Raw genomic sequence first — 54,698 nt, 5'->3', positions numbered from 1 at the left:
GACAGGACCGACCATCGAAGTAGTCGACACCGCACCGGACCTCGGGCCGCCTGGCGAGGCCATCGAAGTCGTCCAGTCGGCGGCCACCGCCGCACCCGGCGACCGCGCGGCCGCTGGCATCGGCTGGGCGCGCACCGCCGACGGCCCCGGCATCTTCTACGAGGTAGACGGCACCGACCCTGAGGCTGTTCGCGCGGAAATCCGCGAGGGGCTCGCCGCAGGCCGCGACCTCCGCGAGTGGGACTTCGTCGAGGAGACGGTCCACGTCGAGTCGGTCGCACCCGACCACGACTACGCTAGCGCGGTGGTGCTCGCCACCTACGGCGAGAGCCATCCCGTGGTGTAGCGCCCGAGAGCCGCCCTTCGTGTCGGCTGCGAACGACGCACAAGCCACGGGGTTTTTAGCACCCTGCCCCCTACGTGGAGGAGAACGTCCATGTACGGAAACACGTCCTTCGGCGGTGACACGGAGAAAGTGACGCTCACTCCAGAGCAACGACAGACACTCCGCGAAGACTTAGCGAGCGTCGCCGCCCGGACGCGAGACCTACTCCCAGGTGAGTTCGTGGTTGGGTCGGAGATAAGCGACAGTGAGAGCGGCCCGCGAGCGACCATCGCGGTCCAGCCGCCGGTCGGCTCCGTCGTCAGCGCGGGCTACGCGCCGGAAGACCCGGAGAGCGCGACGATAACGTCCGACGAACGCGACGACCTCGCACAGGGCATCGCCGCTTCCGCGGCCCTGCAGGTCAAACAGGTAATGGGCGACGACCCGACGCCGACCGCGCAGTAAGTTACGTTCCGTTTTCCGCGGGCGGGTTGTAGAACAACGCGTAGCCGATGGACCCGCTGGCCGAGAGGCTCCCTGCGGCCATCGCGGTGACGACGCTGAACGACGTGAGCACGGCACCGAACGCGGCCAGCACCATCGACAGGGCGATACTCGCGAGGACGAGGTCCGCCGTCGCGGGCAGAGAGGCAGGTCCGACCATCTCGTCTCGACAGAGGTGCGCCAGCTAATTAAATATTATTACTGCCCGTCCGGCGTGGTTTGTACCGTCCATCCCTCGTCGGCGACGAGGGCCTCGCGGGCGGCGCTGTAGTCGCGCGTGGCCATCCCGTAGTACGACTGACGGCCGACCGGCGTCTGGCACCGGAGGACGAGGGTGTGGTCAGTCACGTCGAAGACGGTCAGCGATTGGCGACCGACCTCGTCGGTCCACGTCTCGCGGTACGACCCCTCTCGGCTCACACAGCGCTGGCCGTACTCCCAACTGTGTGACTCTGCACGCGAAAGCGGTATCGGGAACGTCGAGGCCAGCGGGTCCGCCGTCGGTGTGTCTGACGTTGCCATGTGGTGGTTCTACACGAAGCGACGAAAAAACCGTGTTGCTTTCGGCGGTCGGGACGGTCCGGGTCGACGCTCTCAGCGTCGTCCGTTCACTTCCCCCAGAAGGGGTCACGCTTGCGGTGCTTCTCTAGGTACATCGACAGCGCCTCGCGTTCGTCGACAGAGATGTCCTCTGTGAGTTCCTGTTCGAGAATCTTGGCGTGTTTTTCGGGAATCTCGACCCAGAGGTCGTCGCCTTCCTCGATTTGGCGGCCGACCGTCGGGCCGTCGATGGAGGCGGCGAGTCGCTCGCCTGCGCGGGCGTCGTCGACCTCCTCGCCCTCGTCCTGGAGGGATTTGAGGCGGCCGACTCGCGTCGGCTCGTTGCCTTCCCACTTGACGACGTTGACGTTGCGGCGGAGTTCGCCCGACAGTACCTCGACGCCGACGACGGCGGGATCGGACTGCCTGAACGTGTGGTCATCGAGGACGCGGAACTTCGCTGGGCGCGTGATGTTGTCGAGGATCTGTTCTTGTTGGGCCTCCTCGATAGCGGTGACGTGGTCGTCGTAGCGCTCGATGAGCTGGTAGATGACGTCGTCCTCGAACAGGTTCACGTCCTGTTGTTCGGCGAGGTCGCGAGCGTCGTCTAACACCTCGACGGAGAACGCGAGGATGGCCTGATGGGTCGGTTCGTTGGCCGTCTCGGCGACGCGAACGTCCCGCGGGGCAACGGCACCGACCTCGGCGCGCATGATGGGGATCTCCTCCTCTTCGAGGGTGCTCGAAATCGCTTCAAGCGAGCCGAGCGTGTCGGCCTTGACGACGACGCCTTCGTCTTCGGTCGTGACGGCGATCTCGGCGAGTTCCTCCTGCACTTCGGCGACGACCTCCTCCTGGTCGCGGTCCCGGACCACGCGGATGGGTGCGCCGGCCATCGCGTTGTCCAGATCCGGCGCGGCGATCTTCACACCGTCGGCGGCGGCAACCTCCTCGACCTGTTCGAACTCCTGTTCGGTCCGTATCTCTTCGAGAGGACGGGGGCGCAACAGCGCGCGAACGTCAGTGACGATGGGACCTTGGAGGCCACCGACGACGATGGTGTCGTCGGCCCGGATGGTGCCGTCGTAGACGATGGCGTCGAGCGTCGTCCCGAACCCGCGGGTGTCTTTCACTTCGAGGACGGTGCCGACGCCGGGACCGCTGGCGTCGATCTCCATCTCTTCTTTCATGTAGCGCTGGGAGAGGCCCATCATCACCGTCAGCAGGTCGGGGACGCCCTCGCCAGTCTCTGCGGAGACGGGGACGACGCCGATGTTGGCCTGGAAGTCCTGCACCCGCCAGTACATGTCCGCCGAGAAGCCGTTGTCGGAGAGTTCGCCGATTATCTCGTAGAGCTTTTCGTTCAGATCCGAAGTGACCCGGTCGGACTGGGCGTCCATCGTCGCCTGCACTGGCTGGTTCTCGTTGGGGTTCCAGCCGGGGACAGTGTCGATCTTGTTCGCGGCGACGATGAAGGGCGTCTGGGTCCGTTTGAGGATGTCGATGGCCTCCAGCGTCTGCGGTTGGAAGCCGTCGTTGACGTCGACGACGAGGATGGCGATGTCCGCGAGCGCGCCACCACGGGAGCGAAGCGTCGAGAACGAGTGGTGACCGGGTGTGTCGATGAACAGCAGGCCCGGCAGGTCGAAGTCCGTCGGGTCGACGAGTTCGCCCGCGATCTCCGAGATGACCGAGAGCGGCACCGCCGTGGCCCCGATGTGTTGTGTGATCGCTCCGGATTCGCCCGCCGTCACGGCCGATCCGCGAATGCGGTCGAGCAGGCTCGTCTTCCCGTGGTCGACGTGGCCGAGCACTGCGACGATGGGCGTCCGGAGAGTGTGGTCCGTCTCTGTGGTGGCGTCGGTATCAGACATAGATGGCCCCAGAAGTTATCGAGAAACTATCGTCCGTAGTAGTTAAGTTCGTCGTCATAGCGCTCGCGCCGGTCTCTGCGAACGACTCACACCGGCGACGCCGATTCGGTTTCGTACGCGTCCTGCGGCTGGGACGAAAACGACGCTGCGACGGGCGTCAGACGCCCGTGGCGTTTATGTGACCGCGCTCAGAAAGGGGGGTATGGCCGAGATACTCGCCGAGAACCTCTCGGGGAAAGACGTCATGGGTACCGATGGGGCGGAGATCGGCAGCCTCTACAACATCACCATGGACATCTCCTCGGGGACGCTGTACAACCTCGTCATCGACCCCGCCGAGTCGCTTCGAAACACGGACTTCGAGTACACCGACCAGGGCCGCCTTCTGGTTCCCGTCGAACGCGTGAAGGCGGTGAAAGACCACATGATCGTCAACCGGTAGATGTACGTCCTCGATTCTTCGGCATTTATCAACGAGTACCACACCGACGAGCGCATCGCTTCGATCCCGCTCGTCCAGGAAGAACTCGAAGGCGAGGCGGCGTTTCGCTTCGACGCCCTCGAAGGCTCGGGAATGCACCTCCACATCCCGGAGGAGAACACAGTCGAGCGCATCGAACGCGCCGCCAGAGAGACGGGCGACCTCGCGGAACTCTCCGAAACTGACGTTCGTCTCGTCGCCGCCGCCTTCGAACTCGACGCTCGCCTCGTCACCGACGACTACGCCATGCAGAACGTCGCGGAGAAACTGGACGTGAGCGTCGAGGTCATCGCCCGCGAGGGCATCTCCGAACAGCGCGACTGGCTGTTCCAGTGTGCCGGCTGTGGTCGGGAGTTCGACGAGAACCACGACCGCTGTCCGATCTGCGGGAGTTCGCTCTCCCGGAAGAATCCCGCGTAGCCGGAGCGACTGCACAGAGAGCGGCAGTCGCGGCGGCTGTACTACCAACGGTCGCTGGGGCAGTACGCGGAACTAGACGATCCGTTCTTCGACGTCTTCGAGACCGAGGTCGATGAGCTGTTTGAGGACCTCTTCCTCGGTGATGCCGTAGCGGCGGGCCAGTACCGCTACTGCCCGGGCTTGGTCGTCGTCACACGAGACCGTGTACCGGGTTGCCATGTGCACCGCTGTTTCCTGTCTGTGTGCATAAATGTCCGTCAGACAGCCGTCGCACGGCGGCTCACACCGGGAGCGAGGCCCCGGTCGTCGCCAGATAGTAGTTGAGCGCGAACAGCCCGGCGTTCCAGAGACCGTGGGCCAGCGCCGGGACGGTGATGCTCTCGGTGTACTCGTAGATGGCCCCCAGCACCAACCCGAGTGCGCCGGCGATGAGGATGTACGTCCACGCGCTCCCGGAACTGATCGCGAAGAAGTGGCCAATCCCGAACAGCAGACTCGCGAGCAACAGGCCGGGGACGAGACCGAACGACCGCCGGAACAGCCCCTGGACGATGCCCCGGAAGACGAGTTCCTCCGCCGGACCGACGAAAAACAGCGCGACGGGAATCATATAGAGGAACAGCCGCGGGTTGTTCCGCCCCTCCGTGATGACGCTGTTCTGGCCGGTTTCGACGGGCGTGCCGAACACCGCTTCCACTGCCGCCGAGAGGAGGTCGACGACGACGCCCATCACCAGCGCGCTGAGGAAGATACCGAGGACGCCCAGCAGCGCCCAGCCGAGGTCCGACAGTGTCGGCTTGCGGACGTGGACCAGCGAGTCTTCCTCTCTGAGTCTGACGAAGCCGTAACCGGCCGCGATGAAGCCGACGAACGACAGCGCGTTCACCACCGCGTAGGCAATCGGGGACCGGGTCAACGCACCCTGGGACTCGATGCCGAACAGGGACAAGCCGAGCTGTGCGAACACGCCCGCAAAGAGGAAAGCGGCCGCGACGACGGCCAGCGCACGGACGGCGCTCGTCGCGATGGTCCGACCGTCAGCCACGGAGACGTACGGGGGAGTGAATGCCATAGCGGGAGTTACCGGCCAGTAGTCGGTGAATCCACAAGACCCCACCGATTGGGCGACACGTGGGTCGAGCGCGACGACGCGACCGACGCGACTACGGCGACCGGTCGTCGATGTGGTGGACCACGCTCGGCGAGAGCAGTCGGTTAGTCGGGAGCTTCACCCAGCCGTTCGCCATGACGCGTACCGCGCCTTCATGGAGGACCGCGTCTTGGTCGGCGTCCGCGTACACGACGGCGTCGGCGTACTCTTGGACGACATCTTCGAGCGCATCGCCCCAGACCGGCTCATCTGAGAGGACCATGACGTGGCTCTCTCACCGACGCGGCAAAAATCCCGTGCCAGACGCGCTATGGGCGTCGCTCGAACTCCCGGTCGCTCGACTCCCGTCTCAGTCCTCGTCAGAGATCAGGTAACTCGGCCGCTCCGCGACGGTTCGGGTCTCTTCGGTGTCCTCGCCGGAGAGCAGGCCGCGGGCGGCCCGCTTGCCCCACTCGACGGCCGGTTGGGTGAACGTCTCGACATCGGCGAGTTCGCCGACGAGGACGCAGGCGGCCTCCGTCGCGTAGAGCAGTTCGCCCAGCGAGCGAGCATCGAGCCGGTCGATTTCGATTTCGACGGCCGGCCGTTCGGCCGCCGAGAGGCTGGCGACCGTCGCGTCGTACTCGGCGTCCAGCAGTTCGCCGAGGTTTGTACCAGCGAGATAATCGAGCGACTCGTGGCCAGCCTCGGGGACCGGCACATCGGCCCGTTCGCGGGGGCGAACGACCGTGACGACCTTATCTCGTGGGCCGGCGCGATACAGTTGGAGCTGGGAGTGCTGGTCGGTCGCACCGAGCGCGCGGGCCGGGGTCTGGCCACGGCCCTCCTTCCCGAGGCTCTCGGCCCACAACTGGGCGAACCACTCGGCGAAGACCTCCAGTCGCTCGGCGTAGGGCATGAAGGCGTTGACCGCCGCGCCGCGCTCTTCGAGGGCGTAGGCGACCGCGCCGTAGGCATAGGCGGGCGTCTCGAACAGTGACGGTCCGAGGCCGTCAGCGGCGTCGGCCCCGCCAGCAAGTAGTTCCTCGATATCGACGCCGAGGATGGCCGGCGGGACCAGTCCTACCGACGACAGCGCGGAGAACCGACCGGGGACGCCGTCGGGGACCGGCAGCGTCGGGAGGTCTTCCTCGTCGGCCAGTTCCCGGAGCGGTCCCGACTCGCCCGTCGTCACCACGGTCCGCTCGGTCCAGTCCACGTCACGGTACTCGTAGACATCGCGGACGACGAGGAAGTTCGCCAGCGTCTCCGCCGTCGTTCCGGACTTCGAGACGACGTTGATAGCGGTCTGGGAGAGCGGGAGGTCCGAGAGCGTCCGTTCGACGTGTTCGGGGTCGACGTTGTCCAACACAACGTGTCGCTCGGGGTTCTCCGCCAGCGCCGAGGTAATCGTCTTTGCACCTAACGCCGAGCCACCGATGCCGACCGTGAGAACGTATTCGGCGTCGGCCACGGGAGAAATGGCCTCTCGAATCGCGTCGGCGTCCGTTCGCTCCGGCAGGTTCAGCGCGGCGTAGCCGAACTCGTCGTCCGCTCGCCCCGCCGCGATACGCTCGTGGGCCTCGGCCACTCGCTCGTCGAGTTCTTCGAGTTCCGCCTCGTCGATGCCCGGCTCGGCGACGGTACCAAGCGCGGCACCGATGTCCACGTACATACGTGGCCCGTCGATTCGGCGTTACAAATAGCTCGCGGCTGACGGAGAGCGGGGCGTTTAACCGCCCCGTCGCCATAGCAACGGTGATGACAGACGCGTCGACCGTCTCCGCCGAGGAGACGACGAACTCCTACAACGGTCTCCCGGGGGCGTTTCGCTACGCGCTGGGCGCGAGCGACTCGTGGCTGTTCAAGGGGTACCTCGTGGTGGCGCTGCTGTTGACCCTCGCCATCGCGCTCGCCTTCGCACTCGGATTACTCGTGCTGTTGTCCGGGTCTGAGGGGCTTCGCGGCGGGACGTTCACCTTCTCGCGTTCGTTTTTCCTGTTCGTGGGCCTGCTCGTCGTCGCGCCCCTACTGACCCCGATCCTGCTGGTCGCGCGACGGCACCGTCGCACCGAATCCTCGGTCGTGTACGACCGCGCCCTCGCACTGTCCGGGTTCGTCTTCGTCGCGTCGCTGTACGTCGGTCTCGTCGTCTCGGTTCCCCCGCAGTTACAGGAGCCGACCGGGAGCGCCGTCGTCCAGACGCTGTACGCTGCGCCGCAACTCGCGGGGCTCGCTCCCCCTGTCTTGGCTGCCGCGCTGCTGTACGCTGTCCACCGCTTCCTGCGATAGCGACGGGTCGAAACCCGGAAAAACGCCGCTGGCGTAAGCGTATCCATGACAACGAAAGAGGGGACGTTTCTGGTTACCCACGCCGACGAGGAGTCCGCGACGCTCCGGGACGTAGCCGATTCACAGGTCCTGACGCTTGCAGAAAATCCCGGACTGGAAGCCGGATCGGTCGTCGAGGCGACGGTCGAACCGGAACCGCCGATGGAGATGACCTACACCGTGATCGATCTCGCCGACGAGCGGACGATTCCCGTCGAGACGGTCGACCTCGCACCGACGACGCAGGCGAAGGACCTCGCAGCCGACCAGTCCGTCGGCGAGGTGACGACCCGCGAGCGGGCTGGCGAGGGCGAGATTCACGTCCTGACGGTGCCCGAGGAGCGAACCGAATCCGCCGCCGAGGAGATTCTCGAAGACGAGGCGACCCGTTCGCGGGCCGCCCGCCTCGGCGTCGATCGGGTCGAAGTACGAACCGCCGCAGGTGTGGTAAGCGTCCGCTATCTGCCCGACTGACCGGCGCTTCGGGCGGCACCGACCCAGTCCGGATTGGGAAGGCTTATTCGGGGGCGTGCCAACCCCTCGCCCATGGTCGCGTTCGAGGTCCCCGAAGTCGATTATACCCAGTATTCGAACCGCCAGCTGGTGGCGATACCGCTGGCGGTACTGGCGCTGGCCCTGGCGGTTATCGCCGGATGGTGGGTGCTGACCGGCGCGCCGGTCACGATGGGGATCGACTTCACGGGTGGCTCCGAAATCACGGTTCAGACGTCGCTCTCACAGGAGGAGATACGCTCTTCGTTCGACGACCCGATCGTCTCCGTCCAGGGTGTCGCCGGGGAGAACAACCAGTACATCGTCACGTTCGAGTCCTCCGAGATGGGGCAGATTCGCCAGACTGCAATAAATAACGAACAGATGGAGTTACGCGGGAGCGGGTCGGTCTCGCCGGTCTTCGGCGGGCAGAACCAGCAAATGGCCGTCATCGGAATGGCCATCGCGTTCGTCGGGATGAGCCTCCTCGCCTTTGCTTTCTTCCGGACGTTCGTCCCAAGCATCGCCATCGTCCTCTCGGCGTTTTCGGACATCGTCATCCCCGTCGCGGTGATGAACCTCGTCGACATCAAGCTCTCGCTCGGCACTGTCGCCGCCTTGCTGATGCTCATCGGATATAGCGTCGACTCGGACATTCTGTTGAACAACCACGTCCTCCGGCGATCCGGGGGGTTCTACGAATCGACGTACCGGGCGATGCGGACCGGTGTGACGATGACGCTCACCTCCATCGCGGCGATGGCGGTGATGGCCGTCGCCGCGACGCTCTTCGGCATCGACCTGATGGCCTCCATCGGTCTCGTCCTCGTCCTCGGACTCTCTGCTGATTTGATGAACACCTACATGCTCAACGTCACGCTGCTTCGCTGGTACAAGTACGAGGGAGTCAACCGATGAGCGCGATACGCGAGAACTGGCGTATCGGCGCGCTGATACTCCTCCTCCTGGTGAGTGCCGTGGCGCTGTTCGTTCCAGGCGTCCCGCCGGGCAGCAACCCGTCGGCCAACGATTCGTCGGCGGCCGGCTCCGAAGGGATGACGAACCTCCAGTACGGCATCGAACTGAACGGTGGGACACGCATCCGCGCCCCCGTCGTCGGGATTACGGCCGAGGGCATCGACGTTCCGACGAACACCACACAGCGGGCCCAACTTGAACAGACGCTGGCTAATAGCCTCGGCGTCGATAGAATCGACATTCAGGCCGTGCCGCGGGCCGAGGGTGGGACCGTCGAGGTGTTCTCGAAGAACGTCTCACAGTCCGATTTACAGACAGCGCTCGAAGACGCGGGCTACCAGCCCGAGACGGTCCGACAGGGCGTGACCGAACAGACGCGCGACGAGATGGTCGAGGCCATCGACCAGAAAATCTCCACGTCGGCGCTCTCGGGTGGGACGGTGACTCAGGCCCGCACCGGCGAGCGAAACTACATCGCGATTACGGCCCCGGATAAGGACTACGAGGAACTGCGCAGCATCCTCGAAGACCGGGGTATCGTCCGGATGTACGCCTACTATCCGGCCGAGAACGGCACCTACGTCCGCAAACCCGTGCTGGATCAAGGGGCTGAGGCGATCCGGGGAACTGGGACGATAAACCAGCAGCAGACTTCTGCCGGTGGCGAGTCGTACACGTTCTCGGTGACGATGGAGGAAGGGGCGGCCCAGTCGTTCGCACAGGAGATGGCCGCCGCCGGATTCGGTAACGGCGGGTTCTGTAGTCCTCAGCAAGCCCAGGCCAGAGGGCAACCCGTCGAGTGCCTGCAGGTCACCTACGAAGACGAAATCGTCTTCAACGGCAGCGTCAAGCCTGGGCTCGGCAGCTCCTTCGCCGACGGCTCCTTCGCCGAGAACCCGACGCTGACCATCGAAGTGCCGTCCCGAGAGAAGGCACAGCAGGTGAAGCTCAGCCTCGACGCGGGACAGCTCCCCGCGCCGCTCAACTTCGACCCGCAGGTGACGCAGACGCGCTCGCTCGAACCGGCATTAGCCGACCAGTTCAAGACGAACTCGCTGCTAACGGGCTTGCTCGCCGTCGCCGCGGTCAGTCTGGTCGTCTACGGGCGCTACGGTCGGGCAGAGGTCGCACTGCCGATGATAGTGACGGCGCTCTCCGAGGTGTTCATCCTCCTTGGCTTCGTCGCGTTCGTCCAGTACCCGCTGAACTTATCTCACTTGGCGGGATTCATCGCCGTCATCGGGACGGGGGTGGACGACCTCATCATCATCGCCGACGAGATACTACAACAGGGTGAAGTCGAGACCGGGAGAGTGTTCCAGAACCGCTTCCGCAAGGCATTCTGGGTCATCGGCGCGGCCGCGGCGACGACGATCGTCGCCATGAGTCCGCTGATGGTGCTCTCGCTCGGCGACCTCTCCGGGTTCGCTATCATCACCATCGTCGGCGTCCTCATCGGCGTGCTGGTGACGCGGCCGGCCTACGGTGACATCCTCCGAAACCTCGTGCTGGACGAGAGCTGAGCGGGGCGAAACCCCATCACCAGCGGGCGTTTCTGCGGTCGATGACTTCGTTTCGATCCAGTCACACGATACTGTTTGGTACTGGTTGACAAATTACTTTAGATTGACTTATATCCGTACGCGACGTAGGTTCTATTCCCGCTGGAACGCGGGGATACACTGAACGACGCATCTCAGAACTGCCCGTACAGGACATGAAGGGACGCGTTGGGGGCAAGAACCGAGCAGTCTGTCACAGGACTCCGAGGGTAACGCTCTGAAGGAGAACCGCCACAGCCCATCGCCGGTCCGGCCGGCCGGATCGGTAGCAAGGCCAACTACCGGATATCACGTAAGTGGCATTCGGGAACCTGGTACGTCGGCAAGGCTGGTGAGAGCCCAGCTAAAGTCCACGCGGACAAGGCCGGTGCAAGCCCGGCTAAACGCCGACAGTGTGCCAGCACAGCCGCAGGGGCTGTCGAAAACATCTCCCGTTCAGGTCTAAACCGCGTTCGCGGGGTCTTTCCAGCTGTCAGAACTCGCCCAGCGTCGCCTGTTCGGCGGCCGCGAGCACGTCCTCACACGTCGACCAGGACGCCCGCGCGCAGTCAGGCAGGTCGCCGTGGCGACGCACGTAGTCGGCCAGAAATTCTCTCGTCGTCGGGTCGCTCGGGTAGCCCGAACCGACGTCACCGTACGTCTCGCTGAGCGCCGCGACGTGGGCGTCACGAGCTACCTTCGCCACGATCGAGCCAGCGCCCACCAGCGGGTCCGTCTCGTCGGCTCCGTGTTCGGCCGCGACGGTCACGTCGGCGGCCACCCGGTCGGCGACGCGGCGACCGAACCGCTCGGCGTCGGTGTCGCCCGCGTCGACGGTACCAGCCAGTCCGTCGCTCGCCACGCCCGAGAGCGCCTCGGCGTGGGCCGCGACGGTCAGCGTGTTCATGTCCGTCTCCGGGTCGTCGATACGAACGACCGGAATCTCCGCGACGGCGACGGCGTCGGCGGCGCTCCGAATCTCCGTCGCCAACTGCTCGCGGCGCTGGGGAGCGATATCTTTCGAGTCCCCGACGTCCTCCGGGAGCGCCTTCAGGTCGGCCCGGACGGCCGCGGCGAACATCGACCCCAACACGGGTCCTTTGCCGGCCTCGTCGACGCCGAATCGCATGGCTGGTCGATTCCGCGGCGACACGAAAGTCGTTGCGGTCGTCGATTCGGCAGAGTAGTCGCGGGCAAACGAACTCGACCCCAAGGTTACCGCCGGTAGTCGAGTGTTACAGGAAAGGTTGATATAGTGGAACCGTAACCACCGAGACGATGGGCGACTTGGACTGCATCTACCGCGCGCTGGCCGCCAGAGAGCGGCGTCTCGCACTCTCCTGTCTGCAGGATCATCAGACGCTAACGCTCGCAGACCTCACTGAGCTAGTGCTGGAACGGACAGACGAGGCGGACATAACGACTGTCTCGGAGGACAGAATCCGTGACACCTACTTTGCGCTCTATCACACGCACGTCCCGATTCTAGAGGAGAGCGACCTCGTCCGATACGACCAGACCGACGACCTCGTCACCGTGACGGAACGGGTTCGACCTGCGCTGTCGAGCGTGCGCGAAAACCTCGACGCGATACTGACCGCCGAGATCGACGGCTAAATCGCTACTCTCTGAAGAATTCCGCCTTGGCGAACGGTTCGCTTTCCCCTTCGACATCGACTACGTCCAGTGCGGTCACCACGGCGTCGACACCGAGGAGCCCGGCCAGACTCGGCTCGGTTCGGCCGTCGTCGCTGGAGACCAGTTCTTTCACGTAGAGACCGCCCGCGCCGTGGATGCGGATGTCGGCGTGGCGCTCGTCTATCAGTTCGCCGCTCGCGGCGTAGACGTCCCGCGTCCGCGTGAGGTCGGCCCGCCGGTGAGCGACTCGCTGTGGCGTCTCCTGTTCGACGGTCGTCCCTTCGAGTTCGTCCAGCGCGGTCTGCAACGCGTCTTCCGTCACCGGCTCGGCAAACTCGACGTCCATCCGGTAGGTCTTCGAGGCGTCGAGTTCTTTCACCCGCTCGACCATCTCGTGGGTCGCCAACCGCAGCCCCTCGACTTCGACTTTCCCGTCGGCGAACTCGTTAATCTCGCGTTCGATCGCGTCGGTGTCGACGTTGCGGGTCCGGGGCGTGTCCACCTCGATGACGAACGGCCGCCCGGATTCGAGCATCAGCGCGTCGACGTCCTCGCGGCCCGCACCGTGGAACGTCGCCGCGGAGCCCTCCATCGCCTCCTCGACGACGGGCGCCGAGAGTTGCTCGACGCTCTCGTCGTAGCGATACCCGGTCCCGTCACAGCCGTCACAGGGCTGGCCCTGATAGAGACCGGTGCCGTTGCAGTCGTTACAGGGCCACTTCGTCTGAGGGATATCCCGCTGTAGCTTGCGATAGCGGCCGTAGACGAACGCGGAGTTGACCTGGACGTCCACCTCGTCGGTCGCCAAATCGAGCGTGAACTGCACGTCCGGCCGACCGAACTCGACTTCGGTGTCGGTCAGGCGGCCGATTCGCTTGCCCACTTCGCGGTTGAGGTCCGTCTTCAGCGCCTCGCCCAAATCCGGGTCCAACCCTACGTCTTCGCGCAGGAGCGCGTCGTTCTCCTCGAACAGCGGTGGCACTTTCGTCCCCACCTGGTAGGTCTCGAAGTCGTAGCCCCGAACGGCGGTGGCGGCCTGTTCGGCCCACCAGTCGACGCGGTCGGTCTCGCCTTCACAGACCCAGCAGTCCTCGCTCGCTTCGAAGGGTTCGTCCGCTTTGAGTGCGAGCGTCACGCGCAACGCGTGGCCCCGCTCGGCGTTGGTCAACCCGAAACTCCGCTCGGCGAACAGCCGGCCGAGACAGGCGTCACAGAGCGGGCCGGTGTCGAGTGCGGCCCGTGCGACCTCCAGTACGTTCATTGTTCTGAGCGACGCGACCGGCCCGTAACTGCGTTTCGACCTCTCTTCGGAGAGAGACACGACTGGAGCGAGCGCCTCACGGCACTCCTCAGTCGTCCCAGACCGCGTCGTTGAGCAGGTCGTACTCGGCTTCGAGCAACTCCCAGAAGTCGTCGACGTCTTCGAGAGAACTGCACTCGGCGAGTTGCGTTTTGAGCGTCTCAGCCTGTTCGGGGCTGAGAACACCCTGTACGACCGCCTTCTGGATGACATCCGCGAGCAGGGTCAGCTGGTACTCCAACCCCGTGACCATGTGTCGGGTTATCGTACACCTTCTAAAATACCTTACGGTGATCACAGAAGAGAAGGCGAGCTATCGTGCGTCTCGGCCGCCGTCGGCGGAGAACGGCTCGGCGCTTGATTGCCGAAACAGGTCGCCCGGCACGTCCGTCACCGACACCGACACGTCGCGCTGGGGAAACGGAATCTCGATGCCGTCGGTCTGGAACCGCTCGTAGACGGCGCGATTGAGGTTGTGAATCGCACGGGCGTTCTGTGCGGGATTGCCGACCCAACAGAGCAGTTCGAAGTTCAACGCGGACGCGCCGAACTCGCGGAACCGGACCCGGGGTTTGGGTCGGTCGAGGACCAGTCCCTCCTCCTCGGCGACGTGGAGTAGAATCTCCTCGACGGCGTCGGCGTCGGTGCCGTAGGCGACGCCGACGGGGACGCGGATACGCCGCTTTTGCTTAGGAGTGGATTCGTTGACGATGGCGGCGTTGCTGAGCTTCGAGTTTGGAACGGTGACGAGGATGTCGTCGCGAGTACGGATGACCGTCGAGCGCACGGAGATGTCTTCGACGCGACCGCGTTCGCCGGTTTCGAGGACGACGAAGTCGCCGACTTTGTAGGTGCCGTCGAGGTACAGCGACAGCGACCCGAAGAAGTTCGCCAGCGTATCGCGGGCCGCGAGGCCGACGATGATGCCGATCAGGCCCGCCGAGGCCAACAGCGGGCGCACGTCGACCTCCCAGAGGACGAGTAGGAGACAGACACCGAGACCGGCGACGAGCGCACTCCAGACGTTCTGGAGGATGGGGACCACCTGTCGGTCGATGTAGCGGTTGTCGGTCGCCGCCGCGGAGGCCTTCCGACCGATTCGCATCAGCGTTACCATCCAGACGAGGATGACCAGCGAGAGCGTGCCCGACTCCAGTGGGACGGCTACGCCCGGTGAGATGTCGTACACTCGCGTCCCCGCGTACGCGCCGGCGACGCCGACGGTGACGTACAGCGCCGAGTGGATACCCCGGAGGACGATGTTGTCGACTTCGCCGTCGATACGCTCTGTGAGTCGTCTGAGGAAGCGGTCGCCGACGACCTGCACGATTGCCGCCAGCACGAGTCCGCCCAGGACGAGCAGGGTAAAGCCCTGCCATATCGGGAGCGTGGCGAGCCACGCGGAGACACCACCCAGTTGCATACCACCTGTTGGCTGGCGGAGAATATATACTGCCCTCCTCGACCGTGACGCGCCGAGACGACCGAACCGCCTTTATTCTTGGCCGTTTCCTCGTGACTGTGCATCCGCTACTCGTCGCCATTTTACTCGGTCTCCTACAGGGGATTCTGGAGTGGATTCCTGTCTCAAGCGAAGGTGGGGTCGCCCTCGCTTCGACGGTGCTCGCAGGACTGGACCCCGACGACGCGACGCGACTGGCGCTGTTCTTGCACGCCGGGACTGCCGTCGCCGCGGTGGCGTACTATCGCGTCGAGGTGCGAGAGCTGTTGGCGTCCCTGCCGGCGCTCTCCCGGCGTCCGTTCGCCGACGAAACGGCGGACCTCTCCTTTCTCGTCGTAGCGACGCTGGCGACGGGGCTGACCGGCTTACCAGCGTATCTCGTCCTCGACGCCGCCGTCTCGGAACTCGGCGGCGGTCTGTTTCTCGCCTTCGTCGGCGCGCTACTGGTCGTGACGGGACTACTCCAGCGCTTCGCCGCGGCACTGTCGCTCGGCGAGCGCGAGAGCCCGAATCTCGTAGACGCCGTCGTCGTCGGCGGGTTACAGGGGCTTGCGATTCTGCCCGGCGTCTCGCGGTCGGGAACCACGGTCAGCGCGCTGTTGTTGCGCGGGCACGAGGGTGAGTCCTCCTTACGGCTCTCTTTCCTGCTCTCGATCCCGGCCGCGCTGGCCGCGAATGCCCTCGTTCTGGTCGATACCGGTCTGCCAGCGGTCGAGCCGACTGGCGCTGTCGTCGCGCTCGCGGTCAGCGCTATCGTGGGGTATCTCACGGTCGACGCACTCGTCCGACTCGTCCGCCGGGTGGCGTTCTGGTTGGTCTGTGTCCTCTTCGGCGGTCTCGGCGTCGCCGGTGGGCTACTGGTCGCGCTGTGAGGTCGGTGCTGGAAGTTATATACGACCGGGCGACAACTCTCGGGTGATTGCGGCCATGAATGGTGACGAACGGAAGGTGTTCGACGCGTCCGGGGACTTTCAGTACGTCGTCCGCGACGGCGAGCAGGTCACGGATCCGCAGTGGCGCTCCTGTCGAATCATCGTCACCAACAAGCGTCTCGTCCTGGCGACTAACGGCGGGAAACAGCCCATCCCGCACTCGAAACTCTCGCTGGCCAGCTCCGAAAGCGACGTTCCAGACGGAACGCCAGCCAACGCCACCGCATTCGAAGTCGGGAACAACGTTTTGCTGATAGACGCCTCCGGCGTCGAGGACTTCGCGTTCGAGTACTGCCGAGCCGCTTTACAGGGCGCGGTCATCCTCGCTCGGCACCCGGCCGTCGTCGGTGGCGTCATTCAAGACGACGCCGAGTGGGGGAAAGCGCGCTTCCGGCTGGCCGACGAGGAGGTTCGCCTGCAGTTCCCCGGTGGCGACTCGACTGTCTTCGAGATCGAGGACGTGGGGACCATCGAGACGAGTGAGAGCACGGTGATGGGCGAACAGCGCGCCGTCGTCGAAGTCGAACACACCGACGAACAGGGCCGGAGCGTCGAGACGCATTTTTCTGGGATGGGTCACCACACCGACGCCCTGCAGTCGCTGTTCTCGGCGGTGGTCGACCGCCGCGAAGACGATTACGAACTCACGGAGATGGAGAGTCAGGTTCTGATGGCGCTGTATTCTGGCGTTTCGCCGTTCGAGATGGCGGACTTCGTCGGCACCACGCCTAACGAGGTCGAGGAAATCTATCAGCGGCTCTTGGACGTCGGCGCGGTCGACAAGGTTCGGACCCGAACGGAGGTCAGCCTGAACGCCCAAGGGCGGAATATGGCGAGCGAAGCGATGAGTGGAGAATAGCGTGGTTCGGAACGAGCAACGCGAGTGAGAACCACGAGATGCGAACGGGGAGGAACGACCCGTGAGAAATAGCGAGACTCTGAGTGAAACGAAGAGTCTCGAAAAAGCGCAGCGGAGAGGGACCAGAGGTCCCTCAGGCAGTCGGGCGGCACCGCCGCCCGACGACGGCGGAGCCGCGAGCAGTAGCGTGGTTCGGAACGAGCGACGCGAGTGAGAACCACGAGATGCGAGCGGGGAGGAATGTGAGAAGTAGGGAGAGCCGTTCAGAGAGGCATTAGCGGTGTCTCTGGGAGTAGCGCAGTTCTACACGCATACGGCCTCACGGAAACGGTGGCCTGTGAGGAAGCGGGTCAAACTGCCCATTCAACAGGCTTGGCCACATAGGGGAACACGAGATGGGACACACTGTGCGTTCACTACCGTGTCAGGTAGTGGCATTGCGAAAGTGACGTCAGTAGCGTGGTCGGCCGAATCCACGAGGGGGCGCACCACATAGTTCTCTCGCCCGCCATGACTGACCTACCGTACAGTTTCGACAGCGACCGAGTAGTACAGGAACGGGAGGACAGCGGTTATCGTTTCGACTGCGAATTCTGTGCAACGACAGTTCAGAGTGCGACTGCCGATGGAATAAAACACCACGGCACGTCGCATCTCACCAGTCACAGAGCACAACTCGTAGACGCCTACGCTGATCGGACGAAGCGAATGCACTGTGAGAACGACTGCGGGAACGTCCTCGTGGTGGCCGATGACAGAACACCGGAGTTCGAGTGTGTCACCTGCGGATACGACAACTTCGAGGCCGTCGCCGGGCGCTATCTGTACTGGCGAATAGAGACGATGTAACGACAGCGAGGGACGCCTACTCGGACACGGTTCGAAGACGCTGTTTCGGCGATACTTCTTGATACGTCACTCGGTGACGACAGTGACGGGACCGTCGAAGTCGAGGACGACTCGCTGTGCCGCATCGCCGAAGAGCGCTTTCCCAGTTGGCGAGCGTTGTCGGCCCGGCAGGAAGACGTGGTCACAGTCGTACTCCTCGGCCGTCTGGAGGATTTCGTCGGCCTCGTCACCGACGGCACCGGTGGCTTCGTGCTCGATATCGAACTCGGCCAATACTTCGCGGCCGACGTCCTCGGCGAACTCCGTTGCTCCCTTTTCGGCCTCGCCGGGGGTGTACTTCGTCGACGCGTTCGGGATGGATTCCATCGCACCGCGGCGCGCGCTGTACGCTTCTTCGGTAGTAACGTGGAGCAGGACCGCTTCGGCGTCCACACCCTCGGCGAGCGTGCCCGCTTCGTGGACGAGGTCCTTCGCTATCTCGGTCGGTTCGACGACGGCGAGTGCTCGATCCATGGCTGGGTCGAACGAGTCCATGCTGATAAAGACAGGGAACGCAACACATACTATTCTAATTATAATGGGACATGATACGTGATTAAAACATCATATTATATTCGACATGAACGAATGTCCATCATAATACTCCCCAATTGGAAACTTTTTCATACGGTAACAATGATTGACTTCCTGCACACATGGCAGTCGAGTTCGCTCACAGCCCGTTGCTCACCTTCGCTATCGGGCTCGTCTTGGTCGTATTGCTACTGGTCGTCTGGGACCTCCCGGCGTTCGTCGGGTTGACGATCGCCGCGTTCTCTGTCGGCCTCGTCAACGCAGTGTTCGTCCAGGACTTCTCCTTCGGGGAGGCGGCAACGAGGACGGCGACGGCATTTGGGAACGGAATGGCCGGTATCGGCATTCCGATTCTGATGGCCGCGGTCATCGGTAAATCGATGCTAGAGAGCGGTTCCGCACAGCGAATCGTCCGCGGGTTCCAGTCGGCGGTCGGCAAGGAGAACTCCGACATCGCGCTGTGGGGCAGCAGTACCGTCTTGGCTATTCCGGTGTTCTTCGACAGCGTCTTCTACCTCCTCGCACCGCTCGCACGCTCGATGCGTGCACGCCGGGGCAAGAACTACGCGCTGTACCTCGTGGTCGTCGGTGCCGGTGCCGCGACGGCGCACGTGTTCGTCCCGCCAACGCCGGGTCCGTTGGCCGTCGCCAGCGAGCTCGACGTTAACCTCGGGTGGACGATTCTGGTCGGTATCGCTGTCGCGATTCCTGCGGCCGTGATGGGCGGTCTCGTCTACGGTCGCTTCATCAACCGAGTGGTCGAGATTCCGCTTCGGGACTCGATGGGGACGACGACCGAAGAACTCGAAGAGCGTGCGAATCAGAGCGCCGCGTCGCTCCCGGGCGTTCTCGAATCGTCGCTGCCGATCATCCTCGCGATCGTGCTGGTCGCCTCTTTCACCATCGTCGACACCTTCGAATCGATATATCCTACGTTGTCGGCAATCAAGCCTGCCGTCGCGTTCATCGGTGACAAGAACGTGGCGCTGACCATCGCAGCCATCGCCGCGGCGCTCACCTACCTCCGGTGGAGTGACCTCTCGCGCTCTATCTGGGAGGACGAACTCACCGAGGCGCTGAAAAGCGGCGGGAACATCGCTGCCATCACCGCGATGGGTGGCGCGTTCGGTGCGCTGCTCGCCGCGTCCGGAATCGGCTCCTACATCGCCGGCGCGTTCGAAGGAATCGGCATCCCGCTGATCATGACCGCGTGGCTCATCGCCGCCGTCATCCGCATCGCACAGGGGTCGGCGACGGCTGCGATGCTGACGACTGCGGGTATCATGGCCCCGCTGACCGGGCAACTCGACGTTCACTCGGCGTATCTGGTGATGGCCATCGGCGCGGGCGGAAACATCTTCTCGTGGTACAACGACTCCGGGTTCTGGCTGTTCAAGGAGATTGGCGGTCTCACGCAGGCGGAGACGCTGAAGACGTGGACCGTCCTCACGACCATCATCTCCGTGACCGGCCTTATCGCGGTGCTGGTCTACTCGTCGTTCTTCCCGCTGGTCTAGACCACACCGATTTTCGAACGAGTTCGGTACCTCGACATCCCGTTCAGCGCGCGTTCAGTATCCGGGAGAGTCGGAGTACCCCTCACGGGTTCGAGCGCCACGAAAGAACTTACTGTTGTTGCATACAACTGTATGCATATGTCGAAGAGCATTCGCCTCTCCGAAGACGCCTACGAGCGACTCGCGGCTCACAAACGCGAGGACGAGACGTTCTCGGAGGTCGTCCTCCGATTGGCGGGGGAACGGTCACTGCTGGAACTCGCCGGTATTCTGAGCGACGAAGAGGCCGACGAACTTCGAGATGCCGTCGCCGAGCGGCGAACGCGCCGCGGCGAAGAACTCGAAGATATCGCCGACCAGATGCGAGGCGCGTAGCGTGCTACTCGATACGTCGTTCTTCATCGACCTGATGAACGGCGACGAGGACGCGGTCGAAACGGCACGAGAGCTGGAAAACGAGCTCGTTCAACAGCGGCTCTCGGCGATGACGCTCTTCGAGCTATATCACGGTATCGCTCGTGTTACCGACTCCGAGTCGGAACGAGAGAAAGTCGAAACCGTCCTCGCATCGAAACCCGTCCATCCCGCCGACACCGCTGTGATGAGAAAAGCGGGCCGACTGTCCGGGGAATTACAGAACGCCGGAACGCCAGTTGGAGACGGCGACGTGGTCATTGGTGCGACCGCAGACGTCGTCGAAGAACCAGTCCTCACGCGAAACGTCGAGGATTTCGAACGGCTCGGTGTCGAAACCGAGACGTACTGACGCAGTTCCAAACTGTCCGCTCCGGTCGCCCGCTACGGCTCCTCAGCCCGCAGCGCCTCTAGCGACCAGAAGAAGCCGTAGTAGGCGACGATACCGCTGGCCATAGCCAGGTAGTACGCCCACTGCGGGGCCGGCGGCAACACCGCGAAGACGACCGAGACCAGCGTCACCCACGCCATCGCGAACACGAGATCGACGAACATCCCCGAGCGGTTCTCGCGGACGTGCTCGCCAACACGTTCCAACAGGCTCACGCGCGGCCTCCGTCGGTGGGAATCATGGTCCGGATTTGCCTACTCCTCCCGCCCTTCTACGCCCTGTTCGTCGACGACGAGGATGGGGAGGTGACTCGACCGCAGAACGCGTTCGGTGACGCTTCCCAGCAGGGCGCGTCGGACGCCCGAGCGGCCGTGGCTCCCCATCACGATGAGGTCGACGTCGTTGCCGTCGGCGTAGTTGCTGATTATCTCGTGAGGGGTGCCGACGCGGGTCTCCTCGACCGTCTGGATGCCGTGGACGGCCGCGGCGTCGGCGACGGCACCGGTCGCTTCGTTGGCGTCAGCTTCTACGTCCTCCATCCCGTCGAAGTGGCCCTGTTTGAGTCGGTCTATCTGTTCGCTGCCGAGGCTGTAGTTGACCCAGTCGGGGTCGACGACGTACAGCGCGTGGACAGTCGCGTCGTACTTCTCGGCGATGTCGACGGCGTGGCTAACTGCTACTTCCGCGACGGTGCTGCCGTCCGTGGGGACGAGTATCGTATCGTACATGGTTAGTCGTCCGAAGGTTGTGGTTCACCGCCGTCGGTCGCCGCGACCTCTTCGGCGGACTGCATCTTGGACATCGGCTCGGGACTGTGACACTGCCGGACCAGCCGCTTAGTCGCCATATCGGGTTCGTCGGTCGCGAGCGAGACGCCGATGGTGACCGCGAAGACGATGGGAACGGCGACCAGCGCGGAGCCGATGGCCGGGAGCCACTGGGCGAGGAACGCCGAGAGGACGCCATCGGAGCCGGCCGCACTGGCGAGGATGCCGTAACTCGGCAGCACCTCGTTTATCATCGGGATGGTCCAGATGATCAGCCCGGTCGTCATGCCGGCGAGCGCGCCGGGTCGGTTCGTGTTCTCCCACCAGAGACCGAGGAAGAACATCGGGAACAGCACGGCGCCGGCCAGCGAGAACGCGTAGGAGACCAGCGCGGCGATGGGTGCCGCGGGGTCGAGGGCCGCGAGCGTCGTGATGACGCCCAGCGCGACGATGCTCGCGCGGCCGACCAGCACCTGCTGGCGCTGGCTGGCGTCCTCGTTGATGATGTTCGCGTAGATGTCGTGGGAGATGGCCGACGATCCGGCGATGAACAGGCCGGCGGTCGTCGCGATGGCGGCGGCGATGCCGCCGGCGGCGACCAGTCCAACGAACCACTGTGGGAGGTTCGAGAGCTGGGCGGCCAGCACGACGATGACGTCACCGGCGGCGCTGGTCATGCCGGGGTCGCCGTACACGTCGCCGATGTTCTGTCCGTAGAGGTCGGTCCCGAAGGCGGCGAAAGCCGGAGCCGAGAGGTACAGCAAGCAGATGAAGAACAGCCCCCAGACGGTCGACCAGCGGGCGGTCCGCTCGCTCTCGACCGTGTAGAACCGAACGAGGACGTGTGGCAGTCCACAGGTCCCGACCACCAGCGAGAACGCCGTCGCGATCCAGAGGTAGTAGCTCGCGGAGACGAACGGCGCGCTGAACTCGCTGCTGAGCGTGCTGAAGAGGGCCCCGTACTCGATGTGGGGGAGCACCGTCGAGTAGCCGCCCGTGAAGCCGACGGCGTAGAGGCCGGCGAGGAAGGCGACGATGAGGATGACGTACTGGACGGCCATGTTCTTGGTCGCGCCCAACATCCCCGAGAGGGTGAGGTAGCCGACGGTGATAGCCATCATGAAAATGACCATCGACTGATACCCGGAAAAGCCGGGGATGCCGATGTCACCAAAGATGTACAGACCGACGAGTCCCATCCCGCGAGCCTGTCCGATGGCGTAGACGAAGCCGATGAGGAACGTCGTCACGGCCGCGATGGCGCGCGCGCTGTCAGAGTTGAACCGGTCGCCGACAAAGTCCGGCGCGGTGTACTTCCCGAAGCGGCGCATCTGGGCGGCGAGGAAGATGAGCAGGATGAAGTATCCCGTCGACCAGCCGACGACGAACGCCAGCCCGTAGAAGCCCGAGAGGGCGATGAGTGCCGCCATCCCGAGGTAGGATGCGGCCGACATCCAGTTGGCCCCGATAGCCATCCCGTTCTCGACGTTCCCAATAGAACGGCCCGCGACCCACATTCCCTCGGTGTCGGCGACGCGGAAGGCGAAACCGATACCGAGGAACAGCAGGAGCATCGAGAGAACGAGTATTGCCGGGAGCAGTTTGAACGAGACGTTCAGGCCCTCCGGGAGTAGCCCACTCTGGAGCAGATAGCCAATCATTTGCTGACACCCCCGTCAGTGGCGGTTCGTTCCTCGCCGGTCGTCCCCTCGGTGGTTTCACTGGCGTCGGTGTGGGTGATACCGTACTTCTCGTCTAACTTGTCGCGCCTGCGGGCGTACCAGAACGAGAGGATGAGCGCGCCGGCGGGTGCGCCGATGGCGACGAGGAAGTAGTGTAGCGGGAAGCCGATGACCGGTATCGGCGATGTCATGACGCTGGGGACGACGGCCGTCAGCGTCACCGGGACGAAGACGATAATCGCCCACGCGATGAACCCGGTCCAGATGAGTCGTAGGTGGTCGCGCATGAACGGCGTACTCGGGTTCAGCAGGTTCACCTCCTCGTCGAGGTAGTTCGTGTTTTGATGGGCCTGTGCTGCCTGTGCGGCGGTCCCGCCGTCGGTCGAGACCGACGGGCGGTCGCCAGAGTCGTGCGTGTTCTTATCTGTCATAGGTCCGTTCGTGGTGCGTCAGTGGCTGTGGTGTTCGAAAAACGGTACGTGGCTCAGTCGCCGCCGATCTTCGACTGGATGTCGGAGACCACGTCGGGGTTGCGCAGCGTACTGGTGTCACCCAGCTCCTCGCCGTTGGCGATGTCTTCGAGCAAGCGACGCATGATCTTGCCCGAGCGGGTCTTGGGCAGTTCCGGCGTGAAGATGACCGCCTCCGGGCGGGCGATTGGCCCGATAGCGTCCTCGACACCGGCGATGATGCGCTCTCGCAGGTCCTCGTTCTCCTCGTAGCCGTCCTCGGTGATGACGTAGGCGTAGACGGCTTCCCCCTTTATGTCGTGTTCGCCGCCGACGACGGCGGCTTCCGCGACCCCCTCGACGCCGACGATGGCGCTCTCGATCTCCATCGTCCCGAGACGGTGGCCCGAGACGTTGAGCACGTCGTCGACCCGACCGAGGACGGTGATGTAGCCGTCCTGGTCGATCTTCGCGCCATCTTCGGGGAAGTACACCCAGTCGGCCGGGTCGTCGCTATCGGTGTTGGAGTACTCCCGCCAGTACTCGTTGATGAAGCGCTCGTCATTGTTGTACAGCGTCCGCAGCATCCCGGGCCAGGGCTTGTTGACGACGAGATAGCCGGCTTCGCCGGCCTCGACGGGACTGCCGCTGACGTCGACGATATCGGCGCTGACGCCTGGAAGCGGCGGGCCAGCAGAGCCGGGCTTCATGTCGCCCACGCCCGGCAACGTCGTTAGCATCATCCCGCCGGTTTCGGTCTGCCACCAGGTGTCGACGACGGGACAGTCCTCGCCGCCGATGTGGGTGTAGTACCATTTCCAGGCCCGCGGGTTGATGGGTTCGCCGACGGTCCCCAGCAGGCGGAGGCTGGAGAGGTCGTGGTCGTCGGGGTACTGCTGACCCCACTTCATGAACGCTCGAATCGCGGTCGGCGCGGTGTACAGTTGGGTGGTCTCGTACTCCTCGATGATCTCCCAGAGGCGGTCTCTGTCCGGGTGGTCGGGGGTCCCCTCGTACATCATCGTCGTGGTGCCGAGCGCCAGCGGGCCGTAGATGATGTAGGAGTGGCCGGTGATCCAGCCGATGTCGGCCGAACAGAAGTAGGTGTCCTCGGGTTTGATGTCGAGGACGGCCTGTGAGGTCCACGCGGCGTAGGAGAGGTAGCCCCCAGTCGTGTGTTTCACCCCCTTCGGCTCGCCGGTCGTCCCCGAAGTGTACATCAGGAACAGCATGTCCTCGGCGTCCCGGGAGACCGGCTCTACCTCCGCGCCCTCCTGTTCGCTCTGGAGGTCCTCGAAGGCGACCTGATTGTCGGCGTAGTCGTGGTCGAAGCCGTCGCCGTCGCGCAGGCGCTCGGCCACCGCGACCGTCTCCACGTCGTGTTCGACGCCTTCCAGTCCCTCGTTGGCCTTCTCAAGGTGGTCGAGCGGGTCGCCGCGTCGGTAGTAGCCGTCACAGGTGACGAGGTACTCAGAGTCGGCGGCGTTCATCCGCGTCGCCAACGCGTCCGCCGAGAAGCCGGCGAACACCACTGAGTGGGGCGCGCCGATGCGGGCACAAGCCAGCATGGCGATGGGGAGCTGGGGGATCATCGGCATGTACATCGTGACCACGTCGTCCTCGCTGACGCCCTGTTCGTGGAGCGCGGCCGCGAACTCGTTGACCTCGCGGTGGAGGTCCTCGTACGTGTAGGTGATGTCGTCCTCGTCTACGGGTTCCCCGACCCACTCGATGGCCGCCTCGTCGCCCCGCTCGTCGAGGTGGCGATCGATACAGTTCGTCGAAGCGTTCAGCGACCCCCCGGTGAACCACTCGTAAAACGGTGGGTTCGAGTCGTCTAGCACCTGGTCGTAGGACTCCTCCCAGTCCAGCAGGTCCGCCGCCTGCTCCCAACACTCCGGCCAGTTCTCCTCGAACTCCTCGTAGATCCCCGAATCAGAGACGTTCGCCTGCTCGACGAACGACTCTGGGGGCTCGAAGACCTCCTGCTCTTCCAAGCGCGCCTCGAGTTGAACGTCATCATCTGACATGGTCTATCACTCACAATTAACGGGTCACTGATAAACGAGGGGTCTAACTATGGCAACTGTTGCCTGCCATCACCCGTTCAGCGGCGCAGGTGGTTCTTCGGTGGGCGCATCGGCGAAGAAGGCCGTCAGGAGCTTCTGCTGGGCCTTCCTGAGGTGGTTGTGGAACGTCGGCGAGGAAACGTCGAGCGAGTCGGCAAGCTCCTCGGCGGTGGTCCCCCGGGGCCACTCGAAGTAACCGCTGTGGTAGGCGGCCTGTAACACCGTCGCCTGCCGCTCGGAGAGGCGGTCGGAGAGCCGCTCGCGGAAGCCGGTCTCCGTCTCGACGGACCGCTCCGTCTCGTGTTTGGCCGTTAGCGACGTCCCCGGATAGGACTCGACGACGGCGTCGACCACCTCGCGGAGGTCGGTGTCGCCGGGCAGTTCGGCCTCGATGGTCGCCGTCCCGTGGTCGGCCGTGAGGTCGCGGAGACGGCCGCCGTTTTCCACCAGCGAGAGTGCGGGCGCTGCCGTCACGACCACTTCTACGAGCGCACCGTCGCCGTAGTCCTCGATGAGGCGGGCGTCGGCGATGTCGTCGTCGTCGGCGGCGCGAGAGAGGACCGGCCCGGCGGGCGCGCCCTCGACGACCAGATAGTACAGCAGAGAGCGCCCGCCGACCGGAACGACGCCCGAGAGTTCGAGCGTGCAGTCGAGCTCGGCCGAGAGGCTGACAGTAAACGCTGCGTGATCGGTGCACTCGAAGGTGAGTTCTGTGACCGTATCGGCGAGCAGGAGGCGCTTGCGCTCAATGGCCGCCAGCGCCGCGCCGACCTGTGCGCCGAGCGCCGCCAGCAGGTCCCGTTCAGCGTCGACGACATGGGCCGTCGTCCCGATTGCGAGGACGCCGGCCGCGGCGTCGTCCCGGACGATGGGGACGAGCGCCATCGGCCCGCGGGCGTCCTCGACCAGCCGCACTTCGTGGCTGTCCATCGCTGTCGCGGCCGCTTCCTCGTGGTCGCGTGCGCGGTCGGCGACGCTGTCCTCGGCGATACCGGAAGACGCTCTCGGCGTCAGGCCGTCGCCGGTGCGTTCTGCGACCCACGCGAAGCGAAATCCTTCGGTGCCGGCCAGTCGCTCGCAGACGGTCTGTTCGATCTCCTCGCCGGTCGCCGCGCCGGCCAGCGTCTCGCCTACGTCGGCGGCGACGCCAATGGTCCGGCGGAGGCGAGCTGGCGTCGGGACGTCTTCGGTGTCTTCGATGGCGCGGACGACCCGCTCGCGGTTCGGGTCCGGAAGCAGTGGTTCGAGTCGAGCGAGGCGGTCCCAGCCGCCGAGTTCGCAGACGACGTGCGGTGGAACGCCCTGTGAGAGCAGCGTCGCCGCGAAGCGCCAGCGCAGGTCACGTGAGGAGATGTTGGCCAGTCTGGGCGTGGTCTCGGCGGCCCGGTCTGCGACTTCGCCGACGACCATCTGGAGGCGTCGGGCCGACACCGACAGCAGCGCCTCGTCCCCGTCACGGCCGTTCGCACTGGCGAACTTCCGCAGGTCGTGTTCGACACCCCCCGGAAGGTACGCCTCCCGGGTGGGTTCGCCCGCCTCGTCGCGCACGGTTAGAAAGTAGTGTTCGTCGGCGCTCGCCACGTCCGCGAGACGGACTCGCGTCATCTCCGCTGGTCGCAGGCCCACCTCCGCACCGAGGCGCAAGACGAGGTCCTCGCGGTACGTCTCGGCGGCGCGACGCAGTTGTTCGTAGCCGCGCGCGCCGAGGACATCCGTCGAATCCGTCATTCTGTTTCGTATATTCGCTTTTACCCGAAATAAGTTTGTGGACTGTGATGAGATATTCCAGCTTTAAATGCCTTCGAGAGATATAGAAATGCCACCAGTGGTTCTACGTACTGTTTCGGAAATATCTAAACTGGCGAAACACCTCTATCGATCGGGTGTCGCGGACTGCAACTCACCGAGAATCTCGGGATTGCGAAGCGCACTCGTATCGCCCAGTTCCTCACCGTTGGCGACCGCGGTGAGGAGCCGTCGCATCACCTTTCCAGAGCGCGTCTTCGGGAGGTCAGGCGTGAAGATGACCGCTTCGGGCGTGGCGACGCTCCCGATCGCTGTTTCGACGGCCGCCTCGATGCGCGCTTCGAGGTCGGCCTCCGCGCAGTTACCCTCCGGCGAGACGTAGGCGTAGACGGCCGTCCCCGTGGTCGCGTGATTCGCCCCGACGACGGCGGTCTCGGCGACGCCTTCGACGCCCGCGATGGCGCTCTCCAGTTCCATCGTGCTGAAGCGCCGCCCGGCAACGTTGATCGCGTCGTCGACACGGCCTAGAAACGTGATGTAGCCGTCGCTGTCGACGGTCGCGCCGTCCTCGGGGTAGTAGCGCCACTCGTCGCCGTGAATCGACGCCGCGCCCCAGTCCTCGCCAGTTCGCAGCGCGCGGGGCATTCCCGGCCACGGCCGGGTGACGACGAGTTCGCCGGCCTCGCCGCGGTCGACTGTCTCGCCCGCGGGGTCGACCACCTCGGTCTGAATGCCCGGCAGCGGCTTGCCCGCCGCGCCGGGTTTCATCGCGTCGATGCCCGGGAGCGTGGCGACCAAAATCGCGCCCGTCTCGGTCTGCCACCACGTATCCACGACCGGCGCATCGCCGCCGCCGATGTGCTCGCGGTACCACTGCCACGCCCGTTCGTCGATGGGTTCGCCGACGGTCCCCAGCAGGCGGAGGCTGGAGAGGTCGTGCTGTGCGGGGTACTCCTTCCCCCACTTCATGAACGCGCGGATGGCCGTCGGCGCGGTGTAGAAGACATCGACGGCGTAGCGCTCGACGATGTCCCAGAGACGGTCTTTCTCGGGATGGTCCGGCGTGCCGTTGTAGAGGACGGTCGTCGTCCCGAGCGCGAGCGGGCCGTAGACGATGTACGAGTGGCCGGTGATCCAGCCGATATCGGCCGAACACCAGTAGGTGTCCGTCGGTTTCACGTCGAGAACCGATTCACTGGTCCACGCGACGTGTGCGAGGTAGCCGCCGGTCGTGTGGTCGACGGCCTTGGGTTCGCCCGTCGTTCCCGAGGTGTAGATGCGAAAGAGCGTATCACTGGCGTCCCGCGGGACCGGGTCGACCGTCTCGCCGTCGTGTGCGTCCCGAAGCGTCGCGTAGTCGTAGTAGTCCTTCCCGAGGTGGACGTCCCGACCCAGTCGGTCCAGCACGACGACGGAGACGTCCTGTTCGACGGCGATACGGGCGTTGTCGGCCTTGTTCTTCTGGGCGACGGCACTGCCCCGTCGGTAGTAGCCGTCGCAAGTGACGAGCAGTTCCGAGCCGGTGCGCTCCATCCGCTCGGCGAGCGCGCCCGATGAGAACCCCGCGAAGACGACGTTATGGACGACGCCCAGTCGCACGCAAGCGAGCATCACGACGGGGAGTTCCGGGACCATGGGGAGGTAGATGGTCACCACGTCGTCTTCCTCGACGCCCCGCTCGCGCAGGGCCGCCGCGACGGCGTTGACTTCGCGAGAGAGCTCTCGGTACGTGTAGGTCCGTGACTCGCCGTGGCCCTCCCAGATGAGCGCCAACTGGTTCTTGCGCTCGGGGAGGTGTCGGTCGATGCAGTTGTACGAGGCGTTCAACGTCCCGCCGGTAAACCACTCGAAGGGCGGGCCCTCCCCGCCGTCGAGCACGCTGTCGTACGTCTCCTCCCAGTCCAAGAGGTCGGCCGCTTGCGCCCAGCACGCCGGCCACTCCCGCTCGAAGGTGTCGTACACCGACGGGTCGGCTCGGTTGGCCTGCTCGGTGAACCACGCGGGTGGGTCGATAGCCGGACGGTCTTCGAGGGCAGTCTTGCGGCCCGACCCGTGGGACCCTGTCATTGAGTGGCACTTCGAGGGCGTCGTCAAAAGGATTGGCCCTAAGTGAGAGAAAAACCGGAACGGGACGCGGACAGGTAGCCCCACTAGAGATACGCCGTCAGAACCTCGACTACACGATCGACAAACCCGTCGGACACCCGTCCCTGCCACGCTACGAAGTCTTCGGTACGAGGCGAATGTACTGCCCACGGTGAGACAAACGATTTACGTGGGACACCACCCGTTTCCCAGACTTCGTCAGAGAGTTCGAGAGAGTCTTCGTAGCGTTTCGTCGAAATGGCGACGGCAACGCACTGTTCTCCAGTGAACGGGTGTGAGTCGTCACTGATGACGAGCCACGGACGCTGTTTCTCCTCGCCCAGTTTGAATGGGTCTGCACTCCGGACGACGTCCCCGCGCTCCGGTTGCATCTATTGGTCCGTCTCGGAGTCGCTTGGGTGTGTCTGATCTGGCGCGACGGCGTCCCACTCCTCGGGGTCGACACCGCCGTCCTCGGCGTCGAGTCGGCGCGTTATCGTATGGAGGTCGTACGCCTCGTTGACTCGCTCTAAGTCGTCTGTGATGGCCCAGTACTCTCCCTTGTGCCGGACAAGCCCGCGTTCTTTCAGCCGTGAAAGCGCTGTCCCGACCGTGTTCGGACTTTCGTCCAATGCCGCGGCAATCTCCGAGCGCGTGAACGCCTGTGCCTGATGCGTGTACAGGTAGGTAACGACCTGCTCCGGGACGCTAGGGCCGTCCGGTAGTTCCCCGGACTCGAAATTGTCGATACTCACCGGCATGTGTCGTACTACACGTATCACCGTAATGAATGTACTGCCGTAAGTAACGTATTTCAATATCTCTCTTTTCATGAGAGAACGGCTTCCGTCGCGTTCTCAACATCGACACTGGCGGCGGAAGCTATATTCGCGGCCCTCGGAAACGGACGGTAAGACCGGACACGGCATGAGCGACACAGAGAAGAAGATAGCCGACACGCAGGGCCAGTACCTCCAGGCCGTCTCGCAGGGCCAGCGGCTCACCGACGCCGAGTGGCGAAACTGTCGTATCGTCCTCACGACCGAACGCATCGTGCTTATCGGCGACAGCAAGCGCCAGATTGCCCTCGCAGAGATCGACCGCCTCGCCGACCGCTTCGACGTGAACCAGCAGAGCGCCGGGGTCTCCGAATACGCTGGCTTTCACGTCGACGACGACGTTATCCTCGTCTCGGCGTCGAACCACGCGGCCTTCGAGACGGACCTCTACCGGGCGGCCTTAGACGGCGCGGTCGTCCTCGCCCAGCACCCCGCGCTGAAAGGCGGCGTCGTCCAGGACGCCGAATGGACGAAGGGCCGACTGAAGGTGAGCGACGAGACGGTGCGTCTCGCGCTGGCCGATGGACAGGCCGTCGACGTCGATCGCGCTGACATCGGCGGCCTCTCCGTCGAGGAGAAACAGGTCTCGGGCGAGGAACGGACGGTCATTCAAGTCGAACACTCGGAGAACGATATCAGCGTCGAGACCCACCTCGCCGGCGAGGAGTTTCAGGCCACCGTCCTCCGGACGATGCTCGAAGACAGCGCCGAGCAGAACCGCGCCGACTTAGACCTCTCGGCGACGGAGAAACGGGTCATCATGGCGCTGCACTCGGGCGTCTCGCCCTTTGACATCCCCAACTTCGTCGGCATCGACGTCGAGAAGACCGAGGCCATCTTCGACCGGCTCGTCGAACTCGACGCCATCAGTGTCCTCCGCGAGCGGACCGAGGTGGCGCTGACGACGAAGGGCCGGCGTGTTGCTGGGGATAGAATGGGAGAGCAATAGCGTGGTTCGGAACGAGCGAAGCGAGTGAGAACCACGGAGTACGAACGAGGAGTGAAACGAACCGCAGAGCAGTAGAGAGACTCCGAGCAACGCGAGGAGTCTCCGATGGCGAACGAGATTCGAACTGGATACAGGTTCCACGGGCGCGCAGCTAGTCGCTGGCGTTGCCGTTTCCGAATCGCCGAATATCCGAATACCACTCCGACAATGGGGACTATTGACTTTTCTCGGTTGGTTTTCTGTAAGTAGGAACACCCTTACACTGTGTATTCGCTCGAATCGGTCGATGGGGCCCGAGCCGGGTGATTCGACCGGCGCGATTCTCGCCCTCGTCCGAGAGCGGTCCGTTCGTCTCGGTTCCCGTGGACTCTGTTAGCCCCGCCATATTCAAATCCCCGCTCACACTGATACGCGTATGGACATCGACACGGCCGTGGTCCTCGCCGCTGGTGAGGGGACCCGGCTCCGCCCGCTGACGCGAAACCGGCCGAAGCCGATGTTGCCGGCAGCGAACCGGCCTATTCTGGAACACGTCTTCGACGCCTTGGTCGACGCCGGCGTCGAGGAACTAATCGCCGTCGTCGGCTACAAGCGCGACCGGGTACAAGACCACTTCGGCCCGACGTATCGCGGCGTCCCGGTCACCTACGCCATCCAGCACAAGCAGCTCGGGAGCGGCCACGCACTGTTGCAGGCCCGCGACAGCGTCGACGGGCCGGCGCTGGTCTTGAACGGCGACCGACTCATCGACGCCGGGACGGTCGAAGCCGTCGCGGAGACGTTCTCACAATCGGGCAACGCCACGATGTCGGTAGTCGAACGACAGGACACCAGTCGCTACGGGGCTGTACAGGTCCGAGACGGCTACATCACCGACCTCGTCGAGAAACCCCGCGAGGGGGACTATCGGCTCATCAACGGCGGCGTCTACGCCTTCTCGCCGGACATCTTCGCGGCCATTCAGGACACGCCCCGGCAGGCGGGCGAGCTCGCGCTGACGGACACGCTGGCAACGCTCGTCGACGAAGAACGCGTCCGCGGCGTCGAGGTGGATGGAATGTGGGTCGACGCCACCTACCCGTGGGACCTGCTGATCGTCGCCCGCGAGGTACTGGCGCGAGGGCGGGTCGTCGAGAGTGCGCGACGCGAACAGGTCTGGATCGCCGATTCCGCACGGGTCCACAACGAGGCCGTTTTGCAGGGCCCGGTCGTCGTCGGCCCGGACTGTGAGGTCGGGCCGGACGCGGTGATCGGTCCCGACACCGCGCTCGGTCGCACCGTCACCGTCGGCGCGAACAGCGTCGTCCAGAACAGCATTCTCGATGCCGACACGCGGGTCGACCCCGGGTCGACGCTACTGGACACCGTCACCGGACAGGACGTCCATCTCGGGGCGACCACAGTCGTTCCGGGCGGCCCGGCCGACGTTCAGGTCGGGACACGGATCTTCGAGGACCAGCGACTCGGTGCGGTCATCGCCGACCGGACCCGCGCCCGCGGCGACGTGAGTTTCACGCCGGGGTCGCTGGTCGGGCCGAACGTCACGCTCGACGCTGGCGTGACAGTGCGGGGTAACGTCCGCGAAGACTCGGAGGTGACCCGCTGATGTGCGGGATCATCGGCTGTGTCGGTCGCGGCGACGAGACACTCGATACGCTCGTCCATGGCCTCTCGAAACTGGAGTACCGCGGCTACGACTCGGCTGGTGTGGCGATGGCCGACGACAACATCGACATCTGCAAGGCGTCCGGTGAGATTTCGGACCTGAAAGCCGCGCTCGAATCCGCGCGGCTCTCTGGAACTGTCGGCATCGGTCACACCCGCTGGAGCACGCACGGCCCGCCGACCGACGCGAACGCCCACCCGCATCAGGACTGCCACGGCGACGTCGCCGTCGTCCACAACGGTATCATCGAGAACTACCAGACCCTGCGAGACGAACTCGTCGCGGCCGGCCACACGTTCACCTCCGATACGGATACGGAGGTCATCCCGCATCTGATCGAGGACGAACTCGACGTCGGTACCGACCCCGAGGATGCAGTTCGCGCGGCACTCGCCCGATTAGAGGGCAGTTACGCCGTCGCCGCCCTCGTCGCCGGCACCGAGTCGGTGTTCGCCGCGCGCAACGACTCGCCGCTCGTGTTGGGCCTGACCGAAGACGCGACCTTCCTCGCCAGCGACGTTCCCGCGTTCCGCGATTTCACCGATCAGGTGGTTTATCTCGCCGACGGCGAGTTCGCCCGACTCGACACCGCAGGCTGGACCGTCACCGACCTCGAGGGCACTCTCGTCGAGAAAGACGTGGATACGGTGCAGTGGGACCCCGAGGAGACCGGCAAGAGCGGCTACGACCACTTCATGCTCAAGGAGATCCACGAGCAACCACGGGCACTCCGACAGTGTCTCCGCGGCCGCGTCGACGAGATGGCCGGCACCGTCGACATCGAAGACCTCGCGGACCTCTCGCCCAGCGGCGTTCAGTTCGTCGCCTGTGGGACCTCCTATCACGCCGCGCTCTACGGCGCGCAACTGTTCCGCGACGCCGGCATCCCGGCCCAGGCGTTCCTCGCCAGCGAGTACGCTACCGCCGTCCCACCCATCGGCGAGGCCCTCGTCGTCGGCGTCACCCAGAGCGGCGAGACGGCCGATACGCTGTCAGCGCTGCGGGCCGCTCGCAAGCGCGGCGCGCGAACGATGGCCGTCACGAACGTCGTCGGGTCGACGGCCGCCCGCGAGTGTGACCACGCCTTCTACATCCGCGCTGGCCCGGAGATCGGTGTGGCCGCCACCAAAACGTTCTCCTCGCAGTTGACGGCGCTGAACCTGCTGGCGCTGGGGATGACCAACACCGGCGCGGCCCGCGAGGTCATCACTGCGCTCCGTGAGCTGCCCGGTAACGTCCAGCGCATCTTGGACGAGTCCAACGCTCAGGCGGTCGCCGAGACGTACGAGAACTCGGACGCCTACTTCTTCATCGGCCGCGGCTATCAGTTCCCCGTCGCCTTAGAGGGCGCGCTGAAGATGAAAGAGATCACGTACAAACACGCCGAGGGCTTCGCCTCCGGCGAGTTGAAACACGGCCCGCTGGCGCTCGTGACCCAGAATACGCCCGTGTTTGCGGTGGTTACGGGCGGTGGGGAGCAAGCTCGGAAGACCGTCGGCAACGTCAAGGAAGTTGAGGCACGGGACGCCCCGGTCGTAGCGATTACCGACGGGCAATCGGACGTGGCTCGGTACGCGGACCACGTGCTGGAACTGCCGGAGACGCATCCACGGGCCGCCGCCGTGTTGGCGAATACGCATCTGCAGCTGGTGTCCTATCATGTGGCCTCGCTGCTGGGACGGAACATCGACAAACCGCGGAACTTGGCGAAGAGCGTGACGGTGGAATGACGTGAAGGCCGGCTATCTATCGGCTTCCAAGCCGTCAGCCGAGGCGCAGGTCCGTGCATCGACGACCACCTGAAACAACTGCCGAACGACGATTTTCAGGTCGAACGTGATCGACTGGTTACGGATGTACTCGATGTCGTATTTCAGCTTTCGGTGCGGGTTGTAGCCCGTGACACCGTTTATCTGGGCGAGGCCAGTCAAACCGGGCTTGACGAACCAACGACTGCGCCACTCGCTCAGGTCGGCTTCGATGTCGGCGTCGAGTTCCGGGCGTTCCGGACGCGGGCCGACGACGCTCATGTCCCCACGAAGCACGGCCCACAGTTGCGGAATTTCGTCTAGGTGCGTCGGTCGAAGGACCCGACCGAGGCTCGTCACGCGAGGGTCGACGCCGCCGTCGTCAGCCACGGAGATGGTCGCTCCCGACTCGCTCTCGGCGTCGGGCACCATCGTCCGGAACTTCGAGACGGTGAACGTCTCGCCGAGCGTCGCGGTCCGTTTCTGCCGATAGAATACGGGGCCACCGTCTTCCAGTTTGATGGCAGCCGCGATGGCCGCCATGACGGGTAAGAGTGCGAGCAATCCAAGAACAGCGAACGCGGCATCGAACGCTCGCTTGAAGACGCGGTCTTGGATGTCCCACGGGTCTAAGTCGATATCTACCAGCCAGTCGTTACCGCTGCCGATGTCTCGGCTGAGGACGCTATCGGCGTGGTCGCGATGGATCTTCGCGGCCACGCCGTGTTCGTAACAGACGTTCATCGCGCCGAAGCAGGCCGAGCGGTCGGAGTGGTCGAACGCGAGCACCGCCGTATCGACGTCGTTCTCGACGAGGACCGTCTCCAGCTTGGGCAGTCCGCCGAGACAGGGGACCTGTTCGAGGCCGCGAATCTGTCCGCCGTCGGTGTAGCCGACGAGCAACTGGTCGTCGCTTCGGGCCCGCGAATCGACCATCTGGGCGGGCGAGGAGACGGCCGGAGCCACGTACCCGAGGACGTCGCCCTCGACGTCGTCTAACACGTCAGCGACCTGTTCGGGCGAGTCGCCGACGACGACGGCCCGACCGCCGCTCGTGGGCCGCCGTCGAATCGCGACGAAGTACGCCGGGAGGCCGACGCCCAGCGTAGCGGTCACGACGATGAGCGTCGCACGAGGGAGGCGATACGTATAATCGAAGTAACCGATGGCCGCGAGTGCGAGGACGGCCACGCCGGTCCGCTGGAGCGCGAGCATCCACGTATCGAGGAATCGTCGCGGTTGCGGGCGATACAGCGGTGCGAATGCGAGGAGAACGACCGCGGCCGTCGTCGCTATCTCCAGGCCGAGTTCCGCGCCCGATGCCGATTCGATTGGGAGGTCACCGACGACAGGAAGCAGGCCGACGATTGTCTGGACCAGCGGGTGGTACGAGATTGCGACGGCGATAACTGTCCAGAGGACAGCACCCCCAACGCTGGCGAACCTGTAGCGCCACCCGCTCTTCATGTTCTTCTGGACTTTCTTCCTCCAAATAAACACTCCTCCCCAGCTATCATTGCTGAAAACAAGAGAGTTGAGGCCTCAGCCGTCTTCGGGGCCAGCGAGACGCGACAGCCATCGCTCGCCGGTCGAACGAAGGACTGAGAGGCCGGGTCGGCCGTCTACCCACCAGCCGATAACTGACAGCGCGACCAGCCCCAGTTCGAGCGCCATGTACGAGTCCAGCGACGCCTGTGCGAAGTGCGCCCAGAAGGTCTGTGCGATCTCGGGTTCGGGCATCGGCAACATCGGCCACAGCAGGTAGGTGAGATTACCGTACGCGCCCTCGATGGCCGAGTAGAGGCCGTCGGAGAGGACGTGTGTGAGGTAGCCAACGAGGAACGCGACACCGACATCGCTCCGGCGGTATCGGCGAGCGGCATAGCCCACGACAGCCGCGACGACGGCGAGCGTTAGCAGCGAGTGCGCCAGCGAGCGCCCGCCCGGGAGCACGCCCAGCGTCCAGCCCAGGGGCTTATCGACGAGGTCTGGAAACTGCGTTCCGATGGCGAGGGCGATAACCGGCAGTCCGTTTGGGGCCTCTCCCTGTGCGCGGATACCGAAGGTATAACAGAGATAGCCCAGCGCGGCGTGTCCCCAGGGCCACATTGGTGTTCGGTAGCACCGACACCGTGTTGACATTACCGCTTCGCGGTCGGCCGGGGTTCGGCACGTGTCCTCGGGTGCTTCTGCTCGACAGCGACTCACTCCAGCAAGCATCGTCGCTGTGAGCGGGCTGCCGGTTCGGTATCTCGATGCCCGCACTGCTTCATGCCCCTCGCGGCGCTGTCTAGACACTTGTCTCCGTCGTATTCTCGCTAATTAGCACGCCTCTCTAATCGAGACTCGATACCAAACGCGCTGACGAGCCGCACAGTTTCACATATCTCCACGCCACTCGGTGAGTGAGAGGGCAGTCATCACGCAGCCTCTCATCTGTCCACTGGTCCGCTTAGTCTGCCACTAACAGAGGACTGCAATCTATCGACCGGTGTGGTCTCCGTCGTCTTCGTCCGGTTGCCGAGTTCGTCACGTTTGAGACCACCTCCGACCCGCTTGAGGTGGCCATCGACAACGTACGACGCCGTCGAGATCCTGATACGTTCGCCGGACCGGAGTTGCGTACCCCCGAAATAGGGAATCCCCCGCCGAGAGTATGTCTGGAGAGTGGCTTCGACGAGCAGGATCTCTCCGTTTCCTTCGGCTGCCGGATAGACGGCGGCGTCTGTCACTGTCCCGACGGTGCGGCTAGCGACGGTAACTCTATCACCTGGGTTCACCTCGCTGGCGTCGAGTACCGATTGCTGTCGTTGAACGACAACGGTCGTAGTATTCGTCCGCAGGGCCGTCTCGTCGTTAATATCGCTGATTCGGCCGGTCACGTTATACGTCGACGTGTTGATATCGATTTCTCGATCGAGCCAGAGTGGTGCGTTCGCGTACCTGGTACCCTGCTCGTTGGCGACTCCCCGGAGGGTGACCCCGAGAACTACGTGTGTCTGGTTGCCTCCTGGCGCCAGATGGACATCGGTCACTGTGAGATTTGCATCTTTTGCTGGACTGAAGCTGTCTCCTTCGCTAATCGCAGCGGCGAGATACGGCGGCTGTCTGCCTAAATCGAGCGTGACGTGGCTGGTGGTGTGCTCAGTCTGCGGGGTTTGGTCGTTGTCCATCGAAATCAGTGCAACGCCCGTGATACTCACCGAGAGAACGAGGAGGACGACGAGCGCATCGACGACGTTGACGATACCGAAGAGATTCCCTTCATCGTCGATGAGCCTGTACGACGACTCCGCATCCATGGTCCACCATCCGCTAGGCTCCGTATGATTCTTTCGCTCGCTGACATCGCGTTCTATCGACGATGCTCATCCCCATACTGTGGAGAGGGGGAGCAAAATGCGACGGCGACGGGTGAGTTCCGAAGGCAGTGAGACAGTCACGGCCCAGAAATCTGTTTGGCGAGTAGTCCCGACCGGCACATACTTACTGATACCATCGGACCAGTGGATATGCGCATTCTTCGCGTCGCGCAGAAGCTCTATCCGGAGGTTCCCGGCGGCGGAACCTACCACGTGCACGCGATGTCTCGGGACCAGGCTGCGCGGGGCCACGACGTCACGGTGTTGACCGTCACTGACGACCCTGACCGCCCCAAACGGGAACGACGCGACGGGTATACTATTGTTCGCCGGCCCCGAACCGTATCGCTACTCGGTAACGACCTGTCCGCTGGAGTCGCCCGTTTCCTCCGGACCGCCGCGGAGTTCGACGTCGTCCATGCCCACTCTCATCTATACGCCTCAACGAACCTCGCCGCGCTGGGACGTCGCTTCGGCGAGACTCCGCTGGCAATTACGAACCACGGCCTGTACAGCCAGAACGCTCCCGAGTGGCTGTTCGATCTGTATCTGCGAACGGCAGGACGGTGGACGTTCGACCAGGCTGACGTGGTCTTCTGTTACACGGACGAGGACCGCTCGCGCGTCTGGTCGTTCGGCGTCGATTCGCCTATCGAAGTCGTCGCTAACGGCGTCGACACGGACCGGTTTACCCCTGACGGGCCGACGAGCGACCGTCTGGACCACGATGAGTCGGTGATTCTGTTTGTCGGCCGACTTGTCGATGGCAAACGACCACAGGACGCCGTGCAAATGATGTCACAACTCCCGCGTGGCCTGAACGCGCGGCTGTACGTGGTCGGTGACGGCCCGATGCGGGCAGAACTGATGGCGATGGCCGGCGACGAAGTGACATTCCTCGGCCAACTCTCGTACGACGAGATGCCCGCTGTCTATCGGGCTGCCGACGCGCTCGTCTTGCCGAGTCGCGCCGAGGGCCTCCCGCGGACCATTTTGGAGGCGTTCGCGTCGGGTGTCCCGGTCGTATCGAGTCGTCTGGAACACACCGCGTCAATCGTCGAACAGGCGGGCGAGACAGTCCCTCTCGGCGACGTGGTATCTTACGGTGCGGCGGTAGAGCGAGTCCTTTCGAACCGTGAAAGGCTGGCTTCGCGGGGTCGGGCGCTCGCCGTCGACTCGTTCCAGTGGCAAGATACGGTCGCGGCAACGACCGCACGGCTGCAGTCACTACTATGACCGGGAGCGACGAGCGCCACCGTAGGTCGAGAGCGCGTTCCGAACAGTGACACATAAGCCATTTTAGCTAGTGCGTGCTGAGTTCACCCGATGCGACCGGACCTGGAGACCATTCTCGCAAGATCACGGACTTATCAAGGGCTCTCCCGACTGCGACAGTGGTCAGAACACAGCACCGTCGGGTGCCTCCTTACGGACGAGCGAACGCTGGTCGGCGTAGTCGCACTGGTTCTCACTGTGAGCCTGATTCGGGTTCTGACTTCGACGATGGCTGCGCCAGTGAAGTTCCTAAGCTTTGCGCTGTTGTTCGTCGTCGTAGCCACGCTCACTTGGCGCTACACCGAGCCACTCGTGAAGTCGTAGCCACCAGCCGTGGAGGATGGGACTAGCGAAGACGACGAGCAGGAAATCGAACACCATCCTGTGACGGACGTTCGTCCCGAAGTTCGAATTGATGGTTCCGTAGCCGACGACACCCGCGAGATAGACTACTCCAAGGAAGACCGCCGCGGTCTCGTCGAATTCGCACGCGTATAGCGAGCGGGCCGCGCTCACGAAGAGGACGATGACGACCACCGTTCCGGTGAGTGCCAGGAGGTGAAACGCTGAGTCGACGTGAAGCGGGAACGGCGCAAACTGGAAGTAGACGCCCCGAGCCGGCGCGGCCAGCAGGAAGTCGAACCACGAGCGATAGGCCATGCCGTCGAGATAGACAGCTCCGCCTGTTGCTCGCCGCTGGAGCTGTGCGTTGACCCGCTGGAAGGGGAGTAACACCTCCGCGAACAGGCTGAAGCCGAGACATCCCACGACACCGAGTATCACCGAAAGCGTCGGTACCGACTGGACGCCAACACGGCGAGCGGCACTGACCAGCGTCGTGGCGACGATTCCGAGGGAAACGACGAGTGCGAGTTCCGGCCGCAGGAGATACAGAAGACCCCAGAGCGGGATAGCAGGCAACCCGCTAGCAGCCCCATTAGTTCGCGTCCGGAGACATACCGCGAGCAGTGTGATACACAGCAGAACTGCAAGGGCGTCCCGCATCGGGATGCTCGTAAACAGGAACGGGAGCGGCAAGAAGAGGACGGTGAGGGCAACGGCTGGTGTATCCTTGGTTTGGGGGTAGAGCTCCCGCGCTAGGGACGTGGCAGGAATCGCCACGAGCACGGCGAAGAGTCCGTTAAACACACCGAGCGTCGTCGGTTGCGGTGAGAACAGCGTATAGAGGAGCCCTTGGAACGCCGCGAACGAGGCGACCGTTTGTGACCCGGTAACGACGGTGCCGGTAGCGACGTCCATCGCGCTTCGGTGAAAGTACGCGATGTCCCACGCGTAGGGCAAGCGAGGTAAGACCACGAGAGTGACGAAGAGGTGCCCGACGAAGGCCACCGCCGCAGCCGCCCTGTAGCGTTCGTCGCCGTAGTGGGCCATCAACAGAAGGAGGAAAAGAGAGGCGACGGCGATAGCGAGTACAGGCATCGCTCTACGGTACCATTCCGATGGCTAAAAAGCCGGTCGCCATCCGTTATCTGCTACGTGGGCATACAGTTCCGCGTACGACGTCGCCATCTGCTCGACGCTGAAGACGGACCGGGCGCGGTTGAGCGCCGCTGTCCCGTAGGACGTGCGAAGCGCATCGTCTTGCAAGGCCTCGACGGCCCGAACCGCCGCAGCTAGCTCATCGGTCGGGTATAGGGTGCCTGTGGCCCCGTCCTCTACGACCTCGCGGATACCTGGGATATCCGTCGCGACTACCGGTAGTTCGGCTGCCATTGCCTCCAGTAGCGTTATCGGCAACCCCTCTCCCCGTGATGGGGCGACGAAGGCATCGCTCACCGCATAGTAGGGCGCTACGTTCGGGACCCGGCCAGTCACATGGACACGGTCGGCTACACCTAATTGGGACGCAAGCGACCGAAGCTCCGCCTTCAGCGGACCGTCGCCCACGACGAGTAGGGTCGCATCGAAGTCAGCCTGAGCGACCACCTGGATGGCGTCGCGCTGTCGCTTGACTGGAACGTATCGTCCGACGTTCAAAAGCGTCAGCGCCGCCGAATCGAGGTCGAACTCCGCCCGAAGCGGCGCGGTTTCCGCCGTTTCGACCGCTTGGCCGAACCTCTCGACGTCGATACCGTTGTAGATGGTACACCACGAGTCGCCGAGCTTGTTAGGCGGGTGTGCACTACCGGTGAAGGAGCGCTCCACGCCGTTCGAGACAGCTACTGTCGCGCTATCGAACGAGCGGGTGGCCCGTTCGGTCGCACGCGTGACCGGATGGTAGTTGCTGGCGACGTTGTGTTGGGTGCTGACCACGCCATCCACGCCGGTACCGATTGCTGCCAGCCGAGCGATGGTCTGGGCGTACGGGAGGTGGGCGTGGACGATATCGAACGACTCAGTCGAGAGATACCGCCGTAGCCGAGTGAGCGCCTGCGGATCGAATCGGAACGCTTCGTTGAAGGACTCGACGTTCGCGCCCGCCTCGATCAACTCCGGGACGAGGTCGTCGTCGGCCTCCATGTAGCCGACGGTAAACTCGACATCGTCGATAGTCTCGACTAAGTCTATCAGCATGTTCTCCGCGCCCCCGAACCGAAGCGCGTTGATGAGCTGAAACACCCGCAGTCGAGACGACATTGGCGTAGAAACTTAGCCGGCACTACTTAGATTAGGGGGAAAATATCCGAATCTCTAAGTTCCCCACTTCGCATCTGTCTCTGCATGGGCGTTTTCTCCCCCGAGCGGATTCGCCGCGGTCTTTCGAGTCCGAACCTCTTTCTCCGCGAAGTCAACCGGTTGTATCACCGACAGGGCTACACTCGACCGTACAATACGGACGGAGTCGATCTCTTCGGGGAAGACTGGGATAACCTGCTGATACTCGACGCCTGTCGCTACGATATGTTTGCCGACCAGTCGTCGCTCCAAGGTCGTCTGGAGTCTCGACGCTCCCGCGGGTCGAGCACGCGGGAGTTCCTGAAGGCGAACGTCGCAGGCAAAGAGTTACACGATACGGTCTACGTGACGGCGAATCCGCAGTTCTACCGCCTCCGAGACTGGCTAGACGCGTCGTTTCACGCCGTCGACCACGTCTGGAAGACGGACGGGTGGGACGAAGACCACCGCACCGTCCTCCCCGAGACGACGACTGCTCACGCGCTCTCGGCCGCCGAGTCCTACCCGAACAAGCGGCTCCTCGTCCACTACATCCAGCCACACTACCCCTTCATCGTCGAGGGCGACCAGCCCTTCGACGACGATCAAGCCTTTCTCAAGCCCGGTACGGCTGGAAGCTGGGCCCAGTTGATGACCGGTGACCTCGACGCCTCAGCCGACGACATCTGGCCCGCCTATCGCGCGAACCTCGACCGAACGCTCCCTCACGTTGAGCAGTTACTCGACGGTCTCGACGGTAAATCGGTGGTCACCGCGGACCACGGTAACATGGTCGGTGAGCGTGCGAGCCCGCTTCCCATCCGCGAGTGGGGTCATCCCCACGGCATCTACACTGACGAACTCGTGAACGTCCCGTGGCACGTCGTCGAGGGGGAGCGCCGGACTATCGAGCGCGACCCGCCGGTCGACCATCGAAACGATACCGACGACGACGTGGTTGCCGAGCGACTGGCCGATTTGGGGTACGTGTGAACCGGCCGGCGTAATCTCGACTTCATCCCGACAAGCCGAGAGCGTCGACAACTGCTTCGGCGTGCTTGTCCCACGTCTGCTTCCGTGCGGTTTCGAGTGCCCGCTTTCCCATCTTCCGACGAACCGCTGATTGCTCTCTCAGTTCTTTGAGACGGTCGGCCAGTGCTGTCGCGTCGCCTGCCGGGACGATGAACCCCTCGCGGCCGTCGCTCATGATATCCGGCATTCCGGTTCGCTCGGTCGATATTACGGGCAGCCCGGCTGCCATCCCTTCGAGAGGTGCCTTGCCGAACCCATCAGAGAGCGTGGGAAAGACGAAGACTGACGCATCTCGATGATACTTCCGCGGATCGACGAACCCCGGGGTTTCCACGTTTTCGAACCCATACTGCGATATCAGCTCTTGCATCGTCGAAGAGATGTCGCCACAGAGGAGCAAGCGTGCGTCAGTGTCCTTGCCCCACTGGTTTCGTTTCCATGCCGCGAGGAGGTACGGTACTCCTTTCTCGACAGTCACCGAACCGACGTAGAGTGCGGTAAAGGGCGCGTCGTCTCTCTCTTGACTCTCCTGGTAGTCGGTGGCATCGACGCCCAACGGGGTTACAGACACTTTTTCCGCCGGGAAGCCGGCCGCTAGCAGTGATCGCTTGACGAACGCCGAAATCGCCAGTATCTGGTCGCATTCCCGTAGTGTTCGCTCCCGACGTTCCGACCGTTCTCCCGTCATCTTTGGTGGTGTCTTTGCTACACCGAGGTCTCGATACGTCTGTGCCATGCGTTGGTCGAACGATTTACTGTACTCCGTGGTCGCCTTGACCACAGTTCGGCTTCCCGCGCTGTTTCCCGCCCGAAGCGTACGGAGGTACCCCGGCGTGTGGTGCAGTTGTATCTCCGTTTCCTCAACTGCACGCGCAGCGAAGGTATCGAAGAGTTGCTCCGCGTAGTAACGCTTATCGAAGCGTTCGGTGACGTAGCGGTTGATACCCGTCATCGCTCGCGGTATCGCTCGTCCAAGCGGTATCGGCGTCGTTACGAGGTGCTTGGGTAGGTCGTGCGTTTCGATGCCGCGACAGTATACCTGCTCTAAGAGGTCGCGCCGATACAGGCCGCGAGATAGCTCAGTGATGTCGCGGCCGGGTTGAGAACCGATATCCCCGTATGCGACGAACGAGACCGGTTTCATTGAATGTCTATCGGTGCGTTCGTGTTCCTAAGAAGTCTTCGGCATTTTTCTGCAGACAACCACGCTTATAACTCCCGAAATAGGTGTTTGGAGTACCCACCACGGGGCCGGCCGACCGTCGCCGTTGGGGGACCCACCGGAGTAGCCTATGTCTGGAGTCTCTAGTCGTACGGTAGCGAAACAGATACTCGGGACCGGCGGCTTGCAGGCGGTCGGGCAGGTGGCGAGTTTCCTCGGCGTCATCGCGTATACGCAGTTACTCCCGCGAGAGATACTCGGGTCGTACTTCCTCCTCGTCGCCGTCCTCCAGATCGCGTCCTTTCTGGGCGCGAACGGCGTCACGTCCGACATCACTCGGCGGCTCAACCAATCCGAGACGCCGGGCCGGGAATTGGCGAACGCGGTCTGTTTCACTGCTGTCGTCACTAGCGCGCTCACTGTGGGTGCGTACCTCGCTCAGCCGGTCGTCGCAGCGTACGTCCGTAATCAGTTCGGACTCTTCCTAGTCGCGTTGCTTCCGGTCAGCGTCTTCGCGCTGCTGACCGGCGCAGTCCTGCGCGGTGAGCAAAAAAACACGAGCGCCGAGACTATGACGGCTTGCCAGCGAGTGACGACGTACACGACTGGCAGTCTCGCACTACTCGTCGGCGTCGAACCGCGTCTCGCCCTCGTCGGGGGACTGTTTTCCGGCAAGCTGCTCGAACTCGGCGGCGGGTTGCTCCGTATCGATACTGTTCCGGTGGGAATACCACGACCGGACGAACTCGGACGGCTCACCCGTAGAGTCGCCAAGTTAACCGTCGCCGGGATGGGGCATCTCGGACAGCAGTGGCTCGATACGTTGCTCGTTGGGGTGTTCATGACCCCCGCTGCGGTGGCGGTGTACGAGGTCGCCTGGCGTCTCTCTGCCGTCGGACTCATGGTGACGAACGCCGTCACGTCGGTTCTCTACCCTCGCTTTGCTCAGGCCGCGAGCGCTGGTGATCGAGCGGCGATAAATCGCTACGCTAACCGGGCGTTTTTCTACGTCAGTTCGCCGATGGTCGCTCTCGTTGCGGGCGCGCTCGCGCTGGGACCGATGCTGGTCACGGCGCTTTACGGTACCAACTACGCCGACGCCTACCTCCCGCTGGTCGTGTTACTCGTCGGTCGCTTGCCGTACAGTCTCGCCAGAATCACGACGATGTTGAGCTACAGCTATAACTTCGATACGGGCGTGGCGAAGGCTAGCATTGCGGCTGCGCTGGTAAACGCCGGGCTGAACGTGGCGCTCATCCCGACCATCGGGATTACCGGTGCGGCGCTCGGGAGTCTCGTCTCGTACACCGTCCTCGCGGTGTTGCTCTTCGAACTCGTCTCAGACCGGGTCGACCGTCCACAGTTCGCGCAGTTCCTCCCGAGCATCGCCGCCGCCGGGGTGATGTTCGGCTCCGTTAGCGTCCTCGCCGAATTGCTTCCAGAGACGGTGCCGGGACTCCTCACACTCGTCGCCGTCGGAGCCGTTCTATTTTCGGGGACGCTGCTCGCGTCGAGTCCGACTCTCCGTACCGATATCAAGCACGTACTGCCTCAGTCCGAGTAGAATATTTCGCTCGCCGTCACGAACTCGGGCTCTCGTGCCCGAGCGTACGACACTATCTCTCGAAGCTTTCGTTGGCCGCGCTCGTTCAGGCCGTTCGCGTGAACGGAGAGACAGAAGACGCCGTCGTTGCGCGCGATGTAGTCGAACGCGCGCTTGCACCAAGTCATGTCCGTTCGCGCGTTGAGGCGGTGGGAGTATATTTCCCGATGAGTGCCGTAGTCGAGTACCCGCGGATACCTGAAGCGTCGCCGATAACGGACATGGAAGGCGAGGAACCGTGTGTACGTCGTCCACCACTTCGGGTGGGCCTGCAACTCGCGTGGGCGGGGGCCGTACCCACGTACGAGATCGAGGCCGTCACCGGTGACCGCTCGGACTCCTCGGTTAGCGAGGCGGACGTGCGGTGGGACGAACACCCGAACGTCCGTATCGAATACCGCTTCCAGCTGTCGGCGCCCATCTCTGACTTTCCTCGCTAACCCGGTTCCGCCGACGAACTCCGGCCGTCCGCCGGGAGTATCGTGGTGGTAGCCGTGGAGTGCGATTTCTATTGACCCCGCTTCCAGCCGCTCAATAAGATACGACCGAAGCGCCGCGTTCTCCTCTATGGGCATCGGAACGGGCTCGGTCGCCTCGACCATCGCATCAGTGTCGGGCGAGGCCATTGGGACGCAAGCAAGCGTTACTGGGACCTCGTCCCAGAAATCTCCGAACACCGATTCCAGTACCGCCGGCTCCGTATAGTAGCAGGTATCGTCATCCCTGATACAGAACTTCATCGTCGGAATTTTAACTTGTTGGCGAGACTAATGCCACCAACTCTCTTTGTCTTTTCGTCTGGTTCGACTATACGCTTACAAAGTGGGGCCTTGCTCTGCAATAGATAGGTTCGCTCGATTTACCTCTCTGTAACATCGAGACGTTCTAGCTTCCTCGCGCGCTTCGTTTAAATCATGAACGTCGCACGAGCGGTTCGTACCACTCTCGATTCGCTCGGTACCAGTCGATGAACTTCGAGACGCCCTCGCGGATAGTGTGATTGGCCTCGTACTCCAACAACTCGCTGGCTTTCGAGGTATCGGCGTGGGTGTGTTCGGCGTCGGCATCGTGGCGCGGTTCGTATTCCAGTTCGAGGTCGGGCGCGAGCTGGTCGCGGATCTCCTCGGCCAGCGTCTTGATCTCGATGTTGTCCGTCGAGCCGATGTTGACGGCCTCACCGTCGGCGGCGTCCTCCTCTAAGAGCGTGACGTTCGCCTCGACGACGTCCTCGATGAAGGTGAAATCGCGCGTCTGCGTGCCGTCGCCGTAGAGCACGGGCGGTTCGCCGTTCAGACAGCGCGAGACGAAGTTCGAGATGGCCATGTTGGGGCGCATCCGCGGGCCGTAGACGGTGAAATACCGAAGAGCGACGGCGGAGAAGTCGTAGACTTCGCCGTAGGCACAGGCGTAGCGCTCGGCAGAGAGTTTCGACGCGCCGTAGGGTGAGACGGGCGTCGTCGGGTGCTGTTCGTCGTAGGGGAGATATTGGGGGACGCCATACACCGACGAGGAGGAGGCCATCACGAAGCGCTCGATGCCCTCGTCGCGGCAGGCGTCGAGGACGTTGAGCGTGCCGTCGGCGTTGACCTCGTGGTACTTCCGGGGGTCTTCGACGCTCGGGCGGACGCCGGCCTGTGCGGCCTGGTGGTAGACGTAGTCGGCGTCGGTGACGAGGTCGGCGACCAACTCGGCGTCGCGGACGTCACCCTCGACCAGTTCGTAGCTTCCGTCGCCTTCTTCGGCGGCCTCGCGGCCAATCTCGACGTTGTGGTGTTTGATATCGAGGTCGTAAAAGGGGTCGAAGTTGTCCAACACGGTGACCGAGTGACCGTCGCGGGCGAAGCGCTCGGCGAGGTGGCCGCCGATGAAGCCCGCGCCGCCGGTGACGAGAATCTGCATTATCCCAAGGGGGATTGTCGAGACGCAAAAATCCGTCGGGTCGGCTCACTTTCGACCGAGAAGTAATGCCCTCCGACGCGACTCAATCCCTATACTATAGTTTCACTTTCGCCGAATATGACTGTGAATATGGGTAAATAAGTTAACTAGCTCCAGAATTGTCAATTGTGAAGTCAAATATGATTATATGGAACTAGATATGAGTATATAATGCCTACAAGGCGCAAAATTTCAGTGTATTAGGGGAGTATGTGATCAAAGACAGTTCTACATCCGGAAAACCGACGAAAATGCCCGGTCGCGGCGTTAGAATATCGCTTGCACGGCGAGAAAGCTGATGGTGGCGATGATAAGCAGGTACAACAGCACCGTCAGGAACGGTCGAATGCCGGTTTCTCGGAGATTCTTGGTCTGGATTCCACAGCCCAATCCGACGAAGGCGAAGACGAACAGCCAGTCCGAGACCGTCCCGACGGTGTCTACGAACCCCGTCGAGATTCCGGGCAGGTTAGCGATGGCCGCGACGAGGAAGAACCCGATGAGGAACTTCGGGAACTGGTTCCAGAACATCCGTGGAGACGCTCGCTTCTCACCACCGAGTGAGTAGGAAAACGAGTACGCGAGGACGACCAGTCCGATGAGCGAGTTACGCGTAAGCTTCGTCAGCGTCGCCCACTCACCGGCGGTCTGACTGAAAGCGAAACCAGCGGCGGCGACCGGACCGGTGCTGAACATGCTGAGCCCGGACCAGATTCCGAACGACACCGAGGACATGTCGAGGATGCTTCCCGCTATGGGGAACGCGACCAGCGTGAGCGCGTCGAAGACGAGAATGGTCGCCGTGGCGTACGCGATGTCGTTCTCCGAGGCGTCGATCGTTCCCGCGACAGCGAGGACCGCAGAGACGCCACAGATGCTCGACCCGGTCGCCAACAGTGCCGGGGTTCGACCGGAGAGGCCGAAGACGTACCGAGCGAGGAACTCGACTAAGAGAACACCGAACGCGACGACAGCGACGGTCAAGCCGAGGATTCGCGGCCCGGCGTCGATGACGTCGCTCAGCGAGATGCTGGCACCCAATAGGACGATTCCGACTTCCAAGAGGAGTTTGTACGCGTCGACGCCCGGTTCCAGCGATGTCGGGAGTCCGTAGCTGTTACTGAGGAGCGCACCAAACAGCACAGCGAAGATGAGCGGCGTCCCCCACCCGAGAAATGACGCGGAGAGCTTCGCGACGACGCCGAAACTAACCAGTAAGAGAAGTCCCGGGAGGAGTGTCCGCACCGACCGAGGCTCGTCACCCATCTCACACCAGTACGAGCGCGGCGAGACAGAGGACGAGACCGAGGATGGTCGCTTGCCACCCTCGCTCTAGCTCGTGCCACCAGCGATGAACAGTGCTAACGCTACTCACGGTGGTGAGATTCTGCTGGACTTTCATGATTCCGTTGCTCGCACAAATGCGACGGCAATACTTTAATTTACTGCACAGGTTCGCTCGCTCGGTGGGATAGCGCCGTCTCGAAGCAGGCGTATGAGAGCGGGATTCGCTCGACAGCGACCGAAAAACAGAGAGACCGGTGCTGACTAGTTCAGGTTGAGCCGGGGGAGCGCTCTATCTCGGTCGTAGGCTTCGGTCAGCACCATTAGCCCGGCACAGAGGAGGCCGACGACGATGAGCATCGGCAGGCTGATCGGCATGACCTGTGGCGGGACCATCAACAGGACCGAGCTGAGGATGGCGAACCCGCGTGCGACCTTGTTCTCGACCGGCCAGCCCCACATGCCGATTTGGATGAGGATGACCGCCAGACCGAGCGCTAGCGTGTCGATGACGATAGCGGACGCCGGCATCTGCAGTAGGATGGCCGGGCGGTAGACGTACCGCAGCGGGATGATGAACGTCGGTAGGACCATCTTCATCGCCTTGAGCGCGACCGTGATCGGGTCGGCGTCTGCGACCTGTCCCGCGGCGAAGGCGGCGAGCGCGACGGGCGGGGTAATCGTCGAATACACCGCGAAGGTGAAGATGAAGAACTGCGCTTTCAGGCCGCCCATGTCCACGGCGACGAGCGCGGGACCGAGTAACGCGGCCGCCAGGATGTACGCGGCCGTCGTGGGCATCCCAAACCCGAGGACGATGGAGAAGGCGGCAACCAGCACCAACAGCAGGATGACGACGCCACCGGCCAGAGCGACGACCCACTGCCCGAAGATGACGCCCAGTCCGGAGGTGTTCAGCGTCCCGAGGACGATTGACGCACACGCCGTCGCCATCGCGATTTGGGTTGCGTTGCGAGCGCCCTTGTCCAGCGCTATCGCGAGTTCATCGACGCCGACTCGCGACTGGGGCTGGAGCGCGCTCACGAACATGAGGACGATGACGCTGAAGAACACCGCCCGATAAATGGTGTACCCCTCGAAGAGCATGTAAAAGAGGATGATTATCGTCACGAAGAAGGAGGCTGCGTAGCCGCGCTGGGTTCGTAGCACCTCCATGGGCGGGTCGATCTCGTCTTCGGGGATCGGCTGAATCCCCTCGTTTATCGTCTCGGCGTGGACGGAGAAGTACACCGAGAGGTAGTACAACGCCGCCGGTATCACCGCCGCGAGGGCGATGACGATGTAGTCGATGCCGAGGAACTGCGCCATGATGAACGCCCCGGCCCCCATGATAGGTGGCATGATCTGTCCTCCACACGAGGCGGCGACTTCGGTTGCCCCGGCGAAGGAGTTCTTGTAACCGAACTTCTTCATCGTCGGGATGGTGAAGATACCGGTCCCGTAGACGTTCGCCGCCGCGCTCCCCGAGAGGCTGCCGAAAAGGGTACTGGCGACGACGGCAATCTTCGCCGCACCGCCCTGCCGTCGACCGACCAGCGATTTCGCGAAGTCGAGGAGGAATCGTCCGGCTCCGGTCACTTCGAGGAACGCGGCCATGACCACGAACAGGAAGATGAACGTCGCGGAGACGCGCGTCGGGATGCCCCAGAGACCGTTCGTCGTGACGAACAGGCCGTCGACCCAGTTCGAGGTCGGGACGGACGGGCTGGTGAACGGCGCTGGGAGATGACTCGAGAAGAACCCGCCGACCAGAATCAGCGTCACGATGGACGCGAGCAGTCGGCCGACGATACGCCGCGTCGCCTCGATGACCAGAACGACCGAGATGACGGTGTAGACGAAATCCAGCTGCGCCGGTGCCGTCACGTACGCCGTCTTGTTCAACAGCCGTTGGTAGTTGAGGATGATGTACCCCATCCCGGAGAGCGAGAGCGCTATCAGAAGGAGATCGACCAATCGGTACCTGATCTTGTGACTTCCCATGAACGGGACGATGGCGAAGGTGAGTGCGGCGAGGAGATAGACGTGAGCGGAGCGCTGGACGAGCGAGCCGAAGATACCGAACGCTCCTGTATAGAGGTGAAACAGCGACGTAACGATGGCCAGCAACGAAATCGCGAACTGGCCGCTGCTGCGTAGTTTGGCGTATAGTTCGTCGTCGGTCGTGGATTGTGTGGTTGTCGTCATGGATCTTGTATAGTCTCGTTAGCCGATGAGGCGGATGGCGACGATAGCGAGGAAGAGTATCCCGAGGGCCCAAACTGCGAGGCGTTTCGTCGTCCTGCCCCACGTGGTCTCGAGTAGCGTTGCTCTGACGCCGAGGAAACCGTGGGTGAACACAGCGAGTAGCGTCAGGTCGAGAAGTGGCTGATACACGCCCGCCTCGTAGAAGACGGTGATGCCGAACACCTGCACACCGACGTGAATCGCTAAGAGTATCACGAGCAAGACGGCGGTCGCCCGGTGGATGATCCACGGTGCGTAGCCGACTGTCGCTGGGGACCGCGTCATCGTTGCTTCGCTCATACGACCACCCACATTACGATGGCCGTTATCGCGGTAGCCGCGACAGTCCCTTTGAACAACCGTTCGATACTGCCGATTCCAAGTCCCAGCGACTCGTTGATCAAGAGCCGTATCCCATTGATTCCGTGGAAAAAAAGAACGCTCAACAGCCCCACCGTGAGTAGCTTCCCGCCGGGCGGTTGTACGCTCGTCGGCGATGCGGTTAGTGCGGGGAGGACGAGGTGATACCCCACCCAGATGAGCAACAGCCACCCCGTGATTCGGTGCAACGCGAACGCGACGTGGGGGACGGAGAACTCGCGCCACGACGAGACGTTAGTCACTTCTCGGCGATACACCCTCGTGTTCTCGTTTCCCATGGTATGGTAGCACATTTCGCCTTAGTATAATATAGGTTTTGTTAAGACATCTGTCACTGGCTCCGGACCATCTCGGCAGTAGATTTATATCCTATGCCGAGGCAAAATCGACCATGGTAGACATTATCGAAGTCGTGCCGATGCGACTCCTGTTCGTCCTCGTATTCAGTCTCCTCCCGATGGCGCTCACGATTCGGGAGACCGGATACGAGAACATCTCGGCGATGAGTTGGGTCGGATTCGGACTCCTGTTCCTCGGGGTGTTGCTCACGTACGTCGTCGCAAATAGCGTCACGAGCGTCGACATGCAGATATACCTCTGGCCGCTACTCATGATCGCCGGAATCGGGCTGCTGATCTATCGACGCGAACTGAAGCGACAAGATAAATTCGACGAGATGTCCGTAGAGCGCGGCGGGACCGACTACAGCTAACCCATTTGAGTTCGTACCGCAGGCTTACGCCCTCGATTCTCGTTCTCCTGTCTCTGTTCTCTCCACCGACGATAAAATACTGACTGCGACCGTCGAGTGCCGACGGCTCAGAAATCGCCGACGCCTTCTTCCTTATATGCTTTCACGGCTCCCGGGTGGATCTCGAAGGGGCTCGGATCGATCATATCGGGCCCGACCTCGAACGGTTCGAGGAGACCGGTCGACTGTCGAATCTGATCCGCTCGGGCGAGGATCCCTTTCGTCACCGTGTAGACTGCTTTCTCAGAGACGCCGGAATGCGTACCGATGAGGCCGCTGTCCTGCGTACACTTGAGCGTCCCGTCCTGCTGCGGGAAGACGTCCTCGAGATCTGCTTCCAGAACGCCGTACTCTTCGCTGATCTGCGTTCGGAACTTGTCGTCCCAACTGAGATACTTCACGTCGGAGCCCGATGAGATGTTGTTGAGCCAGCCCAGATCACGTCCGCCGACCGCGAGAATGGCGTCAACCTGCCCGTCGGAGAACAGTTGTGCGGCGTCGTTCCAGCCAACGCGGCGGTAGGACCCACCGAGTTCCTGAATCTTACTCTGCGAATAGTTCAGATTGTTGAGGACGGTGTCCCACAAGAACCCACCGAAGGTCCCCTTTGGCTGGTTCGTCACGTTGATGGCGTAGTCGTCTTCTGCGGCCGCCGTCAGCGTATCGTAGGGGAAGTCGCTCTGTGCGACCACGAAGAAGAACAGCTCGCTCTGGTCTGCGAGGACGCCACGGATGTTACTCGGCGGCTGGTCCCATCCCTTGTCGGCGTAGGGTTCATTCCCATTGGCCGCGAGCGTTCCTGCGGCGAGCGTCGTGTGCCCGAGGTCTATCTCCTGATTCTGGAGTCGAGTGTTGTTCCCGACCCATCCGCCAGGCAGGATGTTGTAGGTCAACTCGGGGTATTCGGCGGAGGCACCGGACAGCATCGCGTTCATGATGGCGTAGCCGGTTCCGCCGGGGGACCCGCCCGCCGTCTCCAGTAGGATCTGACCGCCGTTACTGCCGCCATCGCCGGATTGGGTTCCATTCCCCGTTCCGCCGCTACCGCCGTCGCCGCTCGTTCCGCCACCACCGCCGCCATCGCCGCCATCGCCGGTGCTATCTTCCGTACACCCAGCCAATCCCGCGATGCCCGCTGCTCCGGTCAACTTCAGTACTCGCCGACGTGATACCCTATCGGTCGATTGCTTCCTAGATGTCATGACACGACACACCATGACACACACAAACGATAATAATAACATTATCGGTTATCACGTTCACAGTGGGTGTTTATTCGAGATATTATATCGTAAATATACCGCTGACATCGATGACGACACCAATGGCACCCTATCCTTTAATAGCTATTCTCGTCACAACAGCAAACGATGTACCGCATACTACTCGCCGTAGACGACGACCGAGAAACCGCAAACCATCTCGTAGACGCTGTCAAACGGCTGATTGACGCCGTCGATCGATGTGAAATCACGCTCGTTCACGTGTTCAGAAATACCCAAATCTCACAGCGCGTCTCGATTCACCAGCTAGCGAGTGGATACGACGACGAGGAGTTCGAACACCAGATCCCTGTCAGCGTTCAGGAGACGGCGGAGGCACTCGAAGCGTCGTCGGCAACCGTCGAACTGGAACTCGCGAGTGGGAATCCGTCCTCGGAGATAACTCGAATCGCGAAGGCCAGAGATGTCGATAGTATTCACATCGGCGGGAAGAACACGTCACCGGCAGGTAAGGCAATCTTCGGGAGTGTCACCCAGTCGGTCATCTTCGGGACGGACGTTCCGGTAACCGTCTGTGGAAAGTCGAAGTAGGAGCTTACCCGCGAAGGTCCTCGACCTGCTCCCAGAGGTCCGCAGGAATGTCGATACGCTCCTGTGTACGGTCACGGCTGACCGAGCGTTCGCCCGGGAGCCGAATTTCCTCGACCGTCGCATTCGTCTCCGTCTGTTTCAGTTCCCGCAGGAACGCCGACATCCGAGCGGGAGCGCCCTGCGAACCCAGCACTTCGGGGTCGAGCGCGAGAAAGAGGTCGCCTTTCGTGCAGGGGTCTTCCGTGTGGTACGTGCCGGTGACGTCCTCGCCCATCGCCGCGCCGACCAGGCCGCCAGCCAGCACCTCGACGGCGATCGCCAACCCGGAACCTTTCGGCCCACCGAACGGGAGGATGGTCCCCTCCAGCGCCGCTTCGGGGTCCGTCGTCGGTTCGCCCTCGGCATCGAGTGCGACCCCCTCGGGAATCGATTCGCCCGCTTCCCGCGTTTCGAGGACGGTCCCGCGAGCGATGGCCGAGGTGGACATGTCGAGGTTGAACACGGGGTCGGTCGGCAGGCCGATGGCGATCGGATTCGTCCCTAGCACCGGCTCAGCGCCGCCGTAGGGTGGCATCGCCGGTTCCGTGTTCGTCATGGCGATGCCGACGTAGCCCTCGCGCTGGAGCTGGTCCGTGTAGTAGCCCAGCATGCCGAGGTGATTCGAATTGTGGACGCCCACCGCACCGACGCCGAACTCGTCGGCGCGGTCCATCGCCTCGCCT

At 63.2% G+C, this 54,698-nt stretch carries 58 protein-coding genes (1 of these 58 only partly in view); 23 read left to right on the top strand and 35 right to left on the bottom strand.

Translation table 11 applies throughout. The annotated features are described in order from the left end of the window. Both E4S61_RS10210 and E4S61_RS10205 read left to right on the top strand, forming a co-directional pair. Positions 1–346 carry the 3' portion of a pyruvoyl-dependent arginine decarboxylase gene (locus tag E4S61_RS10210; protein ID WP_135303828.1) on the top strand. 125 nt of this gene lie to the left of the window's left edge, so only the last 346 of its 471 coding nucleotides appear in the window; its start codon lies off the left edge, out of view; it ends in the stop codon at positions 344–346. A gap of 90 nt (positions 347–436) precedes the next feature. Further along, entirely contained in the window at positions 437–790 is a 354-nt protein-coding gene (locus E4S61_RS10205; protein WP_135303827.1) for a DUF5811 family protein, read from the top strand. A gap of 1 nt (position 791) precedes the next feature. Here E4S61_RS10205 and E4S61_RS10200 read toward each other — a convergent pair whose 3' ends face one another. From E4S61_RS10200 to infB, 3 genes are all read right to left on the bottom strand, one after another. Beyond that, positions 792–989, bottom strand: coding sequence for a hypothetical protein (locus E4S61_RS10200; protein ID WP_135303826.1), 198 nt, complete (start codon positions 987–989; stop codon positions 792–794). Positions 990–1,027: 38 nt separating this feature from the next. Continuing rightward, complete coding sequence (locus E4S61_RS10195) at positions 1,028–1,351, bottom strand: hypothetical protein (protein ID WP_135303825.1); 324 nt, start codon at positions 1,349–1,351, stop codon at positions 1,028–1,030. Positions 1,352–1,437: 86 nt separating this feature from the next. Beyond that, positions 1,438–3,243: a translation initiation factor IF-2 gene (gene infB, locus E4S61_RS10190; protein WP_135303824.1), complete on the bottom strand. Its 1,806-nt coding sequence runs from the start codon at positions 3,241–3,243 to the stop codon at positions 1,438–1,440. 202 nt (positions 3,244–3,445) lie between these two features. On the opposite strand from infB, the gene E4S61_RS10185 reads away from it, so the two are divergent. After that, entirely contained in the window at positions 3,446–3,685 is a 240-nt protein-coding gene (locus E4S61_RS10185; RefSeq protein WP_135303823.1) for a PRC-barrel domain-containing protein, read from the top strand. Beyond that, complete coding sequence (locus E4S61_RS10180; protein WP_135303822.1) at positions 3,686–4,144, top strand: NOB1 family endonuclease; 459 nt, start codon at positions 3,686–3,688, stop codon at positions 4,142–4,144. Positions 4,145–4,216: 72 nt separating this feature from the next. On the opposite strand, the gene E4S61_RS10175 is transcribed toward E4S61_RS10180, so the two are convergent. From E4S61_RS10175 to E4S61_RS10160, 4 genes are all read right to left on the bottom strand, one after another. After that, positions 4,217–4,363, bottom strand: coding sequence for a ribbon-helix-helix protein, CopG family (locus E4S61_RS10175; RefSeq protein ID WP_135303821.1), 147 nt, complete (start codon positions 4,361–4,363; stop codon positions 4,217–4,219). 61 nt (positions 4,364–4,424) lie between these two features. Further along, positions 4,425–5,216, bottom strand: coding sequence for a CPBP family intramembrane glutamic endopeptidase (locus E4S61_RS10170; RefSeq protein ID WP_135303820.1), 792 nt, complete (start codon positions 5,214–5,216; stop codon positions 4,425–4,427). A gap of 91 nt (positions 5,217–5,307) precedes the next feature. Next, the gene (locus tag E4S61_RS10165) at positions 5,308–5,517 is read right to left on the bottom strand and encodes a hypothetical protein (protein ID WP_135303819.1); all 210 of its coding nucleotides are present in this window, start codon (positions 5,515–5,517) and stop codon (positions 5,308–5,310) included. A gap of 87 nt (positions 5,518–5,604) precedes the next feature. Continuing rightward, entirely contained in the window at positions 5,605–6,909 is a 1,305-nt protein-coding gene (locus E4S61_RS10160; protein WP_135303818.1) for a glucose-6-phosphate isomerase, read from the bottom strand. 86 nt (positions 6,910–6,995) lie between these two features. On the opposite strand from E4S61_RS10160, the gene E4S61_RS10155 reads away from it, so the two are divergent. The 4 genes from E4S61_RS10155 to E4S61_RS10140 all read left to right on the top strand — a co-directional run bounded on the left by E4S61_RS10155 (position 6,996) and on the right by E4S61_RS10140 (position 10,558). Beyond that, positions 6,996–7,526, top strand: coding sequence for a hypothetical protein (locus E4S61_RS10155; protein ID WP_135303817.1), 531 nt, complete (start codon positions 6,996–6,998; stop codon positions 7,524–7,526). A 45-nt stretch (positions 7,527–7,571) separates the two neighbouring features. Beyond that, a complete protein-coding gene (locus E4S61_RS10150) occupies positions 7,572–8,039 on the top strand; it encodes a DUF5812 family protein (protein ID WP_135303816.1) in 468 nt (155 codons plus the stop codon). Positions 8,040–8,111: 72 nt separating this feature from the next. Continuing rightward, positions 8,112–8,975, top strand: coding sequence for a protein translocase subunit SecF (secF, locus tag E4S61_RS10145; RefSeq protein WP_135303815.1), 864 nt, complete (start codon positions 8,112–8,114; stop codon positions 8,973–8,975). Next, on the top strand, positions 8,972–10,558 hold the full coding sequence (locus tag E4S61_RS10140) for a preprotein translocase subunit SecD (RefSeq protein ID WP_135303814.1): 1,587 nt from the start codon (positions 8,972–8,974) through the stop codon (positions 10,556–10,558). The genes secF and E4S61_RS10140 overlap by 4 nt, the downstream gene beginning before the upstream one ends. 511 nt (positions 10,559–11,069) lie before the next feature. Here the strand turns inward: E4S61_RS10140 and rnhB are convergent. Beyond that, the gene (gene rnhB / locus E4S61_RS10135) at positions 11,070–11,705 is read right to left on the bottom strand and encodes a ribonuclease HII (RefSeq protein WP_135303813.1); all 636 of its coding nucleotides are present in this window, start codon (positions 11,703–11,705) and stop codon (positions 11,070–11,072) included. Between the two features lie 149 nt (positions 11,706–11,854). On the opposite strand from rnhB, the gene E4S61_RS10130 reads away from it, so the two are divergent. Next, positions 11,855–12,193 carry a DUF7344 domain-containing protein gene (locus E4S61_RS10130; RefSeq protein ID WP_135303812.1) on the top strand — a complete coding sequence of 113 codons (339 nt, stop codon included), beginning with the start codon at positions 11,855–11,857 and terminating at the stop codon, positions 12,191–12,193. 4 nt (positions 12,194–12,197) lie between these two features. On the opposite strand, the gene E4S61_RS10125 is transcribed toward E4S61_RS10130, so the two are convergent. The 3 genes from E4S61_RS10125 to E4S61_RS10115 form a co-directional block, all read right to left on the bottom strand. Beyond that, positions 12,198–13,475 (bottom strand): tRNA pseudouridine(54/55) synthase Pus10, encoded by a 1,278-nt coding sequence (locus E4S61_RS10125; RefSeq protein ID WP_135303811.1) that lies wholly within the window; start codon positions 13,473–13,475, stop codon positions 12,198–12,200. Between the two features lie 88 nt (positions 13,476–13,563). After that, positions 13,564–13,767 carry a hypothetical protein gene (locus E4S61_RS10120; protein ID WP_135303810.1) on the bottom strand — a complete coding sequence of 68 codons (204 nt, stop codon included), beginning with the start codon at positions 13,765–13,767 and terminating at the stop codon, positions 13,564–13,566. A gap of 60 nt (positions 13,768–13,827) precedes the next feature. Then, positions 13,828–14,937 carry a mechanosensitive ion channel family protein gene (locus E4S61_RS10115; RefSeq protein ID WP_135303809.1) on the bottom strand — a complete coding sequence of 370 codons (1,110 nt, stop codon included), beginning with the start codon at positions 14,935–14,937 and terminating at the stop codon, positions 13,828–13,830. A gap of 98 nt (positions 14,938–15,035) precedes the next feature. On the opposite strand from E4S61_RS10115, the gene E4S61_RS10110 reads away from it, so the two are divergent. The 3 genes from E4S61_RS10110 to E4S61_RS25370 all read left to right on the top strand — a co-directional run bounded on the left by E4S61_RS10110 (position 15,036) and on the right by E4S61_RS25370 (position 17,616). Beyond that, positions 15,036–15,848, top strand: a complete 813-nt coding sequence (locus E4S61_RS10110; protein ID WP_135303808.1) for an undecaprenyl-diphosphate phosphatase — start codon at positions 15,036–15,038, stop codon at positions 15,846–15,848. Between the two features lie 55 nt (positions 15,849–15,903). Then, positions 15,904–16,767, top strand: a complete 864-nt coding sequence (locus E4S61_RS10105) for a CheF family chemotaxis protein (protein ID WP_135303807.1) — start codon at positions 15,904–15,906, stop codon at positions 16,765–16,767. Positions 16,768–17,475: 708 nt separating this feature from the next. After that, positions 17,476–17,616, top strand: a complete 141-nt coding sequence (locus E4S61_RS25370) for a hypothetical protein (RefSeq protein ID WP_167768468.1) — start codon at positions 17,476–17,478, stop codon at positions 17,614–17,616. A 66-nt stretch (positions 17,617–17,682) separates the two neighbouring features. Here E4S61_RS25370 and E4S61_RS10100 read toward each other — a convergent pair whose 3' ends face one another. Continuing rightward, a complete protein-coding gene (locus E4S61_RS10100; protein ID WP_135303806.1) occupies positions 17,683–18,129 on the bottom strand; it encodes a universal stress protein in 447 nt (148 codons plus the stop codon). A 182-nt stretch (positions 18,130–18,311) separates the two neighbouring features. Between E4S61_RS10100 and E4S61_RS10095 the strand changes: the two genes are divergently transcribed. From E4S61_RS10095 to E4S61_RS10085, 3 genes are all read left to right on the top strand, one after another. After that, entirely contained in the window at positions 18,312–19,706 is a 1,395-nt protein-coding gene (locus E4S61_RS10095) for a GntP family permease (protein WP_135303805.1), read from the top strand. Positions 19,707–19,844: 138 nt separating this feature from the next. Next, positions 19,845–20,081: an antitoxin VapB family protein gene (locus tag E4S61_RS10090; protein WP_135303804.1), complete on the top strand. Its 237-nt coding sequence runs from the start codon at positions 19,845–19,847 to the stop codon at positions 20,079–20,081. A gap of 1 nt (position 20,082) precedes the next feature. Continuing rightward, the gene (locus E4S61_RS10085; RefSeq protein ID WP_135303803.1) at positions 20,083–20,472 is read left to right on the top strand and encodes a type II toxin-antitoxin system VapC family toxin; all 390 of its coding nucleotides are present in this window, start codon (positions 20,083–20,085) and stop codon (positions 20,470–20,472) included. Between the two features lie 32 nt (positions 20,473–20,504). On the opposite strand, the gene E4S61_RS10080 is transcribed toward E4S61_RS10085, so the two are convergent. The 9 genes from E4S61_RS10080 to E4S61_RS10040 all read right to left on the bottom strand — a co-directional run bounded on the left by E4S61_RS10080 (position 20,505) and on the right by E4S61_RS10040 (position 30,070). Then, entirely contained in the window at positions 20,505–20,726 is a 222-nt protein-coding gene (locus tag E4S61_RS10080) for a hypothetical protein (RefSeq protein ID WP_135303802.1), read from the bottom strand. 39 nt (positions 20,727–20,765) lie between these two features. Continuing rightward, positions 20,766–21,239, bottom strand: coding sequence for a universal stress protein (locus tag E4S61_RS10075; protein ID WP_135303801.1), 474 nt, complete (start codon positions 21,237–21,239; stop codon positions 20,766–20,768). Positions 21,240–21,241: 2 nt separating this feature from the next. After that, positions 21,242–22,939 carry a sodium:solute symporter family transporter gene (locus E4S61_RS10070; RefSeq protein WP_135303800.1) on the bottom strand — a complete coding sequence of 566 codons (1,698 nt, stop codon included), beginning with the start codon at positions 22,937–22,939 and terminating at the stop codon, positions 21,242–21,244. Continuing rightward, positions 22,936–23,391, bottom strand: coding sequence for a DUF4212 domain-containing protein (locus E4S61_RS10065; protein WP_135303799.1), 456 nt, complete (start codon positions 23,389–23,391; stop codon positions 22,936–22,938). The genes E4S61_RS10070 and E4S61_RS10065 overlap by 4 nt, the downstream gene beginning before the upstream one ends. A gap of 53 nt (positions 23,392–23,444) precedes the next feature. Continuing rightward, positions 23,445–25,439, bottom strand: a complete 1,995-nt coding sequence (acs, locus tag E4S61_RS10060; RefSeq protein WP_135303798.1) for an acetate--CoA ligase — start codon at positions 25,437–25,439, stop codon at positions 23,445–23,447. Between the two features lie 69 nt (positions 25,440–25,508). Next, on the bottom strand, positions 25,509–27,206 hold the full coding sequence (locus E4S61_RS10055; protein WP_135303797.1) for a bacterio-opsin activator domain-containing protein: 1,698 nt from the start codon (positions 27,204–27,206) through the stop codon (positions 25,509–25,511). A gap of 144 nt (positions 27,207–27,350) precedes the next feature. Beyond that, complete coding sequence (acs, locus tag E4S61_RS10050) at positions 27,351–29,291, bottom strand: acetate--CoA ligase (RefSeq protein ID WP_135303796.1); 1,941 nt, start codon at positions 29,289–29,291, stop codon at positions 27,351–27,353. An 83-nt stretch (positions 29,292–29,374) separates the two neighbouring features. Beyond that, entirely contained in the window at positions 29,375–29,701 is a 327-nt protein-coding gene (locus E4S61_RS10045; RefSeq protein ID WP_135303795.1) for a type II toxin-antitoxin system PemK/MazF family toxin, read from the bottom strand. Continuing rightward, on the bottom strand, positions 29,702–30,070 hold the full coding sequence (locus tag E4S61_RS10040) for a helix-turn-helix domain-containing protein (protein WP_135303794.1): 369 nt from the start codon (positions 30,068–30,070) through the stop codon (positions 29,702–29,704). Positions 30,071–30,236: 166 nt separating this feature from the next. Here E4S61_RS10040 and E4S61_RS10035 point away from each other — a divergent pair, with 166 nt between their 5' ends. The 3 genes from E4S61_RS10035 to glmS all read left to right on the top strand — a co-directional run bounded on the left by E4S61_RS10035 (position 30,237) and on the right by glmS (position 34,493). Next, positions 30,237–31,097 carry a CheF family chemotaxis protein gene (locus E4S61_RS10035; RefSeq protein WP_135303793.1) on the top strand — a complete coding sequence of 287 codons (861 nt, stop codon included), beginning with the start codon at positions 30,237–30,239 and terminating at the stop codon, positions 31,095–31,097. A gap of 415 nt (positions 31,098–31,512) precedes the next feature. Next, the gene (gene glmU / locus E4S61_RS10030; RefSeq protein WP_135303792.1) at positions 31,513–32,703 is read left to right on the top strand and encodes a bifunctional sugar-1-phosphate nucleotidylyltransferase/acetyltransferase; all 1,191 of its coding nucleotides are present in this window, start codon (positions 31,513–31,515) and stop codon (positions 32,701–32,703) included. After that, the gene (gene glmS, locus E4S61_RS10025; RefSeq protein WP_135303791.1) at positions 32,703–34,493 is read left to right on the top strand and encodes a glutamine--fructose-6-phosphate transaminase (isomerizing); all 1,791 of its coding nucleotides are present in this window, start codon (positions 32,703–32,705) and stop codon (positions 34,491–34,493) included. Before glmU ends, glmS begins: the two co-directional genes overlap by 1 nt. A 12-nt stretch (positions 34,494–34,505) precedes the next feature. Here the strand turns inward: glmS and E4S61_RS10020 are convergent, their stop codons facing one another. From E4S61_RS10020 to E4S61_RS10010, 3 genes are all read right to left on the bottom strand, one after another. After that, on the bottom strand, positions 34,506–35,978 hold the full coding sequence (locus tag E4S61_RS10020) for a sugar transferase (protein WP_135303790.1): 1,473 nt from the start codon (positions 35,976–35,978) through the stop codon (positions 34,506–34,508). 75 nt (positions 35,979–36,053) lie between these two features. Next, on the bottom strand, positions 36,054–36,620 hold the full coding sequence (locus tag E4S61_RS10015) for a metal-dependent hydrolase (RefSeq protein WP_135303789.1): 567 nt from the start codon (positions 36,618–36,620) through the stop codon (positions 36,054–36,056). Between the two features lie 323 nt (positions 36,621–36,943). Next, positions 36,944–37,813 carry a DUF4330 family protein gene (locus E4S61_RS10010; RefSeq protein WP_135303788.1) on the bottom strand — a complete coding sequence of 290 codons (870 nt, stop codon included), beginning with the start codon at positions 37,811–37,813 and terminating at the stop codon, positions 36,944–36,946. Positions 37,814–38,023: 210 nt separating this feature from the next. Here E4S61_RS10010 and E4S61_RS10005 point away from each other — a divergent pair, with 210 nt between their 5' ends. Further along, entirely contained in the window at positions 38,024–39,109 is a 1,086-nt protein-coding gene (locus tag E4S61_RS10005; protein WP_135303787.1) for a glycosyltransferase family 4 protein, read from the top strand. Between the two features lie 288 nt (positions 39,110–39,397). Here the strand turns inward: E4S61_RS10005 and E4S61_RS10000 are convergent, their stop codons facing one another. Together E4S61_RS10000 and E4S61_RS09995 are read right to left on the bottom strand one after the other, a co-directional pair. Beyond that, complete coding sequence (locus E4S61_RS10000) at positions 39,398–40,588, bottom strand: hypothetical protein (protein ID WP_135303786.1); 1,191 nt, start codon at positions 40,586–40,588, stop codon at positions 39,398–39,400. Positions 40,589–40,612: 24 nt separating this feature from the next. Next, a complete protein-coding gene (locus E4S61_RS09995; RefSeq protein ID WP_135303785.1) occupies positions 40,613–41,746 on the bottom strand; it encodes a glycosyltransferase in 1,134 nt (377 codons plus the stop codon). Between the two features lie 84 nt (positions 41,747–41,830). On the opposite strand from E4S61_RS09995, the gene E4S61_RS09990 reads away from it, so the two are divergent. After that, positions 41,831–42,757 carry an alkaline phosphatase family protein gene (locus E4S61_RS09990; RefSeq protein WP_135303784.1) on the top strand — a complete coding sequence of 309 codons (927 nt, stop codon included), beginning with the start codon at positions 41,831–41,833 and terminating at the stop codon, positions 42,755–42,757. 22 nt (positions 42,758–42,779) lie between these two features. Here the strand turns inward: E4S61_RS09990 and E4S61_RS09985 are convergent, their stop codons facing one another. Then, positions 42,780–43,940 (bottom strand): glycosyltransferase family 4 protein, encoded by a 1,161-nt coding sequence (locus E4S61_RS09985; RefSeq protein WP_135303783.1) that lies wholly within the window; start codon positions 43,938–43,940, stop codon positions 42,780–42,782. A gap of 148 nt (positions 43,941–44,088) precedes the next feature. On the opposite strand from E4S61_RS09985, the gene E4S61_RS09980 reads away from it, so the two are divergent. Further along, positions 44,089–45,522 carry a lipopolysaccharide biosynthesis protein gene (locus E4S61_RS09980; RefSeq protein ID WP_135303782.1) on the top strand — a complete coding sequence of 478 codons (1,434 nt, stop codon included), beginning with the start codon at positions 44,089–44,091 and terminating at the stop codon, positions 45,520–45,522. Here the strand turns inward: E4S61_RS09980 and E4S61_RS09975 are convergent. The 6 genes from E4S61_RS09975 to E4S61_RS09950 form a co-directional block, all read right to left on the bottom strand. Beyond that, positions 45,510–46,301, bottom strand: a complete 792-nt coding sequence (locus tag E4S61_RS09975; RefSeq protein ID WP_135303781.1) for a polysaccharide deacetylase family protein — start codon at positions 46,299–46,301, stop codon at positions 45,510–45,512. The two genes, E4S61_RS09980 and E4S61_RS09975, sit on opposite strands and share 13 nt — an antisense overlap. A 172-nt stretch (positions 46,302–46,473) precedes the next feature. After that, entirely contained in the window at positions 46,474–47,460 is a 987-nt protein-coding gene (locus E4S61_RS09970; protein ID WP_135303780.1) for an SDR family oxidoreductase, read from the bottom strand. A 306-nt stretch (positions 47,461–47,766) separates the two neighbouring features. After that, positions 47,767–48,765: a YeiH family protein gene (locus E4S61_RS09965; protein ID WP_135303779.1), complete on the bottom strand. Its 999-nt coding sequence runs from the start codon at positions 48,763–48,765 to the stop codon at positions 47,767–47,769. Positions 48,766–49,047: 282 nt separating this feature from the next. After that, positions 49,048–50,991, bottom strand: a complete 1,944-nt coding sequence (locus tag E4S61_RS09960; protein WP_135303778.1) for a TRAP transporter permease — start codon at positions 50,989–50,991, stop codon at positions 49,048–49,050. Between the two features lie 18 nt (positions 50,992–51,009). After that, positions 51,010–51,330, bottom strand: coding sequence for a hypothetical protein (locus E4S61_RS09955; RefSeq protein ID WP_135303777.1), 321 nt, complete (start codon positions 51,328–51,330; stop codon positions 51,010–51,012). Beyond that, positions 51,327–51,689 carry a hypothetical protein gene (locus tag E4S61_RS09950; RefSeq protein ID WP_167768467.1) on the bottom strand — a complete coding sequence of 121 codons (363 nt, stop codon included), beginning with the start codon at positions 51,687–51,689 and terminating at the stop codon, positions 51,327–51,329. The genes E4S61_RS09955 and E4S61_RS09950 overlap by 4 nt, the downstream gene beginning before the upstream one ends. A 113-nt stretch (positions 51,690–51,802) precedes the next feature. Between E4S61_RS09950 and E4S61_RS09945 the strand changes: the two genes are divergently transcribed. Further along, positions 51,803–52,123 carry a hypothetical protein gene (locus tag E4S61_RS09945; protein WP_135303775.1) on the top strand — a complete coding sequence of 107 codons (321 nt, stop codon included), beginning with the start codon at positions 51,803–51,805 and terminating at the stop codon, positions 52,121–52,123. Between the two features lie 107 nt (positions 52,124–52,230). Here the strand turns inward: E4S61_RS09945 and E4S61_RS09940 are convergent, their stop codons facing one another. Further along, a complete protein-coding gene (locus E4S61_RS09940) occupies positions 52,231–53,310 on the bottom strand; it encodes a TAXI family TRAP transporter solute-binding subunit (RefSeq protein WP_135303774.1) in 1,080 nt (359 codons plus the stop codon). 222 nt (positions 53,311–53,532) lie between these two features. On the opposite strand from E4S61_RS09940, the gene E4S61_RS09935 reads away from it, so the two are divergent. Further along, positions 53,533–53,976 (top strand): universal stress protein, encoded by a 444-nt coding sequence (locus tag E4S61_RS09935; RefSeq protein WP_135303773.1) that lies wholly within the window; start codon positions 53,533–53,535, stop codon positions 53,974–53,976. Between the two features lie 4 nt (positions 53,977–53,980). Here the strand turns inward: E4S61_RS09935 and E4S61_RS09930 are convergent. After that, the coding region (locus tag E4S61_RS09930) for an Ldh family oxidoreductase (protein WP_167768466.1) at positions 53,981–54,698 on the bottom strand (718 nt) is incomplete at its 5' end.

This window comes from Haloarcula amylovorans, assembly GCF_004681185.1.
GTDB lineage: Archaea > Halobacteriota > Halobacteria > Halobacteriales > Haloarculaceae > Haloarcula > Haloarcula amylovorans.
The sequence above is the reverse complement of the archived record's forward strand: the minus strand, read 5'-3'. Positions and strand labels throughout refer to the sequence as shown.

Excerpts from the sequence above, each read along its gene's own strand:
- E4S61_RS10200 (WP_135303826.1), bottom strand. The coding sequence starts at position 989 with ATGGTCGGACCTGCCTCTCTGCCCGCGACGGCGGACCTCGTCCTCGCG.
- E4S61_RS10065 (WP_135303799.1), bottom strand. The coding sequence starts at position 23,391 with ATGACAGATAAGAACACGCACGACTCTGGCGACCGCCCGTCGGTCTCG.
- E4S61_RS25370 (WP_167768468.1), top strand. The coding sequence starts at position 17,476 with ATGCACTGTGAGAACGACTGCGGGAACGTCCTCGTGGTGGCCGATGAC.
- glmU (WP_135303792.1), top strand. The coding sequence starts at position 31,513 with ATGGACATCGACACGGCCGTGGTCCTCGCCGCTGGTGAGGGGACCCGG.
- E4S61_RS10100 (WP_135303806.1), bottom strand. The coding sequence starts at position 18,129 with ATGGATCGAGCACTCGCCGTCGTCGAACCGACCGAGATAGCGAAGGAC.
- E4S61_RS09990 (WP_135303784.1), top strand. The coding sequence starts at position 41,831 with ATGGGCGTTTTCTCCCCCGAGCGGATTCGCCGCGGTCTTTCGAGTCCG.
- E4S61_RS09935 (WP_135303773.1), top strand. The coding sequence starts at position 53,533 with ATGTACCGCATACTACTCGCCGTAGACGACGACCGAGAAACCGCAAAC.
- E4S61_RS10020 (WP_135303790.1), bottom strand. The coding sequence starts at position 35,978 with ATGAAGAGCGGGTGGCGCTACAGGTTCGCCAGCGTTGGGGGTGCTGTC.
- E4S61_RS09965 (WP_135303779.1), bottom strand. The coding sequence starts at position 48,765 with ATGGGTGACGAGCCTCGGTCGGTGCGGACACTCCTCCCGGGACTTCTC.
- E4S61_RS10205 (WP_135303827.1), top strand. The coding sequence starts at position 437 with ATGTACGGAAACACGTCCTTCGGCGGTGACACGGAGAAAGTGACGCTC.
- E4S61_RS09985 (WP_135303783.1), bottom strand. The coding sequence starts at position 43,940 with ATGAAACCGGTCTCGTTCGTCGCATACGGGGATATCGGTTCTCAACCC.
- E4S61_RS10155 (WP_135303817.1), top strand. The coding sequence starts at position 6,996 with ATGACAGACGCGTCGACCGTCTCCGCCGAGGAGACGACGAACTCCTAC.
- E4S61_RS10185 (WP_135303823.1), top strand. The coding sequence starts at position 3,446 with ATGGCCGAGATACTCGCCGAGAACCTCTCGGGGAAAGACGTCATGGGT.
- glmS (WP_135303791.1), top strand. The coding sequence starts at position 32,703 with ATGTGCGGGATCATCGGCTGTGTCGGTCGCGGCGACGAGACACTCGAT.
- acs (WP_135303796.1), bottom strand. The coding sequence starts at position 29,291 with ATGACAGGGTCCCACGGGTCGGGCCGCAAGACTGCCCTCGAAGACCGT.
- E4S61_RS10045 (WP_135303795.1), bottom strand. The coding sequence starts at position 29,701 with ATGCAACCGGAGCGCGGGGACGTCGTCCGGAGTGCAGACCCATTCAAA.
- E4S61_RS10015 (WP_135303789.1), bottom strand. The coding sequence starts at position 36,620 with ATGTGGCCCTGGGGACACGCCGCGCTGGGCTATCTCTGTTATACCTTC.
- E4S61_RS10055 (WP_135303797.1), bottom strand. The coding sequence starts at position 27,206 with ATGACGGATTCGACGGATGTCCTCGGCGCGCGCGGCTACGAACAACTG.
- E4S61_RS10090 (WP_135303804.1), top strand. The coding sequence starts at position 19,845 with ATGTCGAAGAGCATTCGCCTCTCCGAAGACGCCTACGAGCGACTCGCG.
- E4S61_RS10130 (WP_135303812.1), top strand. The coding sequence starts at position 11,855 with ATGGGCGACTTGGACTGCATCTACCGCGCGCTGGCCGCCAGAGAGCGG.
- E4S61_RS10005 (WP_135303787.1), top strand. The coding sequence starts at position 38,024 with ATGCGCATTCTTCGCGTCGCGCAGAAGCTCTATCCGGAGGTTCCCGGC.
- E4S61_RS10035 (WP_135303793.1), top strand. The coding sequence starts at position 30,237 with ATGAGCGACACAGAGAAGAAGATAGCCGACACGCAGGGCCAGTACCTC.
- E4S61_RS09955 (WP_135303777.1), bottom strand. The coding sequence starts at position 51,330 with ATGAGCGAAGCAACGATGACGCGGTCCCCAGCGACAGTCGGCTACGCA.
- infB (WP_135303824.1), bottom strand. The coding sequence starts at position 3,243 with ATGTCTGATACCGACGCCACCACAGAGACGGACCACACTCTCCGGACG.
- E4S61_RS10120 (WP_135303810.1), bottom strand. The coding sequence starts at position 13,767 with ATGGTCACGGGGTTGGAGTACCAGCTGACCCTGCTCGCGGATGTCATC.
- E4S61_RS10165 (WP_135303819.1), bottom strand. The coding sequence starts at position 5,517 with ATGGTCCTCTCAGATGAGCCGGTCTGGGGCGATGCGCTCGAAGATGTC.
- E4S61_RS09970 (WP_135303780.1), bottom strand. The coding sequence starts at position 47,460 with ATGCAGATTCTCGTCACCGGCGGCGCGGGCTTCATCGGCGGCCACCTC.
- E4S61_RS10160 (WP_135303818.1), bottom strand. The coding sequence starts at position 6,909 with ATGTACGTGGACATCGGTGCCGCGCTTGGTACCGTCGCCGAGCCGGGC.
- acs (WP_135303798.1), bottom strand. The coding sequence starts at position 25,439 with ATGTCAGATGATGACGTTCAACTCGAGGCGCGCTTGGAAGAGCAGGAG.
- E4S61_RS09950 (WP_167768467.1), bottom strand. The coding sequence starts at position 51,689 with ATGGGAAACGAGAACACGAGGGTGTATCGCCGAGAAGTGACTAACGTC.
- E4S61_RS09975 (WP_135303781.1), bottom strand. The coding sequence starts at position 46,301 with ATGAAGTTCTGTATCAGGGATGACGATACCTGCTACTATACGGAGCCG.
- E4S61_RS10095 (WP_135303805.1), top strand. The coding sequence starts at position 18,312 with ATGGCAGTCGAGTTCGCTCACAGCCCGTTGCTCACCTTCGCTATCGGG.
- E4S61_RS10070 (WP_135303800.1), bottom strand. The coding sequence starts at position 22,939 with ATGATTGGCTATCTGCTCCAGAGTGGGCTACTCCCGGAGGGCCTGAAC.
- E4S61_RS10175 (WP_135303821.1), bottom strand. The coding sequence starts at position 4,363 with ATGGCAACCCGGTACACGGTCTCGTGTGACGACGACCAAGCCCGGGCA.
- E4S61_RS10125 (WP_135303811.1), bottom strand. The coding sequence starts at position 13,475 with ATGAACGTACTGGAGGTCGCACGGGCCGCACTCGACACCGGCCCGCTC.
- E4S61_RS10195 (WP_135303825.1), bottom strand. The coding sequence starts at position 1,351 with ATGGCAACGTCAGACACACCGACGGCGGACCCGCTGGCCTCGACGTTC.
- E4S61_RS09945 (WP_135303775.1), top strand. The coding sequence starts at position 51,803 with ATGGTAGACATTATCGAAGTCGTGCCGATGCGACTCCTGTTCGTCCTC.
- E4S61_RS10010 (WP_135303788.1), bottom strand. The coding sequence starts at position 37,813 with ATGGATGCGGAGTCGTCGTACAGGCTCATCGACGATGAAGGGAATCTC.
- E4S61_RS10180 (WP_135303822.1), top strand. The coding sequence starts at position 3,686 with ATGTACGTCCTCGATTCTTCGGCATTTATCAACGAGTACCACACCGAC.
- E4S61_RS10150 (WP_135303816.1), top strand. The coding sequence starts at position 7,572 with ATGACAACGAAAGAGGGGACGTTTCTGGTTACCCACGCCGACGAGGAG.
- E4S61_RS09995 (WP_135303785.1), bottom strand. The coding sequence starts at position 41,746 with ATGTCGTCTCGACTGCGGGTGTTTCAGCTCATCAACGCGCTTCGGTTC.
- E4S61_RS10105 (WP_135303807.1), top strand. The coding sequence starts at position 15,904 with ATGAATGGTGACGAACGGAAGGTGTTCGACGCGTCCGGGGACTTTCAG.
- E4S61_RS10000 (WP_135303786.1), bottom strand. The coding sequence starts at position 40,588 with ATGCCTGTACTCGCTATCGCCGTCGCCTCTCTTTTCCTCCTTCTGTTG.
- E4S61_RS09960 (WP_135303778.1), bottom strand. The coding sequence starts at position 50,991 with ATGACGACAACCACACAATCCACGACCGACGACGAACTATACGCCAAA.
- E4S61_RS10075 (WP_135303801.1), bottom strand. The coding sequence starts at position 21,239 with ATGTACGATACGATACTCGTCCCCACGGACGGCAGCACCGTCGCGGAA.
- E4S61_RS10170 (WP_135303820.1), bottom strand. The coding sequence starts at position 5,216 with ATGGCATTCACTCCCCCGTACGTCTCCGTGGCTGACGGTCGGACCATC.
- secF (WP_135303815.1), top strand. The coding sequence starts at position 8,112 with ATGGTCGCGTTCGAGGTCCCCGAAGTCGATTATACCCAGTATTCGAAC.
- E4S61_RS10115 (WP_135303809.1), bottom strand. The coding sequence starts at position 14,937 with ATGCAACTGGGTGGTGTCTCCGCGTGGCTCGCCACGCTCCCGATATGG.
- rnhB (WP_135303813.1), bottom strand. The coding sequence starts at position 11,705 with ATGCGATTCGGCGTCGACGAGGCCGGCAAAGGACCCGTGTTGGGGTCG.
- E4S61_RS09980 (WP_135303782.1), top strand. The coding sequence starts at position 44,089 with ATGTCTGGAGTCTCTAGTCGTACGGTAGCGAAACAGATACTCGGGACC.
- E4S61_RS10140 (WP_135303814.1), top strand. The coding sequence starts at position 8,972 with ATGAGCGCGATACGCGAGAACTGGCGTATCGGCGCGCTGATACTCCTC.
- E4S61_RS10040 (WP_135303794.1), bottom strand. The coding sequence starts at position 30,070 with ATGCCGGTGAGTATCGACAATTTCGAGTCCGGGGAACTACCGGACGGC.